Annotated in this window: 57 protein-coding genes and 7 pseudogenes (2 of these 64 running past the window's edge); 36 read left to right on the top strand and 28 right to left on the bottom strand. The window is 59.0% G+C overall.

Features of this window, described 5'->3' with window-relative positions; genetic code table 11:
* Together ABIE40_RS28160 and ABIE40_RS28165 are read left to right on the top strand one after the other, a co-directional pair.
* A protein-coding gene (locus tag ABIE40_RS28160; RefSeq protein ID WP_199628600.1) for a YidB family protein crosses the window boundary here: on the top strand, nt 1-64 show its end. Its footprint begins 467 nt before the window's first position; only the last 64 of its 531 coding nucleotides appear in the window; its start codon lies off the left edge, out of view; it ends in the stop codon at nt 62-64.
* Between the two features lie 91 nt (nt 65-155).
* Nucleotides 156-458, top strand: a complete 303-nt coding sequence (locus ABIE40_RS28165; protein ID WP_354541199.1) for a hypothetical protein — start codon at nt 156-158, stop codon at nt 456-458.
* Between the two features lie 161 nt (nt 459-619).
* Here ABIE40_RS28165 and ABIE40_RS28170 read toward each other — a convergent pair.
* Nucleotides 620-1,208, bottom strand: a pseudogene (locus ABIE40_RS28170) (cysteine hydrolase family protein).
* A gap of 181 nt (nt 1,209-1,389) precedes the next feature.
* A complete protein-coding gene (locus ABIE40_RS28175; protein WP_199628668.1) occupies nt 1,390-2,559 on the bottom strand; it encodes an SMP-30/gluconolactonase/LRE family protein in 1,170 nt (389 codons plus the stop codon).
* A gap of 256 nt (nt 2,560-2,815) precedes the next feature.
* Here ABIE40_RS28175 and ABIE40_RS28180 point away from each other — a divergent pair, with 256 nt between their 5' ends.
* The 4 genes from ABIE40_RS28180 (at nt 2,816) to ABIE40_RS28195 (ending at nt 8,457) form a co-directional block, all read left to right on the top strand.
* Nucleotides 2,816-3,991 (top strand): zinc-dependent alcohol dehydrogenase, encoded by a 1,176-nt coding sequence (locus ABIE40_RS28180; protein WP_199628599.1) that lies wholly within the window; start codon nt 2,816-2,818, stop codon nt 3,989-3,991.
* 12 nt (nt 3,992-4,003) lie between these two features.
* A complete protein-coding gene (locus tag ABIE40_RS28185; RefSeq protein ID WP_199628598.1) occupies nt 4,004-4,591 on the top strand; it encodes a hypothetical protein in 588 nt (195 codons plus the stop codon).
* A 100-nt stretch (nt 4,592-4,691) separates the two neighbouring features.
* On the top strand, nt 4,692-5,777 hold the full coding sequence (locus ABIE40_RS28190; RefSeq protein ID WP_199628597.1) for an ion channel: 1,086 nt from the start codon (nt 4,692-4,694) through the stop codon (nt 5,775-5,777).
* A 91-nt stretch (nt 5,778-5,868) separates the two neighbouring features.
* Nucleotides 5,869-8,457, top strand: a complete 2,589-nt coding sequence (locus ABIE40_RS28195) for an excinuclease ABC subunit UvrA (RefSeq protein ID WP_199628596.1) — start codon at nt 5,869-5,871, stop codon at nt 8,455-8,457.
* Between the two features lie 178 nt (nt 8,458-8,635).
* On the opposite strand, the gene ABIE40_RS28200 is transcribed toward ABIE40_RS28195, so the two are convergent.
* Nucleotides 8,636-8,800: a hypothetical protein gene (locus ABIE40_RS28200; RefSeq protein WP_199628595.1), complete on the bottom strand. Its 165-nt coding sequence runs from the start codon at nt 8,798-8,800 to the stop codon at nt 8,636-8,638.
* A gap of 366 nt (nt 8,801-9,166) precedes the next feature.
* Here ABIE40_RS28200 and ABIE40_RS28205 point away from each other — a divergent pair, with 366 nt between their 5' ends.
* Nucleotides 9,167-9,799: a hypothetical protein gene (locus ABIE40_RS28205; RefSeq protein WP_199628594.1), complete on the top strand. Its 633-nt coding sequence runs from the start codon at nt 9,167-9,169 to the stop codon at nt 9,797-9,799.
* Nucleotides 9,800-9,955: 156 nt separating this feature from the next.
* Here ABIE40_RS28205 and ABIE40_RS28210 read toward each other — a convergent pair whose 3' ends face one another.
* The gene (locus ABIE40_RS28210) at nt 9,956-10,861 is read right to left on the bottom strand and encodes an SDR family oxidoreductase (protein WP_199628593.1); all 906 of its coding nucleotides are present in this window, start codon (nt 10,859-10,861) and stop codon (nt 9,956-9,958) included.
* 77 nt (nt 10,862-10,938) lie between these two features.
* Between ABIE40_RS28210 and ABIE40_RS28215 the strand changes: the two genes are divergently transcribed.
* Nucleotides 10,939-11,562 carry a TetR/AcrR family transcriptional regulator gene (locus tag ABIE40_RS28215; protein ID WP_199628592.1) on the top strand — a complete coding sequence of 208 codons (624 nt, stop codon included), beginning with the start codon at nt 10,939-10,941 and terminating at the stop codon, nt 11,560-11,562.
* Here ABIE40_RS28215 and ABIE40_RS28220 read toward each other — a convergent pair.
* The gene (locus ABIE40_RS28220) at nt 11,542-12,147 is read right to left on the bottom strand and encodes a helix-turn-helix domain-containing protein (protein ID WP_354541200.1); all 606 of its coding nucleotides are present in this window, start codon (nt 12,145-12,147) and stop codon (nt 11,542-11,544) included. The genes ABIE40_RS28215 and ABIE40_RS28220 overlap by 21 nt on opposite strands.
* A gap of 384 nt (nt 12,148-12,531) precedes the next feature.
* Between ABIE40_RS28220 and ABIE40_RS28225 the strand changes: the two genes are divergently transcribed.
* Entirely contained in the window at nt 12,532-13,266 is a 735-nt protein-coding gene (locus ABIE40_RS28225; RefSeq protein WP_199628591.1) for an SDR family oxidoreductase, read from the top strand.
* 116 nt (nt 13,267-13,382) lie between these two features.
* Here ABIE40_RS28225 and ABIE40_RS28230 read toward each other — a convergent pair whose 3' ends face one another.
* From ABIE40_RS28230 to ABIE40_RS28250, 5 genes are all read right to left on the bottom strand, one after another.
* On the bottom strand, nt 13,383-13,751 hold the full coding sequence (locus ABIE40_RS28230) for a DUF1330 domain-containing protein (RefSeq protein ID WP_199628590.1): 369 nt from the start codon (nt 13,749-13,751) through the stop codon (nt 13,383-13,385).
* Between the two features lie 53 nt (nt 13,752-13,804).
* Nucleotides 13,805-14,176: a helix-turn-helix transcriptional regulator gene (locus tag ABIE40_RS28235; RefSeq protein WP_354541201.1), complete on the bottom strand. Its 372-nt coding sequence runs from the start codon at nt 14,174-14,176 to the stop codon at nt 13,805-13,807.
* Between the two features lie 118 nt (nt 14,177-14,294).
* A complete protein-coding gene (locus ABIE40_RS28240) occupies nt 14,295-14,519 on the bottom strand; it encodes a helix-turn-helix transcriptional regulator (RefSeq protein WP_354541202.1) in 225 nt (74 codons plus the stop codon).
* Between the two features lie 93 nt (nt 14,520-14,612).
* Complete coding sequence (locus tag ABIE40_RS28245) at nt 14,613-15,218, bottom strand: NmrA family NAD(P)-binding protein (RefSeq protein WP_354541203.1); 606 nt, start codon at nt 15,216-15,218, stop codon at nt 14,613-14,615.
* Nucleotides 15,179-15,604, bottom strand: coding sequence for an NmrA family NAD(P)-binding protein (locus tag ABIE40_RS28250; protein WP_354541204.1), 426 nt, complete (start codon nt 15,602-15,604; stop codon nt 15,179-15,181). The genes ABIE40_RS28245 and ABIE40_RS28250 overlap by 40 nt, the downstream gene beginning before the upstream one ends.
* Before the next feature lie 81 nt (nt 15,605-15,685).
* On the opposite strand from ABIE40_RS28250, the gene ABIE40_RS28255 reads away from it, so the two are divergent.
* On the top strand, nt 15,686-16,033 hold the full coding sequence (locus ABIE40_RS28255) for a winged helix-turn-helix transcriptional regulator (protein WP_354541271.1): 348 nt from the start codon (nt 15,686-15,688) through the stop codon (nt 16,031-16,033).
* Between the two features lie 620 nt (nt 16,034-16,653).
* Nucleotides 16,654-17,007, top strand: coding sequence for a EutQ-related cupin domain-containing protein (locus tag ABIE40_RS28260; protein ID WP_199628587.1), 354 nt, complete (start codon nt 16,654-16,656; stop codon nt 17,005-17,007).
* A gap of 46 nt (nt 17,008-17,053) precedes the next feature.
* Here ABIE40_RS28260 and ABIE40_RS28265 read toward each other — a convergent pair whose 3' ends face one another.
* Nucleotides 17,054-17,434 carry a hypothetical protein gene (locus ABIE40_RS28265; protein ID WP_354541275.1) on the bottom strand — a complete coding sequence of 127 codons (381 nt, stop codon included), beginning with the start codon at nt 17,432-17,434 and terminating at the stop codon, nt 17,054-17,056.
* Between ABIE40_RS28265 and ABIE40_RS28270 the strand changes: the two genes are divergently transcribed.
* The 7 genes from ABIE40_RS28270 to ABIE40_RS28300 all read left to right on the top strand — a co-directional run bounded on the left by ABIE40_RS28270 (nt 17,367) and on the right by ABIE40_RS28300 (nt 22,194).
* Nucleotides 17,367-17,525, top strand: coding sequence for a hypothetical protein (locus tag ABIE40_RS28270; RefSeq protein WP_502944833.1), 159 nt, complete (start codon nt 17,367-17,369; stop codon nt 17,523-17,525). The genes ABIE40_RS28265 and ABIE40_RS28270 overlap by 68 nt on opposite strands.
* Before the next feature lie 264 nt (nt 17,526-17,789).
* Nucleotides 17,790-18,698 (top strand): LysR family transcriptional regulator, encoded by a 909-nt coding sequence (locus ABIE40_RS28275; RefSeq protein WP_199628585.1) that lies wholly within the window; start codon nt 17,790-17,792, stop codon nt 18,696-18,698.
* A 180-nt stretch (nt 18,699-18,878) separates the two neighbouring features.
* Nucleotides 18,879-19,619, top strand: a complete 741-nt coding sequence (locus ABIE40_RS28280; RefSeq protein WP_199628584.1) for an SDR family NAD(P)-dependent oxidoreductase — start codon at nt 18,879-18,881, stop codon at nt 19,617-19,619.
* A gap of 102 nt (nt 19,620-19,721) precedes the next feature.
* Nucleotides 19,722-20,762 carry an alpha/beta fold hydrolase gene (locus ABIE40_RS28285; protein WP_199628583.1) on the top strand — a complete coding sequence of 347 codons (1,041 nt, stop codon included), beginning with the start codon at nt 19,722-19,724 and terminating at the stop codon, nt 20,760-20,762.
* Between the two features lie 72 nt (nt 20,763-20,834).
* Entirely contained in the window at nt 20,835-21,575 is a 741-nt protein-coding gene (locus tag ABIE40_RS28290; RefSeq protein ID WP_199628582.1) for an SDR family NAD(P)-dependent oxidoreductase, read from the top strand.
* Between the two features lie 176 nt (nt 21,576-21,751).
* Complete coding sequence (locus ABIE40_RS28295) at nt 21,752-21,949, top strand: hypothetical protein (protein WP_199628581.1); 198 nt, start codon at nt 21,752-21,754, stop codon at nt 21,947-21,949.
* The gene (locus tag ABIE40_RS28300; protein WP_199628580.1) at nt 21,931-22,194 is read left to right on the top strand and encodes an ester cyclase; all 264 of its coding nucleotides are present in this window, start codon (nt 21,931-21,933) and stop codon (nt 22,192-22,194) included. The genes ABIE40_RS28295 and ABIE40_RS28300 overlap by 19 nt, the downstream gene beginning before the upstream one ends.
* A 279-nt stretch (nt 22,195-22,473) precedes the next feature.
* Here the strand turns inward: ABIE40_RS28300 and ABIE40_RS28305 are convergent, their stop codons facing one another.
* A complete protein-coding gene (locus ABIE40_RS28305) occupies nt 22,474-23,052 on the bottom strand; it encodes a TetR/AcrR family transcriptional regulator (RefSeq protein WP_199628579.1) in 579 nt (192 codons plus the stop codon).
* A 139-nt stretch (nt 23,053-23,191) separates the two neighbouring features.
* On the opposite strand from ABIE40_RS28305, the gene ABIE40_RS28310 reads away from it, so the two are divergent.
* Complete coding sequence (locus ABIE40_RS28310) at nt 23,192-23,539, top strand: DoxX family protein (RefSeq protein ID WP_199628578.1); 348 nt, start codon at nt 23,192-23,194, stop codon at nt 23,537-23,539.
* A gap of 225 nt (nt 23,540-23,764) precedes the next feature.
* Here ABIE40_RS28310 and lov read toward each other — a convergent pair whose 3' ends face one another.
* Entirely contained in the window at nt 23,765-24,814 is a 1,050-nt protein-coding gene (lov, locus tag ABIE40_RS28315; protein WP_354541205.1) for a blue-light-activated histidine kinase, read from the bottom strand.
* 143 nt (nt 24,815-24,957) lie between these two features.
* On the opposite strand from lov, the gene ABIE40_RS28320 reads away from it, so the two are divergent.
* From ABIE40_RS28320 to tnpC, 6 genes are all read left to right on the top strand, one after another.
* On the top strand, nt 24,958-25,473 hold the full coding sequence (locus ABIE40_RS28320; RefSeq protein WP_354541206.1) for a divalent metal cation transporter: 516 nt from the start codon (nt 24,958-24,960) through the stop codon (nt 25,471-25,473).
* A 185-nt stretch (nt 25,474-25,658) separates the two neighbouring features.
* Nucleotides 25,659-26,843 carry an MFS transporter gene (locus ABIE40_RS28325; protein ID WP_199628575.1) on the top strand — a complete coding sequence of 395 codons (1,185 nt, stop codon included), beginning with the start codon at nt 25,659-25,661 and terminating at the stop codon, nt 26,841-26,843.
* A 284-nt stretch (nt 26,844-27,127) separates the two neighbouring features.
* Complete coding sequence (locus tag ABIE40_RS28330; protein ID WP_199628574.1) at nt 27,128-28,246, top strand: IS110 family RNA-guided transposase; 1,119 nt, start codon at nt 27,128-27,130, stop codon at nt 28,244-28,246.
* Nucleotides 28,247-28,563: 317 nt separating this feature from the next.
* A complete protein-coding gene (gene tnpA / locus ABIE40_RS28335) occupies nt 28,564-28,974 on the top strand; it encodes an IS66-like element accessory protein TnpA (protein WP_199628573.1) in 411 nt (136 codons plus the stop codon).
* Entirely contained in the window at nt 28,971-29,318 is a 348-nt protein-coding gene (gene tnpB / locus ABIE40_RS28340; protein WP_008536653.1) for an IS66 family insertion sequence element accessory protein TnpB, read from the top strand. The genes tnpA and tnpB overlap by 4 nt, the downstream gene beginning before the upstream one ends.
* 45 nt (nt 29,319-29,363) lie before the next feature.
* Nucleotides 29,364-31,019, top strand: a complete 1,656-nt coding sequence (tnpC, locus tag ABIE40_RS28345) for an IS66 family transposase (RefSeq protein WP_199628572.1) — start codon at nt 29,364-29,366, stop codon at nt 31,017-31,019.
* A gap of 26 nt (nt 31,020-31,045) precedes the next feature.
* Here the strand turns inward: tnpC and ABIE40_RS28350 are convergent, their stop codons facing one another.
* The 3 genes from ABIE40_RS28350 to ABIE40_RS28360 all read right to left on the bottom strand — a co-directional run bounded on the left by ABIE40_RS28350 (nt 31,046) and on the right by ABIE40_RS28360 (nt 33,801).
* Nucleotides 31,046-31,279, bottom strand: coding sequence for an SOS response-associated peptidase family protein (locus ABIE40_RS28350; RefSeq protein WP_354541207.1), 234 nt, complete (start codon nt 31,277-31,279; stop codon nt 31,046-31,048).
* A 443-nt stretch (nt 31,280-31,722) separates the two neighbouring features.
* Nucleotides 31,723-33,435: a helix-hairpin-helix domain-containing protein gene (locus ABIE40_RS28355; RefSeq protein ID WP_199628571.1), complete on the bottom strand. Its 1,713-nt coding sequence runs from the start codon at nt 33,433-33,435 to the stop codon at nt 31,723-31,725.
* Nucleotides 33,436-33,570: 135 nt separating this feature from the next.
* Nucleotides 33,571-33,801, bottom strand: coding sequence for a hypothetical protein (locus ABIE40_RS28360; RefSeq protein WP_199628570.1), 231 nt, complete (start codon nt 33,799-33,801; stop codon nt 33,571-33,573).
* A gap of 322 nt (nt 33,802-34,123) precedes the next feature.
* On the opposite strand from ABIE40_RS28360, the gene ABIE40_RS28365 reads away from it, so the two are divergent.
* A complete protein-coding gene (locus ABIE40_RS28365) occupies nt 34,124-34,363 on the top strand; it encodes a DUF982 domain-containing protein (protein ID WP_210341159.1) in 240 nt (79 codons plus the stop codon).
* A 5-nt stretch (nt 34,364-34,368) separates the two neighbouring features.
* Here the strand turns inward: ABIE40_RS28365 and ABIE40_RS31070 are convergent.
* Both ABIE40_RS31070 and ABIE40_RS28370 read right to left on the bottom strand, forming a co-directional pair.
* Nucleotides 34,369-34,467: pseudogene (locus ABIE40_RS31070) on the bottom strand (cysteine hydrolase); the annotation flags it as partial.
* Nucleotides 34,468-34,591: 124 nt separating this feature from the next.
* Nucleotides 34,592-34,776, bottom strand: a pseudogene (locus tag ABIE40_RS28370) (SDR family NAD(P)-dependent oxidoreductase); the annotation flags it as partial.
* Nucleotides 34,777-35,165: 389 nt separating this feature from the next.
* Between ABIE40_RS28370 and ABIE40_RS28375 the strand changes: the two are divergent.
* From ABIE40_RS28375 to ABIE40_RS28385, 3 genes and pseudogenes are all read left to right on the top strand, one after another.
* Nucleotides 35,166-37,601, top strand: coding sequence for a membrane-bound PQQ-dependent dehydrogenase, glucose/quinate/shikimate family (locus ABIE40_RS28375; RefSeq protein WP_199628569.1), 2,436 nt, complete (start codon nt 35,166-35,168; stop codon nt 37,599-37,601).
* A gap of 72 nt (nt 37,602-37,673) precedes the next feature.
* Nucleotides 37,674-38,532, top strand: a pseudogene (locus ABIE40_RS28380) (SDR family oxidoreductase).
* Between the two features lie 23 nt (nt 38,533-38,555).
* The gene (locus tag ABIE40_RS28385; RefSeq protein ID WP_199628567.1) at nt 38,556-39,257 is read left to right on the top strand and encodes an MgtC/SapB family protein; all 702 of its coding nucleotides are present in this window, start codon (nt 38,556-38,558) and stop codon (nt 39,255-39,257) included.
* 104 nt (nt 39,258-39,361) lie between these two features.
* Here the strand turns inward: ABIE40_RS28385 and ABIE40_RS28390 are convergent.
* The 6 genes and pseudogenes from ABIE40_RS28390 to ABIE40_RS28415 all read right to left on the bottom strand — a co-directional run.
* Nucleotides 39,362-39,639: pseudogene (locus ABIE40_RS28390) on the bottom strand (thiamine pyrophosphate-dependent enzyme); the annotation flags it as partial.
* Between the two features lie 351 nt (nt 39,640-39,990).
* On the bottom strand, nt 39,991-40,401 hold the full coding sequence (locus tag ABIE40_RS28395; protein WP_199628566.1) for a low affinity iron permease family protein: 411 nt from the start codon (nt 40,399-40,401) through the stop codon (nt 39,991-39,993).
* Nucleotides 40,402-40,457: 56 nt separating this feature from the next.
* Nucleotides 40,458-41,423 (bottom strand): cyclic di-GMP phosphodiesterase, encoded by a 966-nt coding sequence (locus ABIE40_RS28400; RefSeq protein WP_199628565.1) that lies wholly within the window; start codon nt 41,421-41,423, stop codon nt 40,458-40,460.
* 150 nt (nt 41,424-41,573) lie between these two features.
* Complete coding sequence (locus ABIE40_RS28405; protein ID WP_354541208.1) at nt 41,574-42,773, bottom strand: putative bifunctional diguanylate cyclase/phosphodiesterase; 1,200 nt, start codon at nt 42,771-42,773, stop codon at nt 41,574-41,576.
* The gene (locus ABIE40_RS28410) at nt 42,754-43,899 is read right to left on the bottom strand and encodes an MHYT domain-containing protein (protein ID WP_354541209.1); all 1,146 of its coding nucleotides are present in this window, start codon (nt 43,897-43,899) and stop codon (nt 42,754-42,756) included. Before ABIE40_RS28410 ends, ABIE40_RS28405 begins: the two co-directional genes overlap by 20 nt.
* 322 nt (nt 43,900-44,221) lie before the next feature.
* A complete protein-coding gene (locus ABIE40_RS28415) occupies nt 44,222-44,791 on the bottom strand; it encodes a YcxB family protein (protein WP_199628563.1) in 570 nt (189 codons plus the stop codon).
* Nucleotides 44,792-44,979: 188 nt separating this feature from the next.
* Here ABIE40_RS28415 and rpsU point away from each other — a divergent pair, with 188 nt between their 5' ends.
* Both rpsU and ABIE40_RS28425 read left to right on the top strand, forming a co-directional pair.
* Nucleotides 44,980-45,240 (top strand): 30S ribosomal protein S21, encoded by a 261-nt coding sequence (gene rpsU / locus ABIE40_RS28420; protein WP_199628666.1) that lies wholly within the window; start codon nt 44,980-44,982, stop codon nt 45,238-45,240.
* Nucleotides 45,241-45,288: 48 nt separating this feature from the next.
* Entirely contained in the window at nt 45,289-45,822 is a 534-nt protein-coding gene (locus ABIE40_RS28425) for a GNAT family N-acetyltransferase (protein WP_199628562.1), read from the top strand.
* A gap of 177 nt (nt 45,823-45,999) precedes the next feature.
* Here the strand turns inward: ABIE40_RS28425 and ABIE40_RS28430 are convergent, their stop codons facing one another.
* Entirely contained in the window at nt 46,000-46,311 is a 312-nt protein-coding gene (locus ABIE40_RS28430; protein WP_199628561.1) for a DUF982 domain-containing protein, read from the bottom strand.
* 307 nt (nt 46,312-46,618) lie between these two features.
* Here ABIE40_RS28430 and ABIE40_RS28435 point away from each other — a divergent pair, with 307 nt between their 5' ends.
* The 5 genes and pseudogenes from ABIE40_RS28435 to ku (ABIE40_RS28455) all read left to right on the top strand — a co-directional run bounded on the left by ABIE40_RS28435 (nt 46,619) and on the right by ku (ABIE40_RS28455) (nt 51,900).
* Nucleotides 46,619-47,131 carry a ferritin-like domain-containing protein gene (locus ABIE40_RS28435; RefSeq protein ID WP_183795934.1) on the top strand — a complete coding sequence of 171 codons (513 nt, stop codon included), beginning with the start codon at nt 46,619-46,621 and terminating at the stop codon, nt 47,129-47,131.
* 322 nt (nt 47,132-47,453) lie between these two features.
* Complete coding sequence (locus tag ABIE40_RS28440) at nt 47,454-48,251, top strand: alpha/beta fold hydrolase (protein ID WP_199628665.1); 798 nt, start codon at nt 47,454-47,456, stop codon at nt 48,249-48,251.
* A gap of 11 nt (nt 48,252-48,262) precedes the next feature.
* Nucleotides 48,263-49,915, top strand: a complete 1,653-nt coding sequence (locus ABIE40_RS28445) for a PAS domain-containing hybrid sensor histidine kinase/response regulator (RefSeq protein ID WP_354541210.1) — start codon at nt 48,263-48,265, stop codon at nt 49,913-49,915.
* Between the two features lie 268 nt (nt 49,916-50,183).
* Nucleotides 50,184-51,070, top strand: a pseudogene (gene ku / locus ABIE40_RS28450) (non-homologous end joining protein Ku).
* A 3-nt stretch (nt 51,071-51,073) separates the two neighbouring features.
* A pseudogene (gene ku, locus ABIE40_RS28455) lies at nt 51,074-51,900 on the top strand (non-homologous end joining protein Ku).
* A gap of 62 nt (nt 51,901-51,962) precedes the next feature.
* On the opposite strand, the gene ligD reads toward ku (ABIE40_RS28455), so the two are convergent.
* From ligD to ABIE40_RS28470, 3 genes are all read right to left on the bottom strand, one after another.
* Nucleotides 51,963-54,644, bottom strand: coding sequence for a DNA ligase D (gene ligD / locus ABIE40_RS28460; RefSeq protein ID WP_199628559.1), 2,682 nt, complete (start codon nt 54,642-54,644; stop codon nt 51,963-51,965).
* A 135-nt stretch (nt 54,645-54,779) separates the two neighbouring features.
* Nucleotides 54,780-55,175: a GFA family protein gene (locus tag ABIE40_RS28465; protein ID WP_199628558.1), complete on the bottom strand. Its 396-nt coding sequence runs from the start codon at nt 55,173-55,175 to the stop codon at nt 54,780-54,782.
* A 155-nt stretch (nt 55,176-55,330) separates the two neighbouring features.
* Nucleotides 55,331-55,660, bottom strand: the 3' portion of a protein-coding gene (locus ABIE40_RS28470) for an alpha-ketoglutarate-dependent dioxygenase AlkB (RefSeq protein ID WP_199628557.1). Its footprint extends 249 nt past the window's final position; 330 of the gene's 579 nt are visible here — the last part of the coding sequence; its start codon lies off the right edge, out of view; its stop codon occupies nt 55,331-55,333.

Consider the following 55,660-nt stretch of genomic DNA (forward strand, 5'->3'; position numbering starts at 1 on the left):
GCCGAACGCAGACGAACAGCCCTCGCCGGGCAGCCACCCCGCCGGGTTCGGCACGACGGTTTGATAAGCGCGCCGAGCGGTCACGAGAATGAACGGTTCGGCTGCCGTCTTTGTAGCCGGCCGCGACGGCTGATCAGATCTCGCTTCAGATTTGAATGAGAAATTTGGCAGACCCGTTGTCGCGTCCGAAGCAATTGAACAACAACCTGGAAAGAAGGCCGATTTTTATGGAAAACGCATCGAAGGAGCTTGCTGACGAATACCGTCGCCTTGGAGGTAAACGCGTCGCTGTGATCGACAATCTTGGGTCTTCGCGCGACTGGGATGGTGATCCCCCAGAAGCTGCGAGATTCTGGAAGGAACGCATCGCAAGCTTATCCGATCGGGAGCGGCGGGATGTGGAGAGTTTTTTGCCGTCGCTTAATGATGAAAGCGATGAACCGGCGTCCGGAAAGTAGAGTGAGATCCGACCATAAAGAACGCTCTAGTACCAAACGGAATTCCCGCAGGCCGCCGAATTCCTGTCCTCTCGAACATCTCTGTGAGATATCTCCAGTTCGAGGTGTCAACGGAGCCCCCCGCGAGGCTCGACTCGGATGATTAGGCGGGTCGTCGTTCTCTAAGCGGTTACCGCGGAAAGGAATTCGTCGACTTTCATTAAGTCGAGTTGAACCGAAAAGCGATCATCGAGCAGGTCGACGGCGGCGTCATGCGTTTGATCGGCACCGCTGCAGACGGCGTCGCTCAGCACAATCACATGAAGCCCGAGGTCAATTGCTCCGAGCACCGTCGCTAGCACGCAGACATCGGTTTCACCTCCGGTAACGACAACGGTTGTGACGCCCTCGTGCCGTAAATGAGAGCTCAATCTGCCGTCGATCCATGGTGAGTATGTCATCTTGTCGAAAACGCGCGCGGGTGGAACCAGAGGTTGCAACGCCGGCGAAAGATCACACAGCTCTTGCGGTAGGTGCTCGCCGGTCATCATCCACCATTTCAGGTAATAGTCCTTCCAGCTCCCAACGACATCGTCCGACCGTCTCGGCGGAATGAAGCGGGTGAAGATCGTCCGGTCAGCGTGACGGCCCGAAACTTCAAGAAGTTGAGGGAGAACACGTGCCATCCAGGGGAACATGCCAGGGCGTGTCTTCCGCGAACATACGCTGCGCGTCGACACAGATGTGCCGCCAGTTGCCGATTTCCTTCATCGCCGCCTCCGTTGAGGCCACGAACCTTCACGATGACAAGATGTTCCATCTCATTGGCAAAGACAAAGCTTTGTCCGCCTCTCATCGATCGATTGCCAGGACCGGATCGTCGGAGCTAGACCTTCGATGAGCACGGCGCTCCCCAATCGCAGCCGACGAGTACCTCCTTCTATCCCCCAACTCATCTTGGCGGCTTGAACTTGAACAACGTGAATGAATCATCTGTCCATCCCTGATGGAACCACGGTGAATCCTGGATGTGGGATGCGGTGATGTACATCGTCCCATCCGGTCCATGCGAGAAGGTGTCGGGCCAGCGCAGCCGGCTATCCTGAAGGAATGGCGTTACTTTTCCGTCTGGACCAAGGATCTTGATGCCGTCGTTTTGGATGGTGGTGAGATAGATGCGGTTCTGGTCGTCGATCCACAATCCATCGGTCGGCTCCGTGTCGGCGAACTTCTCCGGTTTCGCCGCGGACGGATCCTGGCCGGCCTTCTGCAATGCTTCCGTCGATATACGGTACATTGTCTTGCCGGTAAGGGCTTTCCAGTAGAGCGTCTTCCCGTCTTTGGAAAGCGCAATGCTGTCGGCGTTGAACAGCGGCTGACGCCCATCCGGCCGGCGAAGAGGTTTGCCGTCGACCTGGACGACGACGTCCTTTTCGAACTGGGTGGACGGATCGTCGCTCAGGACCCGCCATGCTTTGCCGGAATTCAGATCGAGAACGACCAGGCCGCCCGGCGAGCCGGAATCGGTGAAGTAGGCGAAGGCACCGTCAGGGGCGATCCGAACGTCGTTGAGGTAGCTGGCAGGGCCGGCGATATCAGGGGCGAACGGGTAGACCCGCTTGACGGCGTTGGTTTTCAGATCAACCTGGACCAGCTTCGGTCCGTCCTTGACGGTCTTTTCGGCGTTTGGCGCCGCTGGGTCGACGACCCAGAGCGAACCCCTACCGTCGGCGACAACGCTCTGTACTGTCACGAAGTGATCCTTTGGAGATATCTCCGACATTTTCGCATTGCGCCATGCATTCCACGCGTCATTCGGATACGGCTTTATCGAGCCGTCCTTCATCACTTCGGCAACAGAGACCGGAACGTCTTCCGACCAGCGCGGAAAGTTGACGAAGATCCTGCCATCCTCGGAAACGGTGACGCCGGTGACCTGATGGTCGAAGGTCGCGACTTTTTCCAGGCGCTCGTCGGTCTCTCCCGTCAGCGGCGCCACCAATTGTTCCGCCTTGTTCGTGAGCTTTTCCATCGTTTGGGCTTCGGCAAAGAGCGGCGATGACAGAATAATCAAAGCGGCTGCTACCGACAGAACACTGGTTTGGAAAGATTTCTTGTGCATGGAAGCCTCCAGCTGATGCTCCTCACGAACCTTCGCGGCCCGTGATAGTTCCGCCGCCCGACGCAAGTAGCGCGACCTAGGAGGTGTTATGATTTGCCAATGCTCCTCCTGTCGCGCTGCAAATAAAATTTTTTTGGCTTGGAACTTCCACAACTGACGCTTGTTGAGGACCCAGCGATGAGCGGCGATCTACGCATCGACCCCTCCTTGAGGGCCGCTTCACCAGCTTTCGATGCAACAGCGGCAGGAGAAGGCAATGCGCGCGCTCGTCTGGCACGGCAAGGAAGACATCCGATGCGACACAGTATCGGACCCCGAAATCGAACATCCCAGGGATGCGATCATCAAGGTCACAAGCTGCGCGATCTGCGGCTCGGATCTTCATCTGTTTCATAACTTCATCCCGGCGATGAAGCCCGGCGACATCATGGGCCACGAGATGATGGGCGAGGTGGTCGAGACGGGCTCCGAAGCGAGCGGCGGCTTGAAAAAAGGCGACCGCATCGTGGTGCCCTTCACCATCAACTGCGGTGAATGCGATCAATGCAAACGCGGCAACTTCTCTGTCTGCGAGCGCACCAACCGCAATAAGGACCTAGCCGACAAGACGTTCGGCCACACCACGGCAGGTCTGTTTGGCTACACCCACCTGACAGGCGGCTATCCCGGCGGTCAGGCCGAATACCTCCGGGTCCCGTTCGCGGACAAAACCCATATCAAGGTCCCTGACAGCCTGACGGATGAGCAGGTGCTTTTCCTCGGCGACATCTTTCCGACCGGCTGGCAGGCAGCCGCCCAATGCGACATCGAGCCAGCCGACACGGTGGTTGTCTGGGGCTGCGGTCCCGTCGGCCAGATGACGATCCGCAGCGCCGTTCTTCTGGGTGCCAAGCAGGTCGTGGCCATCGACTGTATTCCGGAGCGCCTTTCCATGGCTGAGGCTGGTGGGGCTATTACCATCAACTTCATGGACGAGAGCGTCGTAGAACGTCTCAACGACCTGACGGACGGCAAGGGTCCGGAAAAATGCATCGACGCGGTCGGGCTGGAAAGCCACGTCTCGATGGGCCAGCCAGATACGCTTCTAGACCGTGTCAAGCAGGTGGTGATGCTGGAGGACGACCGTCCGCATGTCCTGCGCGAGATGATCTATGTCTGCAGGCCGGGCGGGATCATCTCCATCCCCGGCGTCTATAGCGGCCTCGTCGACAAGATCCCGATGGGCCAGGCCATGAACAAGGGCCTTTCCTTCCGGATGGGGCAGACACACGTGCGTCGTTGGACCGATGATCTGCTGCGTCGCATCGAGGAGGGCCAGATCGACCCCTCTTTCGTGATCACCCACACCGTCGGGCTCGAACAGGGGCCTGAAATGTACAGGGTGTTCCGCGACAAGCAGGACAGTTGCATCAAGGTTGTCCTCAAACCCTAAAGAGGTTCCGAAATGGCGTTTCTCAGCAACATGACCCGGTCGGAAGGCGATCCAACAGTTATCAAATCAGGGCCAAGCTCATTCAGCGCCTCCGACAGGCTGGCACGCAATCTCGGCTGGTTCAGCATCGGCCTCGGGATCGTCGAACTGATTGCAGCCGAGAAGGTCACAGGCGCGCTTGGCATGCGCGGCAAGGAAAATCTTGTGCGCGCTTTCGGCCTGCGGGAGATAACCTCAGGCATTATAACGCTGTCAGTGGATAAACAGGCAGGCCTCACCAGCAGGATCGCGGGAGACGCGCTCGATATTGCCACGTTGGCGACGGCGATGCGGCCCGACAATCCCAAGCGAGACAATGCGGGTCTGGCACTGCTGATGGTGGCGGGCGTGACGTTTCTCGACATCGTCGCCGCAGGCGCAAACACGATCCGCCATACACGCCACATAGGCCAGCGCCGCGATTACGGTGACCGCAGCGGCTTTCCAACGGGCTTAGAGGCGGCGCGCGGTGCCGCCCGCAAAAAGCTCGAGGATCTGCGCGGGACCCCGGGCGACGAACGTCCTACTGCCAAGAAGCCAGCGGGCTCCGTCACAAAATGAACGCTTAGGGCAGGCCGTGCCTGCGCTGGCCTACATCTGAAGCTTTGGCTGCGACCTCAATTATGCGGCCAGTGCAGCCTGACGAAGAGGGGAGCTTGGCTTGGATCTCGAACAGTTCCTCGGCGCAGGGGTGATGTTGCTCTTCCTCGCCGACATCTTCTTCACCGTCCTCTACGCTCGGGCGGGCACAGGGCTGCTCGCGCCCCGATGGAGCAGGCTCGTCTGGGCGGTGGTCAGTTGCGCCTCGCGGTTATCGAGCCGCCACCGCTCGACGATTTTGTCCTTTGCCGGCCCTCTGATCGTGGTCTCGCTGATCGCGTTTTGGGCGCTTGGGCTCACTCTCGGCGCGGCACTCATCATCAGGCCCGAACTCGGCACGTCGATCCGGCCGAGCAGTGGCTACACGCCAACCGATTTTATGACCGCTCTGCTTGTCGCCGGCAACAGCCTTTCGATCGTTGGAGGCGGTGATTATTCACCCCATGCGTCAGGGACCCGGCTCCTTTTTCTCATTAATTCCCTGATCGGCGCTTCGGTGCTGTCACTGGTGCTGAGCTATCTCGTACAGGTCTACTCCGCGCTTCGTGAGCGAAACGCTCTCGCGCTTACCGCCGACCTGATGACCGGCGGCACGGGCGACGCCGCCGAAATGCTCGCGCGGCTCGGCCCGGGCGGCGACTTCAGTAACGCCTCGAGCGAGCTCAGCAATCTGGCGCGGTCTCTCGCCCTGACGAAGGAAGCCCACCACTTTTATCCGCTGCTATTCTACTTCCGCTTCGAGGAACCTCTGTATTCGGTGTCGCGGATGACCTTCGTCTTGCTGGACCTTACAACGCTCATCGATACTGCGCTCGATCAGCAGAAACATGCCGCATTGGTGCGCTCGGCTCCCGTCGCGTCGTTGCGGCAGTGTACTCGCTTGCTGCTCGCCACACTCGATCGAAATTTTCCGACACCCGATGAGAGACAGACGGGATCGCGGAACAGGGATTTCGAGGGGAGCTATGCAGCCGCTGTATCGGTTTTACGGGGTGCTGGTGTCGAAACGAAACTCGATGCCGCGCGCTATGCTGATCAGCGCAATCAATGGGAACGGCAGGTTCGCCGTGTAGCGCCGACGTTGGGCTACGACATGAAAGAGATCGACTGCCGCCGACCGCTGAAGGAAGCGGCCATCTTTACCTGAGGAAGCGCTTCAATCAGCCCATGCGGAACGTGCCGTTGATTGCAGGACCTTAAGACCTATCTCCGCCCGACCCGCAACCGCAGGAAATCCGATGACGAGACGACCTAACGATGATGCAGTCGCAGCGACCGAGAAGCTCGAAGGCGTTGTTCGCGTCCGAGGTGCACGGGAACATAACCTCAAGAACGTCGACGTCGACATTCCGCGGGACGCGCTCGTCGTCTTCACCGGCGTCTCCGGATCCGGAAAATCCTCGCTCGCATTCAGCACACTCTATGCCGAGGCCCAGCGCCGCTACCTGGAGTCTGTCTCTCCCTATGCTCGCCGCCTCTTCACCCAGATGAGCGTGCCAGACGTCGATCATATCGACGGTCTCCCGCCCGCGGTTGCCCTCCAGCAGCAACGCGGATCGCCAACAGCACGATCCTCGGTCGGAAGCGTGACGACAATCTCGAACCTCCTGCGGATGCTGTACTCACGGACCGGCACCTATCCGCCGGGCCAACCGCACCTCGATGCAGAGTCGTTCTCAGCGAACACGCCGGAGGGCGCCTGCCCGCAATGCCACGGTCTCGGTCGCGTCCACGAAGTAACCGAGGCCTCCATGGTGCCGGATTCCTCGCTGACCATCCGCGAGCGCGCAGTGGCGGCATGGCCCTTGGCATGGGGTGGGCAGAACCTGCGGGATATCCTCATCACCCTAGGCATTGACGTCGACAAGCCGTGGCGGGAGCTTCCGGAAAAAACCCGGCAATGGATCCTGTTCACGGACGAGCAGCCCGTCGTTCCGGTGTATCCCGGCCTCACGCACGATCAGGTGAAGCGTGCCATCGCCCGGAAGGACGAGCCGTCTTACATGGGCACGTTCTCCAGCGCCCGGCGGCACGTCACCCATAGCTTCGCAACGACGCAAAGTGCGATGATGAAGAAGCGGGCTGCCCGCTACATGATCAGCAGCGCCTGCCCTCTGTGCGAGGGCAAGCGGCTGCGCAAGGAGTCACTCTCAGTCACCTTCGAGGGCCTCGACTATGCCGAGATGAGCAGACTGCCGATGGCACGGTTCTCGAGCATCTTTGCGCCTTATGCGGACGCTGATACCAGGAAGCTCAAAGCGATCAGGACTGAGCATCCGGAAAAGGCGATGGTGGTGCAGCGCATCGCTGGAGACCTCTGCCGACGGCTGACGGTGCTTCTCGATCTCGGCCTCGGCTATCTTACGCTTGAGCGGAGCACGCCGACCCTGTCGCCGGGGGAGCTGCAAAGACTGCGCCTTGCAACGCAAGTCGTTTCGAACCTCTTCGGCGTCGTCTATGTCATGGACGAGCCGTCTGCGGGACTACACCCGGCCGACACCGAAGCGCTTCTGCGGGCACTCGACGGGCTGAAAGCAAGCGGAAACTCGCTGTTCGTTGTCGAACATGAACTCGACGTCGTCCGGCATGCGGACTGGATCGTCGACGTGGGTCCGGCGGCTGGCGAGCTGGGTGGGGAGATCCTCTACAGCGGCCCACCTGAAGGCCTGCGGAAGGTCGAGCGATCGGAAACCGCCAGGCATCTTTTTGCGGAAGCCGGCAAACCGGCTGGACGTCGAAGAGAACCGGATGGATGGCTTCGCCTATCCGGCGTCGCAAGAAACAATCTCCGTAATGTGGATTGCGCGTTCCCGCTGGGGGTCATGACGACGGTGACCGGTATCTCCGGGTCAGGCAAGTCGAGCCTGGTCAGCCAGGCGCTGGTCGAGCTTGTCGGCGAAGCGCTCGGCGCTCCCGCTCGTGTGGAAACCGATGCGGAGGACGAGGCCGCCTTGGAGGTGGAGCCGGGGACGCCGACGCAGGGCAGAATCGAAGGTGGTCTCGACAAAATCAGGCGCCTCATCGAGGTCGACCAGAAGCCGATCGGCAGGACGCCCCGGTCTAACCTTGCGACCTATACCGGGCTCTTCGATCATGTTCGCTCGCTGTTCGCCGCCACACCGGAAGCGAAGAAGCGCCGCTATGATGCCGGGCGGTTCTCCTTCAATGTCGCCAAGGGCCGCTGTCCTCGCTGCGAGGGGGAAGGCTTCGTCATGGTCGAGCTGCTCTTCCTTCCGAGCGTCTACGCACCCTGCCCGACTTGCCATGGCACCCGTTACAACCCGCAAACCCTGGAGATCAGGTACCGAGGCAAAAACATCTCGGAGGTGCTGGGACTGACTGTCGCCGACGCCTCAGACTTTTTCGACGACGCCCCAAGTGTTCGAGCATCCCTGAAGGTCCTTAGGGATGTCGGACTGAGTTACCTGCGGCTTGGTCAGCCTGCAACCGAGTTCTCGGGAGGCGAAGCGCAGCGTATCAAGCTGGCGACGGAATTGCAGCGCGCACAGAAAGGTGGCGCGCTCTATGTTCTGGATGAGCCCACGACGGGTTTGCATCCGACGGACGTCGAGCGGCTGATCGCACAGCTCAATGCGTTGGTCGACGCCGGCAACACCGTGATTGTCGTCGATCACGACATGACGCTGGCTGCGGCGAGCGACTGGGTCGTCGACATCGGGCCTGGTGCCGGAGATCAGGGCGGCCGGATAGTTGCAAGCGGGACGCCTGAACAGGTTGCACTGGCACTAAACAGCCGCACAGCGCCATACCTGAAACGGCTTTTCTCCCCTGATATCCAACCGCAACAAGCGGACGCTCGCCATTAAGCCGTTGCTAATTCTGCCCTCATTAGACGAGAGTGCCGACGCTCGTCGGAGGAGTGAATGGTCTCATGCAGCCATTCCAGGCTCGAGGCGTGGGTGGATGAGATCATCGCAGGAGAGCGACTAAGACTCACCAACTCCGAATAAATCACATGGCGGCGTGAAGCTCATGCCGAGCCAATCACGGCGACAGGCACTCCTCGCAAATGCCGTAACAGTCTTCCTCGATCGATGCGGGTCGTCCGCAACAGGCGCATGCGGGCTTCGCCGGATCAGCCGAAAGGGTCTCCGGCGGCAGGATCTCAATCTCGGCGTCTGCGAATAGGCGTAGGCTGTCGTCTTCCATCTCGATGCTCCAGGTCGAGGATCTCGACTCGAGATAATTACGCCAGCGGCAATCTCAAGATGGGCGTTTTGATATGCGCCGCTCCGAGGTTCTCTCCTGTCAACACCGCGAACTTGAAACGAACACAATCAATGGCTACACAACGTGCATAGGCGTCGCTGGTGAGTGTCCCAAGGGATATTCGCGATAGCCTGAGTTGCTTTCCTGCTTTTGACCACGGATGTACTGGCACTGGTATGAGGAGCGACATGAGAAGGTCGGTGCGAATTCGCCCCGGCCTTTTTTGTTGCGCCGGCATCAGACGCCCATCGGAATCGCGGCCTTTTCCTTGTTGATCCCAAGCCACGCCAAACCCATTTAGGCTGGATGCCGAAACAGAAAATCATCGTTCCCCCTGCACTCGTGGAGACTTGGGCGCTATTGCCCGCCGCCACGTTCGGCTCGGCTGTCCGGGCTAAAGGTATTCTTTTGGAAGTCCGGGCACGTCTGCCCTTGACCGTCCGGAAATCTCTCGGTGTGGACGGCATGGCTCTTGTTCTGGGGATGGCGGAAGACAGCCAGGATGAGTTCGCCTCAACCACAGCGGCCGTCACCCGGGCGTTGGATGAGATCGAAAGCCTGCCGGTCATTCCGCGTGAAATCCAGGACATTCTTGGCATTTCCGCGAGCGAGCGGCATCGTTGGCTAAAGGACGGCCGTCTCCAAAGCGCCGGAACGCGCACCGTGCGATTGAGCGGCCGAGCACGGCAGATCACCTTCCATGTGTTCGATCCCCGTGTGGTGGAGGACCTGCTCGACCGGGGCACCGTCAATGGATGGCGTGAAGAGGATATCGCCGCGAAAGCGGAGAATAGAAGGCAAGCCGGCTACCGGACGAAACTTACCCGTTCGCTGAAGAAGGCGGCGAAGAAGCCAAAGACGGTCGAGGGCCAGACTGATGCCGCGGCCGGCAAGCTGCTTGGTTGGGACGAGTTCGACGTCGATGGGCTGCTGCGATAGTGTGGGGCTAGGCTCGTCAGTGGCAGAAACCAATGAAGATCTCCGTGACGATAACTGCCTTAGACACTGAGTCGCCGTCTGGCCAGCTTCCAGACAAACCTGCGTGCTGGCATTCAAGCGCCGGACCGGTTTTGAGAGCTTCATATCAGGATAATACTAAAGACCGGTCATACGTTGGGAGAGCTGCCAAAGCTGCTGCCCGGCGACGCGATCGAGAGCCTGTGGTGGGATGCGTGCCGGTTGCGGATGTCCGCGCGTCTCACCAAGACGATCGGGCCCATAATAGCCGCCTGATTTGGCCTCTTTCGACGTGGCGGCGAAGAGCTGTGGCAAGGCGCCCTGTGCCGCGGGCTGAAACAGAAACCAGAGTAAGGTTCGCGCCAAACCCTGCAAGCTATTTCGACCGGGTGCATTGTGCAGCAGATCGGTCCGAGAGACCCCCGGATGCGCCGCCATACTTGAGACACCCCAGCCTGCAGTCTGGCTTCGTTCGTGGAGCTCGAGCGCAAACATCAAGCATGCGAGTTTCGACTGGCTGTAAGCCTCCATGGGACGATAGTGCTTTTCGGAATTGATGTCGTCGAAATTGATCTTCCCAGCGCGAGCTGCGACGCTGGACACGGTAACCACGCGCGTGTCCGTTCTCTTTCTTAGCAGTGACATTAGATGAGCCGTTAATGCGAAATGGCCAAGGTAGTTCGTGCCGAACTGCAACTCGAAGCCGTCACGCGTTTCCTGCCGCTTCGGCGGCACCATGATGCCGGCATTGTTCACCAGCAGATCCAGGCTCTCCCTGTCGTTCTCCATCCGCTGTGCGAAAGAGGCAACCGAGGAAAGATCCGCAAGATCAAGCTTCTCAAACCGCGCGGCGGCCTGAGGAACGGCCCGTTGAATGCGCGATACGGCGTCGGCACCTTTTTCAGGATTGCGGCCGGCTATGATCACGTCGCATCCTGCGCGGGCCAGCGCTAAGGCCGTCTCCAGACCCAATCCACCTGTCCCCGTCACCACGGCGGATCGTCCACTCTGATTGGGGATGTCGGCCTCGGTCCATTTTGCCATCTCGGGTCGCTTTCATGATTTTCGCACTTGGTGTAAAATAAATATCGCACTGAGTGTAGATTTGCAAGAGGGCCGTATTGAAGAATTCCGAAAGCAACGTTGAAGCAGGCGCCGGTCTGCGGGAGCGGAAGAAGCGAGAGACTAAAAAGCGCCTCACCGAAAAAGGCATCGCCCTCTTTCTTGAGAAGGGGATCGAACACACCACACTCGACGAAATTGCCGCCGCGGCTGGCATCTCGCGCAGGACCTTCTTCTACTACTTCACGTCGAAAGACGAGATTTTGCTGTCCCTGCAGAGCGGGATTGGCGAGATGCTGGCTGATGCGGTGCGAAAGGCTCCCGCGACCTCGACACCGATCGACGCGGTACGAGACGCGGCGGTGAGCGTCTGCAAGGCAATCCCGACAGATGACATGATCGAGATGGATCGGTTGATGCGGACAAGCCCGGGCGTTCAAGCGCGCAAGCAGGCGTCGTACGTTCAGCAGGAAGTTGAGATCTACGAAGCTCTGAGAGAGCGGTGGCCCGAGCCCGAGCGATCAATGGCATTGCGGGTCGTCGCGATGCTTTCAGTCGGGGCGATGCGCATTGCAGGAGACATCTTCAATCAGGAGAAAGGCGCGCGGCCAATGGTCGATCTGTTGGAAGAAGCATTCGGCAGTGTCATCCACGAAGTCCAGTCAGAAGATCCGCGTGCGTGATCGCGGGGATGTACCAAAGGCTTGTCGATAAGCGTTCCCGAAGGCGCTCTGCGAGGTATAGCCGACGCGTCTGGCAATCTCGTCGACTGAGGCGCCACCCTTTCGTAACAAGGACCTTGCCAGAGTAAGCCGCCAGTGCCGGAGATAGGCAAGAGGTGGCCTCCCGACTTGGTGGGTGAATTTTGCGGAAAACGCTGCGCGCGACATGCCGGCAACCTCAGCAAGCGCGGCGACGGTCCAGGGCGCGGCGACGTCGCGGTGGACGGCACGCAGGGCTCGACCAAGGCGCGGATCGGAGATCGCCCCGAGCCATCCCAGCCGGCTTCGGTCACTGTCGACGGACAGCGCCCGAAGCGCTTCTACCACAAGGATGTCAGCAAGGCGGCTCGCAACGATGTCGGTGCCTATTGCATCGCGTAGGATTTCCTTGCTGATGAGGTCGAGAATTGCCGCGATAGCCCCGGAGGCGAACGCCCCTCGTTCGACGAGCAAGAACCCAGGAAGCATGTCGAGAAGGAACTCGCCGTTCTCCTCCGACAAAACGATAGAGCCGCCAACGGCAATAACGCCGTCTTCTGGCAACATCAGAACCTCCTTCCGGATAGAGGGTCTTTCCGTCTTGCGCCTCCAGTTCGGGATCGCTTGCGACGACGTAGGCCGTTCGACCGATCAGGCACACGTCTCCTTTCTTCATCAGGCAACGCGGTTCTCCAGGCGTGAGCATCCACTGTTCCCCTTCGAGAATCGCGACGAACTTCAGGCGTTCCGCTGGCGGAAAAGAAGGCCCACGGTCCGCCTGCCTCCATGCGGGTGCGTCTCACCACGCGGGCGCCGAGCACTTCGAGAACATCAGACAGCGGATCCCGCCCATTTGTAGACGATTGCGACAAAACCATAGACTTCACGCATAGATACTCTCAGACCATTGATCTAGGTTCGGCCTTGGCAAAGTCCCAGAGGAGAAAGATCATGAGCATCGAAGAAAAAGTCATCGTCATAACCGGAGCGAGCAGCGGCATAGGCCGCGCAACGGCAACGCTTTTGGCGGAAACCGGCGCCTTCGTGGTGCTCGGCGCGCGAAGGCTGGAACCGCTTCGGCTGGTAGCGGATGAGATCCTGGCCTCAGGTGGCAGGGTCGCTTTCAAAGAGACGGACGTTCGGCAACGCCGCGACCTGGAAGCATTGGTGTCGCTCGCCATTGAGTTGGGTGGCAAGCTTGACGTGATCGTCAACAATGCAGGCGTAGGTCCGATCTCACGTTTCGACGATCTGCGGGTCGAAGACTGGGATCTGATGATCGACGTGAACCTGAGAGGAACGCTTTACGGGATCGCCGCGTCGCTACCGGTCTTTGCGCGGCAAAGTTTTGGGCACGTCATTAACGTGATCTCGACGGCGGGGCTGAAGATCGTGCCGACCATGGGTGTCTACGCGGCCACGAAGAATGCTGTTCGCACCGTCACGGAGGCACTGCGCCAGGAGGCGGGATCGAATCTTCGGGTCACCGAAATCTCGCCTGGTATGACGGCCACCAACTTTGGCGACAGCATCACCGATCCAGGCATGAAGAAAAAGATCGAGGATGATCTGGGAGCGATTGCCATGCCGGCGGACGCTATCGCCCGCGGCATTCTGTTTGCGATCGAACAACCGCCCGAGGTAGAAGTCGGCAGCATCGTCATCCGTCCAACGGCACAGGGATAACGATGCAGGTCGTGTGTCGTGGGTGGATGGCTGATGCCCTTGATGGCCGGGTCTGACGCGCAGCGGATTAGTGCGGGGCTGCCAAGCGATCCTGCGCAATAACCCTCGCTCTGCCATCAGAGACCCTTTGAGATCTTGAGCGGCTGCAGGACGATATCGGCAAGCGAGGACTTTCCTACCTGGAACGCGGCCTGATATTCCGGGTCTTCCACCATTTCCTTGAAGGCCGTCCGTCGCGGATACTGCACGAGCAAGACGGCGTCCCATTTCTGGGCGTCCCCAGTGGTCAGCACCTCGAGACCATCGCCACGAAACAGTATCCGGGCACCAAAGCGAGGAAGGATCGGCTCGGCCATTCGCAGGTACTCGAGATGTCGTTCGCGACCGCCATCGGGCAAGAACCGAAGAAGGTTCAACATCACGACAGGGGCATCGTCCTCCTCGGCCAGGAAGTTCTCGAAGACGTCGGGCGAAAACGCAACCATTTAGATATCCTTTCATCAGAGCGCTTTTGATGCGCTTGCATGAAAGTCTAACCTCATGCTCCGCCAGAAACTGTCAGGAACGAACGCCAATCTCGATCTTGTTCCCGCCACCGCCTCATGAGCGACGGCCGCCTCTCCGGATACCGCTCGTCAAGCACCGTCGCCGCTCGAACGCGATCGACGCGGAAATGCCGGAACGCTGATCGGCTCTCGCACCAGGCGGCCAGGACCCGAACGTCGTCGAAATAGACGATGGTGATCGGCCAGACGACGCGCTCCGAGACAGAGCCGGCAATGTCCTCATATCTGATCGAGACCTTGCGCAACTGGCGGATCGCCTCTCTCAGTGGTGAGACCTGCACTGGATCCGAGCGTTCGGAAACGGGGGTGGCCGCTACGAGCGAAGGCGTGTCGTCGGCGGTCAACGGGCGGTATGTCCGGCTTGAGAGTATCTTCGCCAGTGCGCTTTCGCTGCTCTGGACCAAGGCCGGATCGGCTCTTTGCTGCACCCATCCCAGCCCGAGGATCAGAGCCTCCATCTCTTCAGGGTGTGAAGGCGAAGTTCGGAAGGAAGAAGCCCTCTCTCAGAACGAATCCGACGCCCGCCTGTCCGTCGAGAGGCGCTCCGAGCAGACGCAGCGTTTCAACGTCCCGGTACACGCTTCTCTCCGAGACGCCGAGTTCTTGCGCCAGCTCAAGGGCCGTCACCGGCCGTCTGCGTGCGCGCAACACACCTAGCATTTCGAAAAGACGGCTCGTCCTCGACATTCAGCAATGTTCCAATCGTTTGCCAGGCGATATCTAGGATCGGACCAGGCTGCAGCCAAGAAACACATGGCATCTTCCAGGCAAATGCAGGTTTTACCGCAGGACGATCGATAAGCTACTGGCGCGTTGTGCTGCCTCGAAGAGGCTTTTGCCGGGGCCGTCAAGCCACTCATCGAAGCTCAGCAGATGGCCGAACTCTTCGCGAAGACCGCTGATATCTGCATGGCCCGCCAGCCGTCCGTCATCGAACAGCTCAGTCAATCGCCGCAGGAAATCATTCTCATTCAAAAGAACGTCCGGAAACCTGCTGTAGCTGATCGGCCGGCCGGCGGCGCGGCTGAGGCTTCGCTGCAAGCTGTCTCCCGTCAATTCATCTCCGGCGATCTCGATGGTTCGACCGACGAACCGGTTTGGGTTGGAGAAGATACGCGCCACGATCTTGCCGATATCCCGAACGGCGATGATCTGTCCGACCTGCGTTGGTCGCAGAAACGAGACGTATGCATCCTGATCCAGACCCATCCCTGGCAGCATCAGCAGTTCCATGAAGCCCGCTGGACGTATGATGGTGCCGCGGATATCCAGCGCCCTGACATGGGCCTCGATCTCCGATTTGCTGTCGAAATGTCCCATGCCCGTCTTTTCCGGCCCGGCGGCATTTACCGAGGTATAGACGAAGTGACCGACGCCGGATTGCACCGAATATCGGCGACCACTTTGCCATACCTGACCTCGTCGTTGTCGGAAACACCGTAGACTGCCCCCTGCCCTGAACTCGGCTGAACGCTGAACACACCATAGACCCCCGCCATGGCCGATCTGATCGAGGCTTCGTCCGTAAAATCCCCCTGGACCACCTCAACACCGAGTGATGCCAAATCCCGGCTTCTTTGGGCATCCGGATTGCGGACAAGTGCCCTGACGGACCAGCCGTCGGCCCGGAGAGCCGATGCGACGGCCCCGCCCTGTTGGCCTGTCGCGCCGAAGACGAGGACTGTCTTTCCGGAAGTCCACTCCGATGTCGCCGTGCCAATATCTTGATGATTGCTGGATGTCATTCGAGCCTCCTTGCTGCTGAAGGCCATCTAGGTATACATATTATACGTGAATGCAATTACGCACCTGAATGCTACCAGGTCTCCAGGAGTATCCCAGTCATGGCTGCAATGCCGCCGGCAAGTCTCGAACTGAACAGGCTTGTCCTTGAGGAGATCACGACAAAGTGGTCGTTGCTTGTGCTAGGATGTCTGTGCAGCGGGCCAATGCGATTCAATGCGCTGCGGAGGGCGAACGATGGTATCACCCAGAAGGCCTTGACGCAGTGTCTTCGTCGGCTGGAGGCCAACGGCTTTATAACCCGCTCGGTCGTCAGCACCGCGCCCGTTGCCGTCGTCTACGAGATATCCCGACTAGGGCGGTCACTCGAACCACACTTGCAGGCAATCCTGAACTGGGCAGATGAACACCGCGACGAGGTCTTAGCTGCCCAACGACAGTTTTCCGGGCACGCATGAACCTCCCTGCTCATCCCCGCTCTCGATCATAGGCTTTCGTGCCTCGTCAATAGCTTTGCGGCATTGCAAAAAGGCAAGACGCACTGCAATATAGCGGTCACAAATCTGGGGAACGAGGGCTCCGCACAGTGAGGGTTTGTATCTATAAGTCGGAAAGGGCACCTGAGTTCACCCTCCTGCTGCGAGAAGGATTGCCTCTCCCGCTCGATACCAAGATAGACAAGTGGACCAAAATCAAGGTGGTCACCGATGGGGAAATGCGAGGAGACCTTTTGATTCAGATTGATAGCGCCGGATACGCGTTAGTTCGTCTTAGCGCGATCAGACTACATTAGGCAGCAGCGCGCGCCTTCCTGCCGCGTCACCAAACAACCGTCGTTGTACATCTCCAGTAAGCTCCTGACCGTGAGTGCTTGGCTCCGATAGTGCCTCAACCAATGCTGCATACCAGGACGCTCCCTAAACGGTGACAGTTTTTTTACCTTCTACATGCTTTTGCTGACGGCTACCGTTTCGGTCGTCGATAGGCGGCCCGTCCTGTCGTGATCTCTTTCTCCATAGGATCAGGTTGGAGTTCCTGGAATTCGCGCTATCTCAAGCGGAAACGTAGGAGGACGTAGGTGAAGGTCCAAAAGTTCAGCATTTCCGACGCAGAACTCGTTAAATCGCCGGGACAGGATGCCGACATCTATGTCGGTAACCTGGTGGACGAGAGAAACGGCGGCCCTGTCTCGATTGGGTACGGCCGGTATGCTCCCGGTCAGTCGTTGACCGAGACGATGGCCGTCGACGACACGATGATCGTCCTTGAGGGCCGATTGTCCGTGTCCACCAGCGAGGGCACGATCACTGCGGGACCCGGCGACATTGTCTACATGCCTAAGGGCCAATCCGTCACGATCACGACAGAGGGAGAGGGTGCGACAACGGCCTTCGTGACCTATCCTCATTGGGCCGAGGCTCGCGAGAGATGAAATGCCACGACACCCTGATTTGCGCGGGCTGGCCCTCCCAGTGATCTTACAACCGGACGGCCATTTGTCCGTTCGATGATCGTCCGTGCCGAAAGTTGACGATCGCGCGGACCTCGGCATCTCCCTTCATGAGCCTGCCCTTGTCCTTGCCTCCCTGCGCAATCTCGACAGAAGAGCAATAAGCCGGCTGATGTCGTCGTCCGTCGTTCGCCAGGACGAAACGCTGCGCCGGAAAGAAGCCTTGCCATCCCATGTTGGAGGAGCCAAACCATGCTTCTCCCGACTTTTCGACTTCGGCTACCATCGCCGCAGCTAATGGGCATCCGCTAAGTGAGGAATCCAGGAAGCGGACGCTCGCGATGCTGACCGCTCCCGGCTCCCCGATGACGACCTCGATGTTTCGAGACGTCGAAGCCGGCAGTCGCATTCAGGCCGACCACATCATAGGGGATCTTATCAGTCGGGGTCTCCCGACACCATCGACCCATCGCTCCTGCGCATCGTCCTGGTCGCGCTAAAGGCTTACCAGGCGCGGCGGGTACGTGAGCCAAACAGCCCTTGCTCCTGACGAAATACTGTGCTGCAGCGCGCGCGTGTAAATGTGCTGATAAATCCGACGTAGTCCCGGGACAAAACAGCGCGATTGCGCTCGGGGCCTCCGCAAGCTCATTTTGAAAGTAAACGATTTCACCATCCCGTTTTACGAAATCGACCGGCGGCCTTCTCCCCCAGCCGAGATTTGGTTATGGATGCCAAGAAGATACCTTGAAAGGACGAGGACCGTGGATCGCTTTTCATCGCTGCGGCTCTTCGTTCGTGTGATCGAGCGTGGCAGCTTTTCGCATGTCGGCCGGGAAATGGGTATCGGCCAGCCGGCGGTGAGCAAGCAAATCGCTGCACTCGAGTCCCGTCTCGGCGTGCCGCTCCTCAACCGGACGTCGCGCGGTTTAAGCCCGACGGCGGCGGGACAAGATCTCTATGAATCCGCGCTTCGGATCCTTGGCGATCTCGAGGAAACAGAACTTCGGATTGGACAGAACCGGAGCAGCCCTGCGGGTCTGGTGCGGTTGGCAACGCCGCCAGCCCTTGGCCGTATGTACATTATTCCTCGGCTGCCCGCCTTCATGCAGCGCTACCCGAACATCTCGATCGATCTGTCTCTTTCGGAGCGGCGGGTCGATCTTGTGGAAGAACGGATCGACATTGCGCTACGCGTCGGACCTTTGGCCGACTCTTCACTAATTGCTCGCAAGATCGGTGACCTGCACATGGCTGTCGTGGCAACACCTGCCTACCTCGAACGCTTTGGAATGCCCGCAAGTCTCGACGATCTACGCTCCCATAATCTGATCGCTGGTCAAAGCCAGGGCGCAACACAGGCCTGGAAGTTCAAGCACGCGGACGGAGCCTTTCTCCTCGAACCGGAGGGCAACTTCCGATCCAATGACGCTGAGGATCAACGCGCGGCCGTGCTGGCGGGGCTTGGCATTGGCTATGGTGGCCGGGCCATGTTCGCCGCCGACATTGACGCTGGTGCGATCACTCCAATTCTTCAAAACTACCTCCCGGACCCGTCGCCGATCCATGTGATTTCCGCAGGCGGCAGACGGATGCCGGAACGTATTCGCGTTGTCATCGACCTCCTGGCCCAGATTTGCGCCGAGGAGCCGACTTTGCGTATCTCCTCCTGATCCATTCCTCGCAGGAATAGTTCGTAGTCCCCGGACCCGCCTACGGCGACCGAGGTGGCGTGACTATGTTCGGCTGACGTTGCCGCGGATCAAAGCGGACGTCGGCAGCGAACCCACGCGACATCCCAGAGGATCCGTAAGGTTCTGGTCCGCTTTGATTGCTACCTGAACGGAGTTAACATGATTGATCTTACCGGCAAAAAGGCGCTTGTGACCGGCGGTTCTCGCGGTATCGGAGCAGCAATCGCCCAGATGCTCGCAGAATATGGCGCCGATGTCGCCTTCACGTTTCAAAATTCGACTCACCGCGCGATGGCCGTCGCCGCCTCGATTGAGACCCATGGCCGTCGCGGAATAGCGATCCAAGCCGACAGCGCAGATCCGGTCGCAATCCGCAGGTCAGTGGACGAAGCAGTAGCAAAGCTTGGCGGCCTCGACATCCTGGTGAACAATGCTGGTATCGCGCTCTACGGAGCGATTGCCGAGATCAAGGTTGAGGATATTGATGCGCTCCTTGCGATCAATGTCCGCGGTCCCATCCTAGCGACCCAAGCCGCCATTCCGCACCTTGGCCCCGGGGGACGGGTTATCACGATCGGTTCGGCTGGTGCCGATCGTATCGTCGGCTCGACGGGCACGATCTACTACATGACGAAGTCAGCGTTGCAGTCATTCACCCGCGGCCTTGCCCAAGAGCTCGGACCGCGCGACATCACGGCCAACCTTATCCAGCCGGGCTCGACCGATACCGACATGAACCCGGCGGACGGAGAGTACTCCGAATTCCAGCGCAACCTTGTTCCGTTGGGCCGGTACAGCGCACCTGCCGATATCGCAGCCGCCGTCGCATTCCTGGCGAGCCCCGCAGCAAGGCAGATCACTGGTGCGATCCTCAATGTCGATAGCGGCCTGAACACCTGATTTCAAAGACTTGTCCGGCCGGCCGGTAGCCGCTCCTCAAAGTGGCCAATGTACCGCCAGCCGGTAGGTCGAGAGACATCCAACAAAACAAAGAGAATGAACATGTTCGTGACTCATCAAACACCCAGCACGTCTGTCAGGCGAATGGTCATATCGGCCGTCCTCGGCCTTAGCCTCGCACTTCCACAACTCGCTTCGGCGCAAACGAGAGATAAGGGTAACCCCTACGAAGGGATCGATGTCTCCGACACCAAGCTCGTCAGCGAGTTGAAGGGCTTTAAGAACGGCGAAGCCGACGTGAATGGCGTCCGGCTCCACTATGTCGAGGGCGGCAAAGGCCCCACGGCGATCCTCATGCCGGGATGGCCGCAGACCTGGTGGGCATTCCACAAAATCATGCCGAGACTTGCAGAACATTACCACGTGGTCGCGGTCGATATTCGCGGAATGGGCACTTCGGACAAGCCGGCCAGCGGCTACGACAAAAAGACGATGGCAAAGGACATCCACGAACTCCTCAAAAGCATGGGCCTGACGTCGGCCCATATCGTGGGCCACGATATCGGCTCCCAGGTCGCCTATGCCTATGCCGCCAATTATCCGGAGGCCACGACATCGGTTACGTTCCTGGACGTTGCTGCCTTGCCCGAGAGCGCCGCTGATCTGAAGCTCATTCCGGAGAAGCCGGTCTCCGGCGAGTTTCGGGACAACTTCTTCCTTTGGTGGTTCGCATTCAACCAGGTTCACGAGCTGCCTGATGAATTGATCGAAGGTCGAGCCTTCATCTATCAGAATTGGTTTTGGGACTCACTGCTGTTCAAGCAGGACGCCCTGACCAAGCAGGATCGGGCGGTCTACGCCAACGCGTACAATTCCCGGGATGGCGTGCGGGGCGGCAACGGCTGGTATCAGGCCTATCCCAAGGATCTAGCCGACCAGAAGACCTATCCTGAACGCCTGACCATGCCCTCGCTCGGGATCGGCGGTCTCGGCAACGGCCTGCTCGTCGACTTCATGAGCAAGCGGCTCACCAACCCGCGGCTCGAGCATATCACCGAGAGTGGCCATTACATCGCGGAAGAAGCTCCCGAGAAGGTCACTTCCTATCTCCTCGACTTCCTGAACTCGGTGAAGGCGAAATAAAGCGCCTGGATAGCGAAAGGCTCGGGCTCGTCTGGACCGATGTCCGGCACAACAATCAAAAAGGAAACTCCCATGAGTGAATTAATGGGTAGACGCGCACTGGTGACGGGTGCGTCGCGCGGGATCGGCGCTGCGATCGCCGTCGCCCTGGCGGAAAAAGGGGCGGATGTCGTCATCAGCTACGAACGCTCTACAGATCTTGCCCAAAAGGTCGCGAACGTCATTGAAGGCAAAGGACGCAAAGCCTTTGCTGTGCAAGCCGACAACGCCGACCCGGAGGCAGTGAAGCGCCTGGTCGAGCAGGCCGTCGAAAAGCTCGGTGGGATTGACATCCTCGTCAACAACGCCGGCATTGCCCGGGGCGGCGCGCTTCCTGACATGAGCTTGGAAGACATCGATGCCTTGCTCGCCGTCAATGAGCGCGCGGCGCTCCTGGCCTCTCAAGCGGTCATCCCACACCTGCAGGAAGGGGGGCGCATCATCACCATCGGTTCCTGCCTTGCCGAGCGTGTGCCTTACGGCGGCCTGACGGCTTATTCGATGACGAAGTCTGCAATCCTGGCTTTTACGAAGGGGCTTGCCCGCGACCTCGGTCCGAAGGGAATTACCGTCAACACCGTTCAGCCGGGGCCTATCGACACCGACCAGAACCCGGCGCAGGGCGCACAGGCCGATGACAATCGGAGCCTGACGGCGCTCGGACGTTACGGCACTGCTGCGGAGGTCGCGGCGGCCGTCGCCTTCCTCGCCAGTCCTGCCGCCAGTTTCGTGACCGGTTCGGCATTGTCTGTCGACGGCGGCATAAATGCGTAGTGTCCGGCTAGCCGCCTGAAGGTGCCGACGCGGACCACTCTGGCTCCGTGTCCAACGAAATCAAGTCTGACGTAAGGTAGGTGTCGCCATGAAAACCCGCCGACAGTTCACAACGCTTGCGGCTATGTCCGCCACCGCTGCCGCGTTCGGCCCGGCTGTTTGTAGGGGCCTCTTCGATGCATGCAGCAACAACTTCATTAACTTCAAAGGAGGAAAAGATGGGAAACCCTGACCTCAACGAATTTTACACTCGCTACATCGACGCGCTCAATGCGCGCGACGCAGCCACGGTCGAAAGCATGATCCACGAAGAAGTCCTGAGGCTCGGCGTGCCGTACCCGAGAGAAATGGCGTTATGGAATCCTTCAAAGTGATAACGGACGCCGTTCCAGACTACCGGTGGAATATTCAGGATCTTTTCGTTGTCGATGACCGTATCGCCGTCAGGCTGCAGAACACCGGCACGCCGATCAAGACGTTCATGGGTCACGAACCGACGGGACGATCGGTGAACTTCATGGAATTCGCATCGTACAGGATCCGTGACGGCCGTTTCGCAGAAATGTGGTTCCTCATGGATGAGGCGACGGTCGCCAAGCAGCTGAGTGGCACGCTCTAGATCTCGCCTATGGTGGACGCTGGCCCCGTATGTGTTTCTAACTGCCCAGCTGTGAGCACCCGAAGGGATGAGCATTGGCGTGATCGGATAGTCATATGGCATCCCTCGCCAATGCGGTAGACGGTAACGTAAGATACTGAGATCATCAATTCGAAGAGACAGATGACAAGGAACTTCCCATTTCCAGGCACGTCCAGCGGCCTGGCCCACCACCCTCGCCGCAGCCTCGTTTTTAGGCAACTATTCGCCGGCCAGAAGCGAGTATGGCATAGCCTCCCGTTAGCATTTCGACGCATTCGCGAACATCGCCACGATACGCCTCAGCCGCTCCCCTCGGAAGGCGGCCCTGATGCGACCATGGCGCTCAAGCTCCGCCAGTCCGTGTAAGGCAGCCCAAAAAGTTTCAGTTGCGATTTCCGGGTCGGCGCTAAACGGCTTAATGACTGCCATCATGGCTCCGAATGTTTCACGCAGTACCTGGGGCGTGTCGGACTTCGCGAACCGAAGTCCGGTCGGTAGAACGAACATGGCCTCATAGAGAGCCGGCCGTTCAAAGGCGAAATCGAGATATGCGGTGGCGACGGCTTCCATAGCCTCTGCCGGCGATGCACCTTTGCGAACCGACGCACGCAATGCCGGGGCAAGTTCTCCAAAACCCTCAAGTGCGATCGCTCCAACGACAGCGTCACGGTTTTCGAAATGCGCGTAGAGTACGGGCTGGCTGTATTCGATCTCCTGCGCCAGGCGTCGGACGGTAACGGAAGACCAGCCATCCCGTTCGGCAAGGTTTCTTGCCGCGGCGATAATCCGTTGCTCTCGCTGAGCTCGCTCCCGCTCTTTACGCTCGCTAATACCCAATTACTTCCGCCCTCTTCGATCTGCGGAGAGGACTGTAGCGGTCTAAACTTTACAAAGCAACGGTTGAGAATATAGCAATGCTATATATATGTTCATTGCTATCGCATAAGCATGCTATTGAACCGTTAGGGTCTTCCACATGTCCAATCTCATTTCGTTTTCACTCGGGAATGCCGCAACGGTGATTGCCGCGGCAGCCTTTCTGATTGGTGCCGTCGTCAATGCTACCGCCCGCAAGCCAGTCCGGGAAGAATTCGTCCGCTACGGATTTCCATGGTGGTGGTGCTGGGTCACGGCACTTCTCGAATTCACGACGGCCGTACTTCTCCTCCTGCGCCCGACTTTCACGCTTGGTGTGGCGTTGGGGGTTTGCAACATGGTCGCGGCGATCGTCGCTATCGTGCGAGCGCGAGACTACCGTCACATCCCCCCGCCGGCGATCTTCCTGCTGCTGCTGGTGATTGCAGCATGGGTCCAGCTCTCATAGCTTCGGAAAAAGCCTCAGTCTCAACCATCAGCACGGCCGAATGTCCGTTAGATCTTCAGCGATACAGGTGTGGTCTGATAGCTCACTGGCTCTCGCCCAGGCGGCTGTAACATTGCCGCGCGACCGAGGAACTACGTATTGGCCCGGATCCGCGGCCTCTCGAGACCTCGGAATCGCATTTCCTACCCTCGCCGCTTCTCCTGCGAAACCGACGCCGAGCACGGCTTATGGATTTGACTTGAGACCTTGGCCCACGCGATCGAGGGATGGCAACTCGACAAGGAGACGCAGTCCCTCCTTGCCCCATTCGCGGGTAATATGGCCCCCGAGTTGCCTTTCAAGAACCGCGCCGAGCAGCACGTTGCCAAACCCTTTCCCGGGCTCGGTCCTTTGCACCATTCCGCCCAGTTCCCGCCATTCAAGACTGATGCCGTCGCCTGAATCTTTCCAGCTGATCTCCAGGCCACCGTCGCGATGCGACAGAGAACCGTGAACGGCGGCATTGGCGGCAAGCTCGTGTATCGCGAGACCGACCGGCTGTACGGAAGGCGCCGGGATCATGATGTCAGGCCCTTCAATGGTGACGTTGCGATCGCCGAAGACGCCGACCTGGAGCCTAACGATGTCGCGGAGCAAAACCTGCTGCCAACCATTGTCGGCAAGAAGCATATGCGTGCGCGACAGTGCTTGCACCCGTTGCTGCACCGAGGCGGCATAGAGCGTGGCATCGCCGGATTTGCTGAGACGGACGATGCTGTCGACGATAGCAAGGACGTTCTTTGTCCGATGGTCGACTTCCAGCAGCAGACGGTGTTCTGCCTCCTCCAGCGTCTGGATCTTGCGGTATTCGGTGACGTCGATCTGGGACGCGAAGTAGTAGACGAGCCTGCCGTCGTCGTCCCTGATGGGGCTGAGATAAAGCTGGTTCCAGAATGTACTTCCATCTTTTCGATAGTTCAGGATCTCGACAGTGCCCTCCCGCTCTTGCGCGATTATCGCTCGGATTTGGGCAACTGCGGTCTTCGAAGTGGCCTCGCCTTGAAGCATTCGGCAGTTGTGGCCGAGCAGTTCCTCCGCGGAGTAGCCCGTAAGATCCAGGAATGCGTCATTGGCAAGGACTATCGGATAATCCGGCTCACGTGCGTCTGCAACGACCATCGGCATCCGGGTCCGCTGAAACGCGAAAGTGGCCAGCTCTTTATGATCGGCCATCCCCTTGCCCGATGCGGCCGCTGGATGATCGCCATGGATATCGGACTTTTCGGCTTCGGACACGGTTACCTCCCAATCAGACCACATGAAAACGTCGAGAGGAAACAATGGTTTCAGCCAGAGGTCACCCGACTAATAACCGTCACTTGCGTGCACGCAGAACCGGCCGTACGGTCCGGGCATGGAAATACGCCCGAACATCGGCCATGTGCTGGTTCTCGAAGATGAACCATTCATCTCGCTGGACATTCATCACCGATATCAACAGCTCTGCGGATGCCGCAAAGGCCCTGGAACCCGTCGCTGGGAAGTTCGCGGAGATTTTGTTCGTCATCGGGATCCTTGGCACCGGTCTGCTGGCGGTTCCGGTGCTGGCCGGATCTGCCGCGTACGGGCTGGGCGAGACCTTCCGGTGGCCAACCGGCCTGGGCCGCAAACCCAAGGACGCCAAAGCTTTCTATGTCACCATCGCAGTGGCAACGCTGCTTGGGGCGGCCCTGAATTTCAGCGGCATCAATCCGATCGATGCACTGTTCTGGAGTGCCGTCATCAATGGTGTGGTTGCCGTTCCGATCATGGTCGTTATGATGATCATGGCAGCCAGTGAGCGCGTGATGGGCGAGCACACGATCGGCGTCTGGCTGAACGTCTTTGGATGGCTGTCGACCGCAGTCATGATCGCCTGCGCCATCGGTATGGGCGTCAGCTTTTTCGTCCAATAGCGAAAAGTCTCGGAGAGAGACGATGGCCTTGCAAGTCAAATCCGGCCAGAAACATCAGTCTGACAGAATGTCATACCCCCCGCCGCCTCGACCGCAGTTATATTCAGTGCCGACTGGCTGGAAGGCCGGCGCATCGAGCATTCCAAGTTGAATAGCGCCCTCGCCGCTCTCTTCGTAGGATGCAGATGAACGCCCTCGCTCTTCCCGTTCTGGCCGTCGCCTTTCTGCTGAGCATGTATTTCCGCAGCTATTTTGGGGTCGTCGGTCCGGCTCTGTCCGCGGATCTATCACTCTCTCCCGAACAATTTGGCTGGCTTGCCTCGGCATTCTTCGCCTCGTTCTCGATCCTGCAGATCCCGGTCGGTATATCGTTCGACAGATGGGGTGTGCGTGGTCCCATGGCGATAATGATGATGATCGGAGCAGCGGGGTCAGCCATCATCGCGCTCTCGTCGGGCTACTGGGCGGCGATCACGGGCCAGCCCCTCATCGGGATTGGCTGCGCGCCGATATTCATGGGTGTGCTTTATCATCTCGGGCGCTCGAACGAGCCTCAAAAGGCGGGACAGCTTTCCGCCACCGTCAGCGCTGTCGGCTCGGCAGGCGCGTTGCTGTCTGCGGCTCCTCTAACGTGGTTCGTCGAAGCATTCGGCTGGCGGCTCGCTTGCTGGTTGGCGGCGGCCGCAATGGCGGTCATTGCCACAGCGGTTGCTCTCGCACTTGGACCAACGCCTGCGAGCGCGGATGAGAGCGATCCCGATCATGGCTGCGGGTCGCTGGTGCCACTGCTTTATCTCGTCCCTGTGTGCTTAACCCTTTCGGTCGGTGGCACATTTCGAAACGCATGGGCGACACCCTACATCACTTCCGTATTCGGTCCAGATGCGGGGGTAGGGACGATGCTCACCGCGATTAGCATCGTCGGGATTGTCACCAGCTTCATGCTGCCTATTGTCCTCGCGCGGGTCTCCGCACGTTTGATCGTGATATCGACTTACGCGTTGGGGGTTACCTGTGCTGTTCTCGTCGCCTTCTTCCCGAATATGAGCTTCTTCTCAGCATGCGCGGGCTTGTCCATTCTCTATGCCATGGGAAACGTCCATCCACTCGTGATGACCGAGGCACAAACTCTCATTCCACCACGCAAGCGCGGATTAGCGCTTAGAGCGCTCAACACGCTCGTTTTTCTCGGCGTATCAGCCGCGTCAGCCGTCTTCGGTGAGATCGCTGGACTGTCCCTTCCGGTTGTGACGACCTACCGTCTGATCTTTGCAATTACCGGAGTGGCGATCGCCGTAGCCGTAGTTTGCTACGCCGTATTCAGAAGACGAGAGCCGGTACACTCGATAGGTCAGCAGCCCTGGCCTTAAAGTCGCTCGATGATCAAGAGCCTGCGTTGCGCGGCCACTTCCGCGGCGGACAGACGGACGGTGTACAAGTTACACATTTCGCAGACCTTTCGACTGGAAGCCACGATACCTCGGTTACATAGTAAGCCCACGGTGAAGGCCGTCTTGCGATGACGGGCTGCTGACTGCGAGTCCTAGTGGTAACACTAGACCGTATGTTCGTTGGTGAAGGCCGCTCACCCACGCTGTAGATTGTGTGGGCTCTGGAATTGGCCAGGGCGACCTACCGACCAGCGAGGGACGACATGACAAGCGAGCACGTAGCCTTCATCGGCCTGGACACATCAAAGTTGAAGATTTCCGTGGCGGTTGCCGACGGCGAACGCAACGGTGAGGTGCGGTTTCTGGGTGACATTTCCTCTGAACCCGCGTCCGTCTCAGCAATGGTCAAGAAGCTGGCTAAACGCGGGGCTAAACTCCACTTCTGCTACGAAGCCGGCCCTACTGGTTATGGGCTCTACCGGCAAATCGTTGAATTGGGTCACGAATGCAGTGTTGTCGCACCGTCTTTGGTGCCAAAACGTGCTGGTGATCGGGTGAAGACAAATCGTCGCGATGCGATCAGCCTTGCGAGGCTTCATCGAGCCGGCGAGTTGACATCCGTCTGGGTGCCAGACGAAGCGCACGAGGCGGTCCGTGACCTGGTACGCGCCCGCGACGCGGCTTTCGAGGCACAAAAGCAGGCACGACAACAACTCCACTCGTTCTTACTCCGTCACGGCCGATATTATACAGGACGCAAAGCCTGGACCCGAGCGCATGGACGGTGGCTGGCATCCCAAGCATTTGAACATCCGGCGCATCAAATTCTGCTGGTCGAATATTGTCAGGCCGTTGATGAGGCTGGAGTTCGCCTAGATCGACTGGGCAAGCTGATTGGTGAGACTTCAGCCTCTTGGTCAATGGCCCCGGTGGTCGCCGCCTACCAAGCGATGCGCGGTGTCGCGTTCATGACAGCCGTTACGTTGGTGGTCGAAATCGGAGATATCCGTCGCTTCGACAGTCCCCGTCAGTTGATGGCCTATCTCGGAGTCGTTCCTTCAGAAAGCTCAACAGGGGAGCGCGTCAGGCGCGGAGGGATCACCAAGGCAGGCAACGCTCGGGCACGCCGCGCACTGATAGAGGGAGCTTGGACATACCGCTATCCAGCGAGGATCAGCTCCACAATCAGCGCAAGACTGCTAGGCCTTCCGAAGTCGGTCTGCGCAATTGCGTGGAAAGGGCAAATAAGGCTGTGCACTCGCTACCGACAACTGATAAATGTCGGAAAGGCCAAAACGGTTGCCGTGACGGCCATCGCGCGAGAAATGGCTGCCTTCATATGGGCGATCGGGCAGGAAGTCGCACCCCTCGGCAAGCCTTGAAACCGGTTCGCGGCACGCGTTCTTAGATCACCCTCGAAGTCATTATCTGTTGATCAAAGTTGGAGGCAGGGCTGCGGTGGGGAATCCTCGATACTCCTATGTGGCAGATTTATTCTACGCCCGGCACTAGACAGAGGCAGCCCCAGACGAACAAACGGAAATGCGGTAACCAACCCGCGGATAAGAGTATGCAAACCGTCGTCGAAATGCCCTGCCTCCTACTTTGTTCAATAGTGTCATCTAGCTGTATCCGCCCGGAGGCGGCTGGGAAAGTCGTGTCTCTGCCTCTTGTAAACGAACATAAGAGGAGTAGTCATATGACGAAGCATCCAATTGAGGTGATCACGTCCGTAGAGCGCCGTCGGCGCTGGTCACGCGAAGATAAAGAGCGCCTCGTCGCTGCCTGCTTTGAGCCAGACTCGGTAATCTCCGAGATTGCCCGCGCGGCCGGCATCCATGTCAGCCAGCTCTTCCGCTGGCGCAGGGAGCTTTGCCAGGTCGATGGACCATCGGCAGGAGCGGCAACCACCTTGGTGCCGGTGATCGTGGCCGAAACGGTTCCGGCCGTGCCTGCCGTTCAACCGGAATCGCCCACCACATCCCTTCCTCGTCGGAAGCGTAGCGAGGTAATGATCGAACTTGGACGGGGTCGGCGTGTCCACGTGGACAGCGACATCGATACCGAGGCCCTTGGGCGGATTCTCGATTGCGTGGTGGGGCTGCGATGATCCCGGTTCCGAGTGGTGTGAAGGTCTGGCTGGCGACGGGCCATACCGACATGCGCAAAGGCTTTCCGGGTCTGTCGTTGATGGTACAGGAGGCGTTGAAGCGTGATCCGATGTGTGGGCACCTATTCGTATTCCGAGGCCGAGGCGGCGGTTTGATCAAGGTGATCTGGCATGACGGCCAGGGAGCTTGCCTGTTCACGAAGAAGCTTGAGCGTGGACGCTTCATCTGGCCATCAGCGGCCGACGGCACAGTGGTGATTACGCCCGCGCAGCTCGGTTATCTGCTGGAAGGTATCGACTGGCGGATGCCGCAAAAGACGTGGCGGCCAACGTCGGCCGGATAAGCAAAAACACTGGAATGACAGGGTCGAATATGATTCCATCCTGTCATGAGCAATGTGACCGAAGAGCTTCCGGACGACCTTGCCAGTGCCCTCGCACTGCTGGCCCAGGAACGCGCTCGGCGTGTCGCAGCCGAAGCAGAAGCGGCAACCGCCAAGGCAGAAGCCGCCAGCGCAAAGGCACTCGTATCGCATTCCGAGGCGCTGATCGCTCGGCTGAAGCTGGAGATCGACAAGGTTCGCCGTGAACTCTACGGCAGCCGGTCCGAGCGTAAGGCGCGGCTCCTGGAGCAGATGGAACTGCAGCTCGAGGAACTCGAGGCAGACGCCGGTGAAGATGAATTGGCGGCGGAGATTGCAGCCAAAGCTTCAGCCGTCAAAGCTTTCGAGCGCAAGCGCCCATCACGCAAGCCATTTCCTGAACACCTGCCTCGTGAACGCGTCGTTATCGCCGCTCCCGCCAATTGCGCCTGCTGCGGATCGACCAAACTGTCGAAGCTTGGCGAGGACATCACCGAGACCCTGGAGGTCGTTCCTCGCCAGTGGAAGGTCGTCCAGACGGTTCGAGAGAAGTTTACCTGCCGCGAGTGCGAGAAGATTACGCAGCCGCCGGCGCCCTTCCATGTGACGCCCCGCGGTTTTGCCGGGCCGAACCTGCTGGCGATGATCCTGTTCGAGAAGTTCGCCCAGCACCAGCCGCTCAATCGCCAAAGCGAACGCTATGCCCGTGAAGGCGTCGACCTCAGCTTGTCGACGCTGGCCGATCAGGTCGGAGCATGTGCCGCGGCGTTGAAGCCCATCCACTCCCTGATCGAGGCGCATGTTCTTGCTGCCGAACGTCTGCATGGTGATGACACGACCGTGCCAATTCTGGCCAGAGGAAAGACTGATACGGGCCGCATCTGGACCTACGTCCGGGACGATCGGCCGTTCGGAGGGCTCTCACCACCGGCCGCCCTTTACTACGCCTCGCGAGATCGACGGCAGGAGCATCCGGAGCGCCACCTGAAGACCTTCACTGGCATTCTGCAGGCGGACGCCTATGGCGGCTACAATCCGTTGTTCAAGGTTGATCGCGATCCCGGTCCGCTGACCCAGGCACTATGTTGGGCACACTCGCGGCGCAAATTCTTCGTGCTCGCCGACATTGCCGCGAACGCCAAGCGTGGAAAGAATGCTGCACCGATCTCGCCTATGGCGCTTGAAGCCGTCAAACGGATCGACGGCCTCTTCGATATCGAGCGCGAGATCAACGGACTTACGGCCGATCAACGCCTGGAGCGTCGCCAGAGAGACAGCCTGCCGCTCGTCGATGATCTGAGGGACTGGCTTCAAACCGAGCGGGCAAAGCTATCACGCAGTTCACCGGTCGCGGAGGCCATCGACTACATGCTCAAGCGATGGGACGGCTTCACGTCATTCCTGGAGGATGGCAAAATTTGCCTGACGAACAACGCGGCCGAGCGAGCGCTCAGAGGCTTCGCACTCGGCAGAAAATCGTGGCTCTTCGCCGGATCAGACCGCGGTGCAGATCGTGCAGCCTTCATGGCCACATTGATCATAAGTGCCAAGCTCAACGACATCGATCCGCAGGCGTGGCTTGCGGATGTCCTTGCCCGTATCGCCGACACGCCGATTACCAGGCTGGAACAACTGCTTCCATGGAATTGGACACCGCCGACTATCAACGCACAAGCGGCCTAACCTGCGGCCTTCACCGGATGCTTACGTTACATAAGCATGTTGTCCCGGCGGGGTGAAGCCTTGGAGGGCGAAACGCCGCTTTGCCAGCGGTCGCGGCTATGCAGGATTTCGAAGTCATCCGACGGCGGTGGCTCGCGGAACTGGAATGCAATAACGTCCTCGATCGAACCGTGAAGCCACCGCTCGTATTCCTCGGCTTTTAGCAAAACAGGCATGCGGTCGTTGAACGGTCTGATCTTCTCGTTGGCGGTCATGGTCATGCCGGCGAACACGGGGCCGAAGTCGGGGGTGTTCTTGCAGAACCCCAGCCCAGGCCATCAAAGGTTGGCGGTTCTTCGAAAACCACGATCGGGTTTTTGCCCCTTTGACACCGTCGGGGTTTGCGAAGTGCGTAAGCGGGATCAGGCACCGATATTTGGGATGGACGACGATGCGGTCCCAGAGCGGATTGGTGAGATCAGCAACGAGACCTATTCGGCTCGGCGGCTCGCCTTCACGTCGCATGTCGCGTGTCCGTCGTGGGAAGCCCCATGAGATCGACTTCAACAGCCTTAACCCATCTTTCTCAAGGACGATCAATCCGGGAGTGCCTTCGACAGTTTCGCTCGGCACCTCAAGCGCCGGCGCGATGTCGACCGCGAAATGCGCGACAATCTCGTCCAGACTTTTGGTGACTGCAAACAGGCGCGACACACCGGTCTCCTCAGTGGAAGTTTCTGGATTTGATTTTCAGATTATCGATATGAAGGTCAGCGATATAGATCTCGCGCGCCTGTACGACGGGCTTCGGATTTTCCCGGGGATCCGGCCCTCCTCCATGCTTGACTTGATCACCACGACCGTGCGGAAGCGGGAAGTCGCCCAAGCCTCCGTCCCGATTACCCACGCTTGCCAGATCGGTCGAAAAGTCGAACAGGCGTTGGGCAACGAGGTGAACGACTTCGCCTTCCCGCTGGATACGGCCATTGATCGCCATCATGCTCGCGGTCATCAGGACCCGCCGCTGGCGCTCAAACAGCGATGGCCAGACGACGGCGTTGACGATGCCGGTCTCGTCTTCCAGCGTGAGGAACATGACGCCCTTCGCCGATCCCGGTCGCTGTCGCACCAGGACAAGGCCTGCGGTCCACAACCATCTTCCATCGCGTTGTCCCATTGCCTCGGCGCAGGTGACGATGCCTTTCCGGTCGAGGTCTTTTCGGAGAAACGAGACCGGGTGCGCTCGCAGGGTGAGACCAGTGTGCGAATAGTCTTCGACCACCTCCCTGCCCTCGGTCATCGACTTCAGCGCCACTCCAGGCTCTTGCATCTCGGCAATCACCCGGGCCTCGCGCTCAGCGGCGGCCGCCCAGAGTTCCAAGGGCTCATCCCGGAGCGCCTTGATATCCCAGAGGGCTTGCCGCCGTTCTAGGTGCAGCGATGGCAGGAAAGCATCTGCTTCGGCCAGCTTCACCAGCGACGACGGAGACACACCGGAGCGTCGCCACATGTCGTCGGCTGAGACAAACGGATGCTCGGCACGCGCCAGGATAATGCGCGCTGCATCGTTGGTGGACAATCCCCTGACAACACGCATGCCAAGCCGGACAGCGAAGCGATCGGAATTGCCGATCCGTTCCATGGTGCAGTCCCAGCGGGAGCGGTTGACGCAAACCGGCCGGACTTCGACGCCGTGGTTCCGGGCGTCCTGGACGATCTGGGCAACGCTATAGAAACCCATTGGCTGGCTGTTGAGTAGGGACGTGCAGAAGACGTCGGGATGGTGGCATTTCATCCAGCTGGAGGCATAGGCGATCAGCGCGAAGCTGGCGGCGTGGCTTTCTGGGAAACCGTAGCTTCCGAAGCCTTCGAGCTGGGTAAATGTCTTCTCGGCAAATTCGCGGGTGTAGTTGTTCTTGACCATGCCCTCGACGAGCTTGTCCTTGAACTTCGAGACCCCGCCGGTGAACTTGAACGTCGCCATGGGAGGGATGGTGGTGTCGTTCTCTCCATGGACCAGAAGCACGGGCGTGCTGTTGCTCGCGGGCGATACCGGCTGCGGGGGAAGCAGGCCGGAGAACGCGACCAGTGCGCCGACCTTCCACCTCCCTGAGGCAACTGCATCAATCGCGACGATGGCGCCTTGCGAGACGCCGACGAAGGCGACCCGATCATGAGCCTCCGTGAACCCTTCGCGCCGGACGACGTCGTTCATAAGTCCGTCGAATGCTTCTCGGGCGCTTTCTATACGCTCCGGGTCGAGGGGATTGCCCTCCGTGCTGAACCACTGATGTCCGTACCTGTGATGCATCGGGGCGTCTGGAGCGACGAAATGCGTCCCAGGAAGGCTGGCGCGCCAGGACGATGCCAGCGGCATCAGCTGCGCGCCTGAGGCACCGATCCCATGCAGGAAGACGATCAAGGTTTTATCGGACAAGGGCTCTCGCTTTCGGGATCTGACAAGCCGAGGGCGCTCGACCCATCATGGGGAGCGCCCTCGTTCACCCGGACGGCCGCGACCACGCGAAATTCATTTCGCGGCGCGGCTATCGTTGGTTTCGGGTGGTAGTCCTTAAATGTGGATTGCAAAGACGATCTTCAAGATCGCGTCCAAGCGAGGCTTCGTCAACCGCCACAGGCTTTTCGACCGGGCGTCGCGCGTGGCGACATGGACGAGAACAGCCGTCGATAGAAGTATGCTGGAGACGAGAGCGGCGATCGAAAGCAGGCCGCCGCTCGAGACATCGACGCTTGCGCGCAAACCCGCATTCTTCGTCAACTTCTGCCCGTTGACGTTCGCCATCCGTCGGAGTTGATCCTGAGCGAGCGTCAAGCGCTGAGCCCGCGACACTTTTATCGAGCGCCTGATCCATCATCCTTTTAGATCCGCTTCGACGTACTTGCGGCTGTTGCCGACCCTTATGACTGCGCCTTTCACTTCACCCTTCACTTCGTATCGGTCAGTACGTCACCCGCCAGTTCCCAGGGCGCCACGTTTGATCGGGATCGTGTGTGAAGGTTGGAAGAACGCTGCATTTGCAAGAAATTACCTTGATCGAGGTGATCTTCGATCCATTTATCTTCGGGAGGCGCCGCAAGAGCGCCCGTTATAGAGGAGACATATCATGAGCGCCAAATGGAATAGACCGATCGAGGTCAGTTTCGGCGTATTGGGCTATCGCACTGTAACCGGCCCTTTCGACGCGATGATCGTCTTAACGGATATGTGGCCGATGAAATCAGGAATGCATTTCATTAAGGCTCGCAACGCATGTAGAGGCGCGATCGCTGGGCGCATCGAAGCCGAGGACGCCCGCTCACAGTTCCTCGCCGCGGCTGAGGAGGCAAACCTCAGCACGCACTAGAGAAGCACCCGGCCCGTCCATGGGACATGCCACAGTGTCCCCTCCGCGAACATGCGCTGCATGTCTATGCAAAGGTGGCACCATGATCTTTCGTTTTGATCCATCGTCTCGACTTTGAGTATTGATCATGAAGTCCCTACGACGCTAGTTGATGGCGGAGGGCATCGAACCAAGGCGGTCTTTCAGGGTGGCATCGTTGGGAGACGCCGCCTCGGTTCATCGATGAAACTATTTCCGTTCAGCGGTGCCCGGAGCCGCCATCTTCGCAGCTGCTCTGCAAGGAACCCGGCAGGCGTCACGTTCGCAATAGCGGCCTGGAACTTGTTCTTCCATCCGGAAACGACGTCGCCTTCGCCATTCATCATAGCCTTGTAGCCAATCTTGGCAACTTCGGCGGGATCGTCTTTTCGGGCTGGCCGACATCGGCCGCCATCGAGTTGGACCGAGCCACCCACCTCTCCAATCGCTGTCACACCAGTCGCGATGCCCTGCTGCAGCAACTTCAGGACAGGGCGTTTGCACGAGGCTTTAACCGTCAACGTGGCCGTTTACCCACTTCGTCGAGCTCGCGTAAGCTTTCGATGGCGACGTGACGAGTGCGTAGCGGCAATATAGGTGAGATTCGTCTCATCCTGATCGCCGCGCTATAGAGGAGCTTCCTCTGCGCTAAACGCCTTACATATGCCTCCCTTGGTAATCCTGCGACCACTGAACGTAGGTATCGAAGAGCGTTGACATCCGAAGTGTCCGATCCAGTTTAGTTGGCGATCCATACTTTTGCCAACTTCCCCCCGGAGCTTGCATGCGACCTCGCGTATCCGTCATCGTCAACCTCACGGCCATTGTCGTCGCTCTTCTGGGACTAGGCATTGGCGGTCTCGGTGGCTGGCTGGTCGCTCTGGGGGGCACATCTTATTACCTTATTGCCGGTATCGTTCTTATCCTGACAGGGGTTTTGTTGTTCCGTAACAGCAGGGCGGCCGTCTGGGTCTATGCGCTGGTGCTAGCTGGAACCATCGCCTGGGCGCTGATGGAATCCGGCCTGGACGGCTGGGCGCTTATCCCACGCCTCGTCGGCCCAGCCGCCCTTGGTCTCTGGATATGGTCACCGCTCGTCTATGGTCGGCTTGATCGCAGCCCTGTGGCCCCGCGATCAAGCCTTGCTGCGTCTATGACGGGGATGGCCGTCTGCGCTGCGATCATTGTACTGGTTTTTGCAGCCGGCTATTGGATCACAGACGCCCGCTATATCAGGAGTGGCGATCCGTCAGGCTGGCAGAATGCTGCAGTCGCCAACGGACAGGTCGACCCTGCCACGCCCGACGATGCCTGGAACTTCTACGGTCGCACCCCTGCAGGAGACCGCTTTTCGCCACTGATCCAGATTACTGCCGACAACATTAAGGACATGAAGCCCGCATGGTCGTTCTCGACGGGCGATCTGCCTCGGCCCGGCGAGAACTCTGGCGGGCACGAGTTCAGCTTTGAAGCGACGCCGATCAAGGTCGGTGACACGCTCTACTTCTGCACGCCACATCGCGAGGTCGTGGCGCTCGGTGCGACGGACGGCAAACTCAAATGGCGTTTCAATCCGGCCGGCGACATGTCTCACAATGTCTACCAGGCCTGCCGCGGGGTCTCCTATTACGATGCCTCCGCATCGGCTCCCGCGTCGGATACCTGCAAGACCCGGATCATCTCGACCGCTTCCGATCTACCACGGCTGTTCGAACTCGATGCCGAGACAGGCAAACCCTGCGAAGGCTTTGGGAACCAGGGGATGGTCGACCTTCGAGACCATATGGGGCCAGTGCCGCCGGGCTTTCATTTCATCTCGTCACCACCTCTGGTGCTCAACGGCAAGATCGTGCTCGGCGGCTGGGTCTACGACAACCAGTCCGTCGGTGAACCCTCTGGCGTGATTCGTGCCTTCAATGCCAATACGGGCGCGCTCGCTTGGTCATGGGACATGGGCAAGACACCCGCCAACAAGAAGCTTGACGTGGGCGAGACCTACACTCGAGGCACGCCGAATGGCTGGGGCGTCTACACCGCCGATCCCAAGCTCAACCTCGTTTTCGTGCCGCTGGGCAACGCCACGCCGGATTACTTTGGCGGCGAACGCCGACCCTTCGACGACAAATATTCGAGTTCGTTAGTAGCGCTTGACCTCACCACGGGCGAAGAACGCTGGCACTTCCAGACGGTTCACCACGACCTCTGGGATTTCGATCTCCCGGCCGGCCCCGCTTTGGTCGACCTTCCGGACGGAAAGGGCGGGATTACGCCTGCCCTAGTCCAGACGAGTAAGCAGGGGCAACTCTTTCTTCTCGACCGGCGCGACGGGCATCCCCTTGCCGACGTCGAGGAGAAGCCTGTTCCACAGGGCAGTATTCCGGGCGAGCGCTATTCTCCGACCCAGCCGTTCTCGACGGGCATGCCGCAGATGCTCGCAGCGAAGCTGCAGGAGGCGGACATGTGGGGTGCGACACCTGTCGACCAACTCCTTTGCCGGATCGCCTTCCATCGCATGCGCGATGACGGCCTGTTCACACCGCCCGGCGAGAAGCCGACCATCGGCTGGCCTGCCTTCGACGGCACCTCGGACTGGTACGGCGCGACTGTCGATCCGGAACGCAAGCTTCTCTACATCAACACGACCTTCATGCCCTTCCAGCTTCAAATGGTGCCCTATCAGGCTGCTCTGAAAGAGGGGCTGTTCAAGCCGTGGGGAGGCTGGAGCGAGCCATACCCCCAACCTGAGTTCCAGAACAACCCGGAGCACGGAACGCCGTTTTCGATCGTCGTAAAGCCTTGGTTCGGCATATTCGGCATTCCCTGCAACCGCCCGCCATGGGGCCAAATGCAGGCTATCGATCTCCTGACAAAGAAAGTCGTCTGGCAGCGGCCTGTCGGCACGACCCGTGACATGGGGCCGTCGGGATTGCGTGCGCCATTCGGCTTGCCGACGGGGATATTCAGCATGGGCGGCAGCGTCGCAACCCGCAGCGGCCTGGTCTTCATGGGTGGGACCACCGATCAGGCCCTGCGTGCCTTTGACGGCAGGACGGGCAAGATTCTCTGGGAGACCCATCTCCCCGCGGGCGGCAACGCGACACCGCTGACGTACATGGGCGCGGATGGGCGACAGTATGTCGTGATCGCTGCCGGCGGTCACGGCGGCCTGCAATCCCGCAACGGTGACGACGTCATGGCATTCGCCATTCCGAAGTCTTGACCCTGTCGCTGGAAATGAGGAACGCGTTGCGGTTCATCACCCCTACATTCAACCCGAACGAAGGAGGCTGTCATGCCAGAATATCCAAAACCCCCGTTCCCATCCCAGCAGCAGCCAATGCCGGGTCGCACAGGCAGCATGGACCCTGTGCCGGATCACGGTGAGGAGAGCTATAAGGGGTCGGGCCGTCTTAAGGGAAAAACGTGCGATCATCACCGGTGGCGACAGCGGCATTGGCCGGGCGGTCGCCATTGCCTATGCCCGCGAAGGAGCCGATGTCCTGATCTCTTATCTCGACGAGGATGAGGACGCCAAGGCTACGCAGGCGTTCGTCGAGAAAGCCGGCCAAAAGGCGGTTCTGGTTCGTGGAGACATCCAGAATGCGGATCACTGCCGGGCGATCGTTGACACCGCGGTCAAGGAGCTGGGCGGGATAGACATCCTGGTCAACAACGCCGCGCATCAGGCGACGTTCAAGAGCATCGAGGATATTTCCGATGCCGAGTGGGAGCTGACGTTCAAAGTCAACATCCACGCCATGTTCTACCTGACGAAGGCGGCCATTCCGCACATGAAGCCGGGCTCCTCCATCATCAACACGGCATCCGTCAATTCGGACAACCCGAACCCCACGCTTCTTGCCTATGCGACGACCAAGGGTGCCATCCAGAACTTTACGGGCGGCCTCGCGCAACTTCTGGCCGAAAAAGGCATCCGCGCCAATGCCGTCGCGCCCGGTCCGATCTGGACCCCGCTCATTCCATCGACGATGACGGACGAAGCCGTTACCAACTTCGGAAAACAGGTGCCAATGAAACGACCTGGACAGCCAGCCGAGCTGGCGACAGCATATGTAATGCTTGCCGACCCGCTCTCGAGCTACGTGTCCGGCACCACGATCGCGGTCACTGGCGGGAAACCGTTCATCTAGGCATCGAGCTCTAGGATTTTGCGATGACCGACATCATGCCGATGGCACCGACATGGGCCGAGATTGCGGTCCGCCTGTTGCTGACCGTGCTGGCTGGATCATTGATTGGTATCAACAGGGAGATCGGCGGCCACACCGCCGGCTTCCGCACGACCGTTCTTGTCGGCTTGGCCGCCTGCATCGCGATGATCCAGGCGAACCTTCTGCTGGCCACAGTGGGCAAGTCTGATGCGTCGTTTTCGGTCATGGACACGCTGAGACTACCACTTGGGGTACTGACGGGTGTCGGCTTCATCGGCGGCGGCGCGATCCTGAAGCGCGGCGATGTGGTCTCGGGGGTGACGACGGCAGCGACGCTCTGGATCATCACCGCGATCGGCCTTTGCCTCGGCGGCGGACAGTTATTGGTCGGCTGCTCCGGAGCAGTCATCGCGCTCATCGTCCTGTCTCCGCTGAAGCTCGTCGATGATTGGCTTCCTCGCAAGCATAAGGCCGAGATGGTCGTGTCTTTCGACGGCCCAATCGAGGACATCCAAAACGCCTGCAAGGAGTTGGGGCTGAGGACGCGGTTCGTGCGCAAAGAAAGGCCTGAAAGCCAGACTTCGAATACGATGACATTCGAGCTGATCTGGCGCAGCAGCAGTGCCCGAGAGCAGGAGATTGTGCCCGCCTTGGAGGAGCGGTTCATGCTGTTGAAATTCGAAGTCCTCGGTCGCGAGGCTTAAGAAGCGCCAACGCCCTGGTCAGCAGCCGAGGACTACCAAACCGTGATGGGAATGTTTTGCGAGGCCTCGAATTTTGGGTCGCCCTCCATAACTCGCTGTTCTTAGGTCACTTGGTTCAGATCCTCGTTCTTGAAAACCCAAATGATGAAGCGGTGATCGGCCCAGTCTTGCCAGTATTTGGAAACGGTGATCAGCTCCGCCATGTTATTCATCTGTGCGCCATCGCCGACCAAACCGATGACAGGCCGGTCCGGATGGGCATATTTAGCAGCGATGGCACTGCAGCACCCATCGATGCTAGTCCGCCCGAGAGCGACGCCGTCATGCCGGCTCTAATCTTGATATCGCGCGCATACCAGTTCGCACAGGAGCTGGAATCGCTGCAGTTTTTGTCAAACGAGCTGCTTTCTTATGTGAAGCAAAAGAGAAACGCCGGAAACAATTAGACTTAGCTTGGCGCCGCCATGGTCTGCGCCTTCGGGTAGCTCGCCATTCCGGGAGGATGGCGCTACAATCCGGTAAGCTTCTGCGCGAAGAGTTTGCATTCACAACGTCTCGCACGACCAGACTGGATTTATTAGCATCATGGCGAGCAATGTCCTACCCGCGATCATCGATTGACCCTGAAAGCTATAGCAATATTCGAATGGCAAGGATCCAAAGTCTTTATCGCTTCGTAACAAGCATCTTTTCGGCATAGATTCGAAACAGCGCGAGGTGTCACGCCTCCTCCTCATCTCGACTTGTTTTTGCGCGCCTTTCGTTCCGCATGCGTCCTCTGCAGGATAGCTTGAGAACGTTTGGCGGACTTTTCGCACCGGAGATGAAGCGCTTCAAGTTCCTTGTCGGTTAACTTCTCAATCCCGATAAATTCATTCTCGGCATCAGAGGAAAGTATGATCTCGTCGAGCTTGGTCTGAAGGGCCGCGCCATCGCGGTTTTGCGTGTTCTGGATCAGGAACACCATCAGGAAGGTGATGATGGTCGTGCCGGTGTTGATCACCAACTGCCAGGTCTCGGAAAATGCGAAAAACGGCCCGGATACCGCCCATATCACGACGGCGGCGACGCAGAGAATAAAGGCGATGGGGCTACCGGTTGCTCGGGCCGTCGCGGTTGCGAATTTCGCGAATATGCGATCCATTGAGATGTCCTCCTGATCAAGCGTTGTAGCGAGTTACAGACCAGAGGTTATGCGACTTAGTGAAGCGTGCCGCTGATCACCATCTTCGAGACGAAGGCCGCCAGCAGGGTTGGGTCGAAGTGACCTGGCGATCTCATCATCATGTCAATGGCTTCGGCCTGCGACCACGCCTGCTTGTATGGCCTCACGGTCGTCAACGCATCGTATACATCGCAGATTGCAGCGAGCCGCGCCACATACGGAATCCGCTCTCCAGCCAGGCCCGATGGATAGCCGGAGCCATCAAATTTCTCATGGTGGTGGAGGCAGATATCCAGCACCCAGCGGGGCGTGTCTGGAAGGCTCGATACCAGATGGTAACCCCGCTGCGGGTGCAGGCGGACGAGTTCCATTTCCTGACCGGTCAGCTTGCCGGTGTTCTTCAGGATGCCATCTGGAAGCGCCATCTTCCCGAGATCATGCACGAGGCCGCCAAGCCCAAGGATCCGCACATCCCCCTCCGTAAGACCGAGAGCGCGGCCGAAGCTGATCATCAAGGCGCTGACCGCGAGCGAGTGGAGGAATGTAATCTCATCCTTCTCCTTGAGCTTCGCGACCCCGATCAATGCCCCCGCGTTTCTCGACGCTGCTGACATGATCCGTTCTACCGCGACATCCGCCGCTTCAGAGGCAATGCCGCCCTTGATCCGCGCATCACTTAGAACCTGGCGGATATGGGGCTTCGTCTCCTCGATACAGCGCTTCGCCCGGCTGACGTCGCCCGCCGAGAATTTTTGAAGGAGCATGGCCTCGAAATGCGCTCGATCGAAGGGTTGTGTCGGTACAGCGTAGCGCTCGGTATCGCGGCCTTTCCCGACGTCGATGACGAGGGTCATCACGTTGCTGTTCAACATGCGGCGTAAATCAGAGGCTGACGAAACCATGAATGGGCTGAACAGCATCGACTGCACCTGGCTGCCGCTCTCAACCTCCTCGATGAACATCCCTACCCGCAATTCCTGTAGCCGGATTCTTTTCAGCATTTCTAACGGCCCGCGTCCAATATCAGAAGATGAATGAATAATTGTGAGAGAACCCGTTTTTGTTTCAGGAAGTGTGAACCGTCAAAGGTTATATTTAAGGTGGAAGAGAAGCTGTTAGCTCAGGTCGTTCTCAGCAGTGCGGTATTATCATCAGTGCGGTAGCCGCCACTCAGCCGCCTCGCGTTTCCTTGCAAAGGAAGTCGAGGATAGAACATGGTCGGGAACCGGACGGCCGAAAAGAAAGCCTTGCAGTTGATCGGGTGCTTTCTGAACCAGGCGCAGGCGCTGCTCTTCGGTTTCGACACCTTCGATCACCACGGCCAAACCCAGGCTGCGGGCTAGCGCCACGGCACAATCGATGATGACTTCCGCGACGGGATCATCGTTCAGCGCCGCGGCATAGGCGCAATCGATCTTGATCTTGTCGAAGGCATAGCGCCTGAGGTTCGTCATCGAAGAGTAGCCGCTGCCATAATCGTCCATGACGATCTTCGCGCCCAGGGCCTTGAGCGCGGCCAGATTCTGGGCCACTTCCGGACGATCCTCTAGAAGCGACGTCTCAGTGATTTCCAGTTCAAGCCGGTCGGCGCTCAGTCCGCTTGCGTCCAGCGCGGCCGTGACGTGGCTCAACAGGTCAAGGCTCAACAGCTGGCGGGCCGAGACGTTGATCGCGATGAACTCCTCATTCCACTGAACAGCCTTTCGGCAGGCCTCTTGCAGAACCCAGCGACCTATCTCCACGATGCTGCCGGATTCCTCCGCAGCTTTGATGAACACCGAAGGCGACAAGACGCCGTAACGAGGATGCCGCCAGCGTAACAGCGCCTCCCGGCCTATCGTCAGGCCAGAGACGCGGTCGACGATCGGCTGGTACAGCAAGAATAGCTCGCCTTCCTCGGCGGCTTGCCTTAGCTCGGTCTCCAGGCGAGCACGCTCCCGCATCTCCTGATTCAGGAAGCGGTCGAAAGCGGAAACCCTGCCCTTTCCGTCGAGCTTGGCGCGATAGAGTGCGGCATCCGCACTTGTCTGCAACTGCCTGAGGTTCGTCCCGTGCGCGGGAAAGGTGGCGATGCCGACGCTGACCCCTAGTGCGCCGGCTTTGTCATGGATGGCGAATGCAGACCTGAACTTCTCCGTGAAAGCGGCCGCCGTCGTCTGCGCGAGTTCAAGATCCGCGTCGGGCAGCAGCACAGCGAACTCGTCGCCGCCTAGCCTTCCGATGATGGCTGGTGCATCGAAAGACGATCTGAGCACCTCAGCAACTTGCTGGAGTACCCTGTCGCCGTGCGCATGGCCATGGGTATCGTTGATCGACTTGAACCGGTCGAGGTCAAGGGTCAGGAACGCCAATTCTGTTTCGTCTGCAGATGCCAGTGTTTACCGCTTGCTCCGCGCGCTCATTGAAGGCGCGCCGGTTCAAGAGGCCGGTCAAGGCGTCATGTGAAGCAAGATGCTCAAGCTGCCGGTGTGCTTCAAGCCGTTCCGTGAGATCTCGTAGCCCGTAAACGTTGGTCTCGCGGCCCCGATACTCGATGACGCCCTCGACGATTTCCACAGGGACCGATCCGGCGTCTGACGTTAACGAGCCTCTAATGCCATTGCGATCGGTCAATAAGTCGGTGAGGGGGAGCGATCTTAACCCGCCTATCGATCGGCCGGTCAATGCGGCGAAGCGCTCGTTTGCGTGTACGATCTGGCCGTCCCGGGTCAGGACCACTGCCTCGAAGGTCGCGTTCGCCAGACCTTTGACATCAGTAAGATGCCGATCGATGACCAGCGCCGCAATCCCGGTCGCGATCAGCAGGCTCGACACAACGCAGACGCCAACGGCAATACCCACCCGGTCGATGAAGGTCAGCGCCTCTCCCACGTCCGTATACAGCGGAATGACCTGAAGACCGCTCATCGAGATCATGTGGTGACCGCAGACCGCAGCGACGAAGAGCAGGCTTGCGCCGACAAGCCACAAGCTCGTCATCTTCCGGGACAGGAGTAGCATCCCTCCAATGGCAAAAATCCCGCCGACGGCCCACGCGGTAATGGTCGTAGCCAGATCGGCCTCGATCAACGCGGTCCCGAGGATGGCGGTCAGGCCGACGGCATGCATGGTTGCGATTGCGAGCCCGAGCAGCGCGCCGGCAGTCAAAGCGCCCTGCCGTCCGGAGACATAAAAGGACGCAAAGGTGGCCAGACAGGAAATGCCGATAGCAACAACGATGGAGAGCGCAGTCTCGCTCAGTCGATAGGTAACTGGAATGCTGTAGGACAACATCGCGATGAAATGCGTCGCCCAGATGCTGCCGCCAATGACTAATCCCGCCACAGTCAGCCAAAGGTTCCGGTGCGCCCTAACGCACTGGCGCGCCCGCGAGAGCATGAACACCGCCGCGAGGTGGCCAGCGGCGCAGACGCAGACGGCGACCAGAAGAAGCGGCCAGCTGTGCTGTTCAGTGATGCAGGAAACCAGTCGGATCATGTGCGCCTCCGGCCGGCAAAGTCTCATGTGGGGTCTAAGCAAAGTTTAGAAAACTCGATACAGATTTAACGACCCGCCCGCATTGTTCCTTTCCTCTTAGAGGCATCACCAGCAAGCTGACACCCTGGTTGCATCCTCTAAGGATGTCGCCAGCTCTGGAAAGCCAGCGCAAAGGCAAAGGTCTGCCGGCCCTTCACTTGGCTCTGGCGCTAAGTCACCACTTCAACCCGCCGGCGCAACATTGCCGACCGTGACGGCGTTCAGCGCCGCGCGCAGCTCTTCGAGCCCGTGCGGCTTCTCGTGGTGCTCCCACTGCACGCCATCAGACTTCTGATTCCATGACCACAGTTGAATGACGGGCGGCCGCGTAACGGCAGGCGTCATCGAATTCCTGCTGCGTCGCAAAGCCGCGTCTTGGCAAGATAAACGCTTCCCGCTTCGAGATCGGCAGCATCAGGTAATTCCGCTCGCGGATGATGCGCTTCACCGTCGTCCAGGGAACCGTTGAGTCCGCGACGCTGGACGTCACGCGAATGGCGTCGTCACTCAATGTTGTGGTGATGGTTGCGTTGGCGGAGGCGATCTGCCGGTAAGACAGAAACGAGGCGCCCCAAGCGAGCCAATGGGTAGCAAGGGACACCAGCAAGACGATGGCAAGGCCGCCGACCATCCACAGCATTGAACCGTCGGCTACCATGGCTTCAACCATGACGACTGGATTATATACGTTGGTATAAAAGACCATGAGGCACCAAACGGCGAAGAGCCAAAGAACCATTGTGACCAGGCTTCGTTGCCAGGGCCGCCGTGTCAGGGCTCGCGCCATTGCGGCATAGTCCCAGCGCGTCAATGTATAGGTGATCTGAAATATTCGGTGCGACTTCACGTCCATATGACTGCTGCCCATTTTGCAAAACGCTCATGTGTAGTTGTAGTCACAATCCGATGCGTCTGAAAGACAATCCGGGCAGCCGCCAGTCCTCGCCTACGGATATTGTCGCTGAAAACTCATCCCCGACTTCACCCGCTCTTGATGGGCTGTTAGAAGGGTTCGAACCGATATCCGTCGAGGAGCCGAACTTGAAAATCCTAGTGCGTGAGAACAATGTCGACCAGGCGTTGCGCTTCCTGAAGAAGAAATTGCAGCAGGAGGGCGTGTTCCGGGAAATGCGTCTTCGCGAGCACTATGAGAAGCCGTCAGAAAAGCGTGCGCGGGAAAAGGCTGAAGGCATTCGTCGCACGCGCAAGCTCGCGCAGAAAAAGCTGAACCGCGAATTGGGGATCAGCTCCTCGAGGAAGGCAAAGTTAAAACTCGCGCCAACACAGCCCGGGGCCAAGTGACGCTTGCGGTCTCCAGGTCAAGTAAAGCGGGTTATAACCGGTGATCGGATGTCTCAGCTTTCACTGATCCCGTTCGGCCAGGAGCACTTCCCGCTTCTCATCAGCTGGTTTCACAATCAGCAAGAGGTCACGCAATGGGCGGGCTCCGGGCCGACGTATCCGGTGACGCCGTCACAACTCGCGGCGATGCTCCAAGAAACGGAAATGTCACCACCTCGGCGCTATTGCTGGATGGCGGTCTCGGACGAACATGAAGTCGTCGGCCATGCACAGCTCGCGATCGATTGGAATGACGGCGTGGCTCGGCTTGCGCGGATCGCAATCGCGCCACAGCTGCGCGGGACTGGCAAAGCTAGCGTCATGCTTACGCTCGTCCTCACGGAGGCATTCGGCCATCCGCAGATTGAACGTGTCGAGCTAAACGTTTTCTCCTGGAACGAGGCTGCCATCAGGGCTTACATGCGCCTGGGCTTTTCACATGAGGGAACGCGCCGCTCATCCGTGAAAGTCGGCACTGAACGATGGGATACGGTTATGATGGGGCTGTTGCGGAGTGAATGGGTCGTCGCGGGGCGTGTTTAAAATAATCGGAATACTTGCCGCGCCTTCCAGGTAACGTGGTACCCGCCCTTCCGCTGCGCTGCGGACCGAGCGCCTTCAGGACATCCGCTGAAGGTTAGCCGCTGATAAGCGCGCTATTCCCAGCAGGAGATCCTCGATGCAATCAAGGCAGCCTAGGTCATGGTCTCCACCGCCGTGCTAGCGATGATGCATGACTTCCCATGGTATCTGGACCTCAACGGGCGCCTCGGGTCTTGAAGTCGGTATGAGCGGCAAGCCAGCCTCCAGGCAAGCAGCTACGAAACCCTCTCGCGCGATCGCCGCTGGAATGACACCGCTTAAGGCGCGGCGGCATCGTTTTACCGCCTGGTCATACCGTTGGCCGTGTCGTGTCGGCCATTCGTATTCCAGAAAATCCAGGGCATCGTAGATGCTGGTGAATGTGTGCTCCAGACCGCACTGGAGCCGGATCCTAACAGGACGGTCCCATCGAACATCAAGCAGCGGCATCTTGGTTTCCTCCTTCCCAGCCACCTTACATCGTCATTAACTAATATTGCAGGTCAGCGACAGCGGTTCAAGGGTCAGCTCCGGCTTCTGAAAGCAATGCAGAGTGGACGTCCGTTATAGTAAACTTACCCGCAAATTGGGTGAGTGAGCGGCGTTTGGATGCACCGCGTCGGTCGCCGACATCGGGGCAAGGGGTCTCCAGCAGCTGGCTTTTGGAAGTGCACACGCGCCGCTCATCACGTGTCGACGAACCCGGAACAACGAGGAGCTGCATGAGTTTGGCCTTCTCATACAAAAGGAGAAGACGATGTCTGACAATGAAACCCGTGAAGTGTTTGTAACCGGTCTGAAGAACGCGCATGCCATGGAGAACCAGGCTCTTTCGATCATGAAACCGCAGCTTTCCCGGATTGAAAATTACCCGGAGGTCGCCGCAAAGCTCGACCAGCACATTCGGGAGACCGAGGGACAGATCCTGCGCATCGAAGAGGTTCTGGACGGCCTGAACGAGGACCACTCCTCGATCAAGGACATGGCCCTCTCGTTTACCGGAGCAATGGCGGCGATGGGCCACACGATGGCGGGAGACGAGATCCTGAAGAACTCGTTCGCCAATTTCGCCTTCGAGAATTTCGAGATGGCGGCCTATAAGTCGCTGCTGACAGTCGCCGAGGTCGGCGGCTTCGGCGCCGCGATGACCGCGCTGCAGTCCAATCTCGCCGAGGAGAAAGCCATGGCGCAATGGCTTGACGAGAACCTGGTATCGGTGACGACGAAGTTCCTGTCGCTCCGGGAGGCGGGTGAAAAGGCAAAGGTCTAGGAACGTTTCTCCGCCAGGGCCGGCCGCATCACGTTAAGCGGCCGGTCCCGATGTGCCGACATACGGCAACGAGGACAAGAGCAACGTCATCAACATCATGGATGCATTGAAGAAGTCGATTGCCCAGGGACCAAATCCGAAGAGCCGGATGATAACTACCCTACTTGAGCGGACAAAGACACTGAACCCCAACTGGGGCCTGGCGTAGCGCCACCAGCCGTAGACTTGATTAAAATAGCGAGCTGACAATATTACACCCGGAACAGAAATGCGGCTCAAGGTCGCGTGCAAGCCGATCGCTTGCCAGACCAAGGAGCTTTCCATGTCAGTCATCAATCGCAACAACGTGAAGACCATTGGCGACGGGGCACAAACGATGCTGTTTGCCCACGGGTTCGGCTGCGATCAGAACATGTGGCGGTACGTCGCGCCGCAATTCGCGGACCGTTTTCGCGTGGTGACGTTCGACCATGTCGGCGCCGGGGGGTCAGATCTCTCCGCCTACGATTTCGAGAAATATAGCACCCTGGATGGATATGCCACCGACATCGTCGAGATCGGGCAGGAGCTCGGGATCGAGAACGGCATCTTCGTCGGTCACTCCGTCAGTGCGATGATGGGCGTGCTGGCGTCAGCAAAGGCGCCGACGTTGCTTTCCAGGCTGGTGCTCGTCGGGCCGTCTCCACGATATATCGACGACCTCGATTACCAGGGCGGGTTCAGCCGACAACAGGTCGATGAACTGCTGGAATTTCTCGACAGTAATCATATGGGCTGGTCGCTGGCGATGGCGCCGGTGATCATGGGCAATTCTGACCGGCCGGAACTCTCTGAGGAACTGACCAACAGTTTCTGCAAAACCGACCCGGAAATCGCCAAGCATTTCGCCCGCGCGACATTCATGGCCGACAATCGCGCCGACCTCGACCAGGTGAAGGTTCCGTCATTGATCCTGCAATGCGCGGAGGATGTCATCGCCCCGGTCGCGGTCGGTCACTACCTGCACGCCAAACTGCCCGAAAGCACTCTTGTCCTGATGAAGGCGACGGGTCATTGCCCGAACCTCAGCCACCCTCAGGAAACAGTGGCCGCCATCGAGACATTCGTGGCCGCCGCCTGATGAACTCAAACTTGGACATTCCTCAAAATGTAGACGACCTGCTGGATCTTTTCGAGAATGCGCCATGCGGCTACATCTCGGCGGCATCGGACGGACGCATCATCCTTGCCAACAGGACGTTGTCCTCCTGGCTTGGCATGTCTGCCGAAAAGATCGTCGGCCGCAAATTCATCGAGTTCCTGACCATGCCCGGGAAAATCTTTTTCGAAACGCATTTTGCGCCGCTGCTGACGATGCAGGGTGCCTTCAACGAAGTTGCTCTCGATATGGTGAAGGCGGATGGCGCCCGTCTGCCGGTCCTCGTCAATGCGGTTGCGAGACTGGCCGAGGACGGAGCGGTCAATTTCATCCGGATTACCATCTTCAATGCCACCGACCGGCGCCGTTATGAGAAAGAACTCCTTGAGGCGCGCGCCGCGTCAGAGCGTTCGGCCGCGGCGCTGAAAGATCTCAATGCAACACTGGAAGAGCGTATCGCCACCGCCGTGCAGGAAAAGACCGCCGCGGAGAGCGCTTTACACCAGGCGCAGAAGATCGAGGCGCTTGGCCATCTCACCGGCGGCCTAGCGCACGATTTTAACAATATGCTTGCTGTGGTGATCGGCGGTCTCAACATGGCGCAACGCCGGATCGCGCGCGGCGCATTCGATGACCTCCCGAAACTCCTCGACGCGGCTCTGGACGGAGCGAACCGTGCCGCCACCCTGACCCAGAGGTTGCTCGCCTTCTCGCGACAGCAACCTTTGTCGCCACAGGCCGTCGATGCCAACAAACTGGTGGCGAATATGGCCGAAATTCTGGCTTCGACACTCGGCGAGCCCATTCAGAAAGAAACGGTGCTGGCGGCCGGCCTTTGGCGAACCAAAGCCGATCCGAACCAGCTCGAAAACGCGGTTCTCAATCTAGCGGTCAATGCACGGGACGCCATGCCGGACGGCGGGAAGCTGACGGTCGAGACGGCAAACGCGCACATCGACGAAACCTATGCGGCAGAGCACGATATCCGGCCCGGCCAGTATGTGATGATCGCCGTGACCGACACAGGCTGCGGTATGCCGCCAGACATCATCAAAAAGGCAATCGACCCGTTCTTTACGACCAAGCCGGTCGGCAAGGGAACAGGACTTGGCCTCAGCCAGGTCTTTGGCTTCGCGAAGCAGTCCAATGGGCACATGAAAATCTATTCCGAGGTCGGTGTCGGGACGACGATGAAGATTTACCTGCCGCGAGATTATGGGGCGGGCGAGGCCGCGCAGCAGCAGAAAGACGAAAGCGTGCCACGCGGCTCGTCGAGCGAACTGATTCTCCTGGTGGAGGATGATGTCAGTGTCCGCGAAGTGCACACTCGGATGCTGGAGGAACTCGGATATTCGGTCGTGGCGGTCGATAGTCCGGTCACGGCGCTTAAGGTCATCGACAAGCGTCCGGACGTGAAGCTCCTGTTCACCGATATTGTAATGGCGCCGATGAATGGCCGGAAACTGGCAGACGAAATCTGGCGCAAGCGGCCGGAGCTGCCGGTAGTGTTCACAACCGGGTATAGCCGCAATGCGGTCATTCACAACGGCGTGCTTGATGAGGGTATAATCTTTGTGCAGAAGCCGGCAGCGCTTGGAGATTTGGCGCGCAAGGTACGTATGGCTCTCGACCACCGACCCAAATGAATTGCGAGCCGGTTACTGTTGTGGACCCCGCGGGGATTCCAGAAGCTGCTTATGACGGTTGTTGTGTTGGACGACGTCCTTTCCTCAGCGCGCTCTGATGCCGTCGCCGAAGAGCGCAAATTCTCCCGAACCGATGTTTTCGCCTCTGGTCCGATCGTTGATCGGCCCTGTCGCGGATCTGGGCTAGAACTCTCAAAGGCCGAAGGCGTTCGCCGGAACAATGCCGCCGATGCTTCCGTTTACAGCGCAACGGTTTGGAGGGACACAGATGGCAGCGCATCGAGCCCAGTGGAAGGGTCACTTGAAGATCGGTGAACTCAGTTGTGCCGTCGGGCTTTATACCGCCGCGTCGACATCCGAGCGGCTCAGCTTTCACATGATCAACGAGGCGACCGGAAACCGGCTGAAGCGCGAATACATCGATAGCGAAACCGAGGAGGTCGTGGAGCGCGATCAACAGGTGAAGGGCTTCGAGACCGGCAACGGCGACTACATCATGATCGACCCGGAAGAAGTCGCGGCGGTCGTGCCCGATTCCGACAAGATGCTGGAGGCCGAAGCCTTCATCCCATGCGGAAAGATCGACGACGTCTATTTCGACAAGCCCTACTACCTCGTGCCGGTCGATGATGCGGATCACGACGCTTTCACCTGCATTCGGGATGCCTTGGTCAAGACCAGTGCCACAGCAATTGCGCGCACGTCCTCTTCCGCCGGATGCGAACCGTTCTGATCAGGGCTCACGGCAAGGGCATCATCGCCACCACCCTCAACTTCGACTACGAAGTCCGGTCCTCCGATGAGGCGTTCAAGGATGTGGCGAAGATCAAGGTCGAAGCCGAAATGCTCGATCTGGCCAAGCACATCATCGGCACCAAAAAGGGCGACTTCGACCCGGCCAAATTCGATGACCGTTATGAAGACGCACTAGCCGCTCTGGTCAAAGCAAAGGCCGAGGGCAAGGCCCTTCCGAAGCCGAAGCCCGTCAAGGTCTCAAAACCCAACGATCTCCTCAAGGCGCTGCGGGAGAGTGCCGGCATCAATAAGCCGTCGGTGAAAAAACCGAAGGCCGCCAATGCCAATGCGGGCAAGAAGGCGCCAGCTTCAAAGTCCACCAAGAGCCGGGCAAAACCCGCTCAAAAGAAAGCGAGCTGATCGATGGCACCGCGTCGTCCCTATTGGAGAGGTTACCTCAAGCTTTCGCTCGTCACTTGCCCTGTGGTCATGACCCCGGCGACCTCTGAATCGGAAAAAGTTCGCTTCCACACGCTCAATAAGGACACGGGCAATCGTGTCGTCTCGCACTATGTCGACAGCGTCACCGGAAAACCCGTGAAGGACGAGCAAGAGGCCAAGGGCTACGAGCGTGGTGAGAACGACTACGTGCTCCTGACAGACGAGGACAGGACCTGGAGGCCGTCGAGCTGGAGACGGTCCGCACGATCGATATCGAGAAATTCATTCCGCGCGGAAGCATCGAATGGGTTTACCTGGAAACGCCGTTTTATCTGACGGCGAACGACAAGATCGGCGACGAGGCTTTCGCGGTTATCCGACAGGCTATGGAGGCGGAGGACGTCGTTGGCGTATCCCGCGTCGTCTTGGGTCGGCGCGAGCGGGCGGTTGTGCTCGAACCACGCGGTGAAGGTATCGTCGTGTGGACGCTGCGCTTCGGCGATGAAGTCCGGCCTGAAAGCGAGTATTTCGCCGGCATAGAGAAAAAGTCGGATGCAAAGGGCGTGTCGGCCATCGAGGCGGTTATCAAAAAGCGCACGAAGGACTGGTCACCGGTCATGGTGTCCGATCCTATTCAAGAAAGCTTGCTGAAGCTCATCGCCGATAAGAAGAAGGCAAAGAAGCCGAGCAAGGCGAAGGCTTCGAAATCCACAAAGGGTGACGACGAGGAAAAGAGCAACGTCGTTAATATCATGGATGCTCTGAAAAAGTCAGTTGCCAAAGAACTCAAATCCCGCAAAGCAGGATGATCGCTGCGCTAGCCTGAGCGACGACGACGCCACCTAAGCCTTCCTGAAGCGGCAATGTGTGGTCATGCAGCCCGCTTCATAACTTTGGCCAGCCGCTTGATCGCCTGCTCCAACGGCCTTTGACCATCGCAATAGTCCTGCCACGCCGTATTATCTTTCAGAAGTCCAGGCACCGTGCGAATTGTGAACCGCTTCGGATCAAGACCTTTTTTTACTTGAGCCCAGTTCAAGGGCATCGAGACGGTTGCTCCCGGCCGGGCACGAGGCGACAGGGGAGCCACCGCCGTCGAAGTGCGGTCGTTTCTCAAATAATCCAGGAAAATCCGGCCCTCACGCTGCGCCTTGGACATCTTGATCAGGTATAGTTCGGGATTGTCGCGCGCCATCTGCAGACACACGTCGTGCGCGAAAGCCTTGCCTTCGTCCCAGCTCAGCTTCTTCCCCTTTGGTACAGCGAGCGGCGTTACAACGTGGAGCCCTTTGCCACCGGTCGTCTTGCAAAAGCTGACCAGGCCCAGCTCTTCAAGCCGATCCCTGATTTCTCGTGCACCTTCTACCACCGTCGCGAAGTCGACATCCGGGCCTGGGTCCAGATCGAAGACGAGACGACCGGGGACTTCGGGCTGATAGGGTTCGCAGTTCCAGGGATGCAACTCGGCGCCACCGATCTGCGCGATAGCGGCCAGACCCTCGACGCGGTCGATCTGGAGGTATGGCTGCTTGTCGCCTGAGACTTTCACCTGTTCGATCAGGTTTGAGGTCCCCTGCATCGCATGCCTTTGGAAGAACTGCTCCCCGCCAATACCGTCCGGCGTGCGGATGATCGAGCATGGCCGGCCCTTGATATGATCGATGAGCCAAGGCCCAACCGCCTCGTAATAGTGAGCGAGGTCCACTTTTGTTACCGGCGCGCCATCAAGCGCGTCAGGCCACAGCTCCTTGTCCGGACTGGAGACCAGGACGCCCATGACATCGACCTTTGCACCCTTGCGAAGACGGGAAGATTTCGTCGGTGTAGGGGCCGGCTTGGGAGCGGTTTCCGGGTCCGGCGTGTCCACTTCTGCAGGTTCGGCCGGTTTCTCGGCCTCGACTTCTTTTGCGGGCTTGTCTTCTCGCAGGCCTTTGAACGCAGCCTGGCGCACTTGCCCGTCGCTTGTCCAACCGGCGAATTCGATCTCAGCCACCAGTTCCGGCTTCAGCCATACGATCTCGGGGGCTTTTTTCGGGGCGCCTATCCCGGTAAACGGCGACTTCGACGCTTCCAACGCTTGAAGCTTCGGCAGGATCTGGTCGACGACCTTTGCGCCATAGCCTGTGCCCACGCGGCCGACATAAACAAAATGGTCTCCGCGATAGACACCGACCAGCAACGACCGAAAGGCACCGTTGGTCGTGGCATAGGCGCCGATCACCACCTCGTGCCCGGCCCGGCATTTGGATTTCGCCCAGGTGTCACTCCTGCCGGATTGGTATGGTGCATCGCCCTTTTTCGACACGATGCCTTCCAGTGATAGTCGGCATGCCGACTTCAACACGGCGTCGCCGCCGGTCTCGAAATGCTCGACGAAGCGCAGCCGGGGATCGTCGCCCGCATCGGAGAGCATCGCCGCTAGCCGGTCCTTACGATCGACGAGCGGCACCTCGCGGAGATCTTCCTTACCGTCGAAGAGGAGATCGAAAGCGAAGAAGACAAGATCATCCGTCTTTCCTTCCGACAGTGCGGCCTGGAGAGCGGCGAAGTCCGGGGCGCCATGGTCATCGAGGGCGCAGATCTCACCATCGATGATGCAATCAGGAAGTGACGATGCGGCCCTGGAGATGGCCGGCCATTTCGCAGTCCAGTCCAGACCCTTGCGGGTTTTCAAAGTCACCTCGCCATCCACCACCCGCATCTGGATCCGGTAGCCGTCGAACTTGATCTCGTGGATCCAGCCTGCGGCCGAAGGTGGACGAGACAGCGTTTCGCAAAGCTGTGGCGGCACGAATTCCGGCATGGCGGTGTTCGACGACTTGGCAGCAGCGGCGGTTTTCTTGGTCGGCTTTGCCTTCGTCTTCGTCCCGGTCTTCCGATCGTCGGCGGCGAGCCCCTCGTTGCTATCCCAGACAGCATCGGCTTCGACGACAGAGCCTTGCGTCATGAACGGTTTCGGCTTGCGGCCCTTCCCCGACGCGATCGCCTCCATCGTGCGACCAGATGCAACAGAGGTATCGTTCTCTTCCAGGATGGCTGAGCCGTTCTCCTCGACTGCATAGTCGTCATGGTGCTTGATCAGGAGCCAGTTGGTGCGCTTCTCGCCCTCGCGTCCGCGCATCCGGACAAGCACGAAACTGCCGTGCATGCGCTCGCCTTCAAGCGTGAACTTGAAATCTCCCTTGGCAAGGGCTTGCTCGGGCGTTTTGTTTCCCTCCGGTTCCCAGTATCCCCGGTCCCACAGCATGACGGTCCCGCCGCCATACTGACCCTTGGGAATAGTGCCTTCGAAATCGCCATAATCGAGCGGGTGATCCTCGACCTCGACCGCGAGCCTCTTGTCTTGCGGGTCGAGTGACGGTCCCTTTGTAACCGCCCATGATTTGAACACCCCGTCCATCTCGATCCGGAGGTCGTAATGGAGCCGGGTCGCGTCGTGCTTCTGGATCACAAAGCGACGGCGGTTCGATGACTTCACCCCGACCTCGCCGCTGGGTTCGGCGGTTTTCTTGAAGTCGCGTTTTTCGCGGTATTTCGAGAGATTATCGGACATCGGCATTCTCACCGTTACTTTGGATGCAAATGCCGGCGCCGCAGAGTTTGTTCCCACCGCTGAATGCGTGTGAGCACTAAGTGATACACACCAGTTGAGGCAAAGCTTCCTCAACAGTATTGCAGGGCGGTGCCCCTAGTCTCTGTAGCCAGCGCCTGTGAAATTCAGTAGCACCCAAGAATGGCGTTGGTCTTCGTAGACTGCTTGGGACGGCTCCAGATCCCGCTTGTCATCGAAACAACCTAGAGCGATGGCAGTCAATCCTGGCCTGAATTCCGGCTTCCAAAAAACCGTCGCTCCACAAACAGGACAAAAATGAAATTCAAGCGATTTCCCGCTGTCGCCCAGTCTCTTATAGGATGACGACGCACCTGCTTCTTTGGTTGCTTCGGATTCGAAGAACACCGCGACCCCAAAGCTTGATCCTGTGCGTCGCTGACACGCCATGCAATGGCAGACCGAAACTTTTATCGGCGGGCCATCCGCCTCAATCGAAAGCGCACCACATGAACACGATGCTTTTCTTTTCACTCGAATTCTCCCTCTCTTGGTGATCTTGCGAGGGGACATTCGGTCTAACACCAAACCGCTTTCGCCTCGAAGTCCACATCCTTTCTGGGTCCCGAAACGTGAAGCGGACTTGTCAGGTTAGGCGATGGCGCCTGCGGTCGGGGACCATCGAGCCTTCAAATTCTGGAACGTAATTCTCGGAAGGTGATCGAGTATCGAAGCTGCTCGACCGGCGGGATAGAATGTTCCCAGAAAGTCCTCGCCTCCTCAGCCATTACATAAGCCGATCCAGGCTCAAGGGTGATGGAATACCGCTGCCACTTTTCGCCCTGGCGGCGCCTCAGCCTGAATGTGCATGGCGAAAGCAGCGATATTCCGACCACGCGGCCGAAGACGAACTTGTCCTTGTGCCAGCCGATCGGAGCGCCCGGACCATATTCGCTCACAAGGGCCTGTTCCAATAAGTTGGGATCGATTCCGGCGACGCTGGCGGCAAGGGCGCGGAC

This window comes from Rhizobium sp. OAE497, from assembly GCF_040546565.1.
GTDB lineage: Bacteria > Pseudomonadota > Alphaproteobacteria > Rhizobiales > Rhizobiaceae > Rhizobium.

Bases quoted from the DNA above. Each gene is read 5' to 3' on its own strand.
- ABIE40_RS28415 (WP_199628563.1), bottom strand. From the start codon at position 44,791: ATGGACGTGAAGTCGCACCGAATATTTCAGATCACCTATACATTGACG.
- ABIE40_RS28290 (WP_199628582.1), top strand. From the start codon at position 20,835: ATGAGTGAATTAATGGGTAGACGCGCACTGGTGACGGGTGCGTCGCGC.
- ABIE40_RS28295 (WP_199628581.1), top strand. From the start codon at position 21,752: ATGCATGCAGCAACAACTTCATTAACTTCAAAGGAGGAAAAGATGGGA.
- ABIE40_RS28270 (WP_502944833.1), top strand. From the start codon at position 17,367: ATGCTGACCGCTCCCGGCTCCCCGATGACGACCTCGATGTTTCGAGAC.
- ABIE40_RS28230 (WP_199628590.1), bottom strand. From the start codon at position 13,751: ATGGTTGCGTTTTCGCCCGACGTCTTCGAGAACTTCCTGGCCGAGGAG.
- ABIE40_RS28205 (WP_199628594.1), top strand. From the start codon at position 9,167: ATGCCGAAACAGAAAATCATCGTTCCCCCTGCACTCGTGGAGACTTGG.
- ABIE40_RS28440 (WP_199628665.1), top strand. From the start codon at position 47,454: ATGTCAGTCATCAATCGCAACAACGTGAAGACCATTGGCGACGGGGCA.
- ABIE40_RS28255 (WP_354541271.1), top strand. From the start codon at position 15,686: ATGCCGCCGGCAAGTCTCGAACTGAACAGGCTTGTCCTTGAGGAGATC.
- ABIE40_RS28180 (WP_199628599.1), top strand. From the start codon at position 2,816: ATGCGCGCGCTCGTCTGGCACGGCAAGGAAGACATCCGATGCGACACA.
- ABIE40_RS28240 (WP_354541202.1), bottom strand. From the start codon at position 14,519: ATGTCGAGGACGAGCCGTCTTTTCGAAATGCTAGGTGTGTTGCGCGCA.
- ABIE40_RS28210 (WP_199628593.1), bottom strand. From the start codon at position 10,861: ATGGCAAAATGGACCGAGGCCGACATCCCCAATCAGAGTGGACGATCC.
- ABIE40_RS28350 (WP_354541207.1), bottom strand. From the start codon at position 31,279: ATGACCATGACCGCCAACGAGAAGATCAGACCGTTCAACGACCGCATG.
- ABIE40_RS28395 (WP_199628566.1), bottom strand. From the start codon at position 40,401: ATGGATCGCATATTCGCGAAATTCGCAACCGCGACGGCCCGAGCAACC.
- ABIE40_RS28425 (WP_199628562.1), top strand. From the start codon at position 45,289: ATGTCTCAGCTTTCACTGATCCCGTTCGGCCAGGAGCACTTCCCGCTT.
- ABIE40_RS28185 (WP_199628598.1), top strand. From the start codon at position 4,004: ATGGCGTTTCTCAGCAACATGACCCGGTCGGAAGGCGATCCAACAGTT.
- ABIE40_RS28320 (WP_354541206.1), top strand. From the start codon at position 24,958: ATGTGCTGGTTCTCGAAGATGAACCATTCATCTCGCTGGACATTCATC.
- ABIE40_RS28385 (WP_199628567.1), top strand. From the start codon at position 38,556: ATGACCGACATCATGCCGATGGCACCGACATGGGCCGAGATTGCGGTC.
- ABIE40_RS28375 (WP_199628569.1), top strand. From the start codon at position 35,166: ATGCGACCTCGCGTATCCGTCATCGTCAACCTCACGGCCATTGTCGTC.
- ABIE40_RS28400 (WP_199628565.1), bottom strand. From the start codon at position 41,423: ATGCTGAAAAGAATCCGGCTACAGGAATTGCGGGTAGGGATGTTCATC.
- ABIE40_RS28310 (WP_199628578.1), top strand. From the start codon at position 23,192: ATGTCCAATCTCATTTCGTTTTCACTCGGGAATGCCGCAACGGTGATT.
- ABIE40_RS28300 (WP_199628580.1), top strand. From the start codon at position 21,931: ATGGAATCCTTCAAAGTGATAACGGACGCCGTTCCAGACTACCGGTGG.
- ABIE40_RS28285 (WP_199628583.1), top strand. From the start codon at position 19,722: ATGTTCGTGACTCATCAAACACCCAGCACGTCTGTCAGGCGAATGGTC.
- ABIE40_RS28220 (WP_354541200.1), bottom strand. From the start codon at position 12,147: ATGTTGCCAGAAGACGGCGTTATTGCCGTTGGCGGCTCTATCGTTTTG.
- ABIE40_RS28165 (WP_354541199.1), top strand. From the start codon at position 156: ATGAGAAATTTGGCAGACCCGTTGTCGCGTCCGAAGCAATTGAACAAC.
- ABIE40_RS28365 (WP_210341159.1), top strand. From the start codon at position 34,124: ATGAGCGCCAAATGGAATAGACCGATCGAGGTCAGTTTCGGCGTATTG.
- ligD (WP_199628559.1), bottom strand. From the start codon at position 54,644: ATGTCCGATAATCTCTCGAAATACCGCGAAAAACGCGACTTCAAGAAA.
- ABIE40_RS28330 (WP_199628574.1), top strand. From the start codon at position 27,128: ATGACAAGCGAGCACGTAGCCTTCATCGGCCTGGACACATCAAAGTTG.
- ABIE40_RS28430 (WP_199628561.1), bottom strand. From the start codon at position 46,311: ATGCCGCTGCTTGATGTTCGATGGGACCGTCCTGTTAGGATCCGGCTC.
- ABIE40_RS28410 (WP_354541209.1), bottom strand. From the start codon at position 43,899: ATGATCCGACTGGTTTCCTGCATCACTGAACAGCACAGCTGGCCGCTT.
- ABIE40_RS28265 (WP_354541275.1), bottom strand. From the start codon at position 17,434: ATGCGACTGCCGGCTTCGACGTCTCGAAACATCGAGGTCGTCATCGGG.
- ABIE40_RS28195 (WP_199628596.1), top strand. From the start codon at position 5,869: ATGACGAGACGACCTAACGATGATGCAGTCGCAGCGACCGAGAAGCTC.
- ABIE40_RS28200 (WP_199628595.1), bottom strand. From the start codon at position 8,800: ATGGAAGACGACAGCCTACGCCTATTCGCAGACGCCGAGATTGAGATC.
- ABIE40_RS28325 (WP_199628575.1), top strand. From the start codon at position 25,659: ATGAACGCCCTCGCTCTTCCCGTTCTGGCCGTCGCCTTTCTGCTGAGC.
- tnpB (WP_008536653.1), top strand. From the start codon at position 28,971: ATGATCCCGGTTCCGAGTGGTGTGAAGGTCTGGCTGGCGACGGGCCAT.
- ABIE40_RS28250 (WP_354541204.1), bottom strand. From the start codon at position 15,604: ATGGCCTTCAGCAGCAAGGAGGCTCGAATGACATCCAGCAATCATCAA.
- ABIE40_RS28280 (WP_199628584.1), top strand. From the start codon at position 18,879: ATGATTGATCTTACCGGCAAAAAGGCGCTTGTGACCGGCGGTTCTCGC.
- tnpC (WP_199628572.1), top strand. From the start codon at position 29,364: ATGAGCAATGTGACCGAAGAGCTTCCGGACGACCTTGCCAGTGCCCTC.
- ABIE40_RS28225 (WP_199628591.1), top strand. From the start codon at position 12,532: ATGAGCATCGAAGAAAAAGTCATCGTCATAACCGGAGCGAGCAGCGGC.
- ABIE40_RS28175 (WP_199628668.1), bottom strand. From the start codon at position 2,559: ATGCACAAGAAATCTTTCCAAACCAGTGTTCTGTCGGTAGCAGCCGCT.
- ABIE40_RS28360 (WP_199628570.1), bottom strand. From the start codon at position 33,801: ATGGCGAACGTCAACGGGCAGAAGTTGACGAAGAATGCGGGTTTGCGC.
- tnpA (WP_199628573.1), top strand. From the start codon at position 28,564: ATGACGAAGCATCCAATTGAGGTGATCACGTCCGTAGAGCGCCGTCGG.
- ABIE40_RS28435 (WP_183795934.1), top strand. From the start codon at position 46,619: ATGTCTGACAATGAAACCCGTGAAGTGTTTGTAACCGGTCTGAAGAAC.